Annotated in this window: 56 protein-coding genes and 1 pseudogene (2 of these 57 running past the window's edge); 32 read left to right on the top strand and 25 right to left on the bottom strand. The window is 61.5% G+C overall.

The features are described from left to right. Positions 1-1,668, bottom strand: the 5' portion of a protein-coding gene (locus KR100_RS13865; protein WP_081858933.1) for a glycoside hydrolase family 9 protein. It extends 1,047 nt beyond the left edge of the window; only the first 1,668 of its 2,715 coding nucleotides appear in the window; the start codon lies at positions 1,666-1,668; the stop codon falls past the left edge of the window. A 222-nt stretch (positions 1,669-1,890) separates the two neighbouring features. Here KR100_RS13865 and KR100_RS16245 point away from each other — a divergent pair, with 222 nt between their 5' ends. Then, positions 1,891-2,070, top strand: coding sequence for a hypothetical protein (locus KR100_RS16245; protein WP_156098132.1), 180 nt, complete (start codon positions 1,891-1,893; stop codon positions 2,068-2,070). Position 2,071: 1 nt separating this feature from the next. Here KR100_RS16245 and KR100_RS13860 read toward each other — a convergent pair whose 3' ends face one another. The 4 genes from KR100_RS13860 to KR100_RS13845 are packed head-to-tail and all read right to left on the bottom strand — an operon-like array spanning position 2,072 to position 6,976. After that, on the bottom strand, positions 2,072-2,746 hold the full coding sequence (locus tag KR100_RS13860; RefSeq protein WP_038547239.1) for a response regulator transcription factor: 675 nt from the start codon (positions 2,744-2,746) through the stop codon (positions 2,072-2,074). A 12-nt stretch (positions 2,747-2,758) separates the two neighbouring features. Next, complete coding sequence (locus KR100_RS13855) at positions 2,759-4,528, bottom strand: adenylate/guanylate cyclase domain-containing protein (RefSeq protein WP_051847572.1); 1,770 nt, start codon at positions 4,526-4,528, stop codon at positions 2,759-2,761. Beyond that, entirely contained in the window at positions 4,525-5,373 is an 849-nt protein-coding gene (locus tag KR100_RS14570; protein WP_051847571.1) for a FecR family protein, read from the bottom strand. Before KR100_RS14570 ends, KR100_RS13855 begins: the two co-directional genes overlap by 4 nt. Next, positions 5,351-6,976: an ABC transporter ATP-binding protein gene (locus KR100_RS13845; RefSeq protein ID WP_038547236.1), complete on the bottom strand. Its 1,626-nt coding sequence runs from the start codon at positions 6,974-6,976 to the stop codon at positions 5,351-5,353. Before KR100_RS13845 ends, KR100_RS14570 begins: the two co-directional genes overlap by 23 nt. 20 nt (positions 6,977-6,996) lie before the next feature. Between KR100_RS13845 and KR100_RS13840 the strand changes: the two genes are divergently transcribed. Next, the gene (locus KR100_RS13840; protein ID WP_038547233.1) at positions 6,997-9,327 is read left to right on the top strand and encodes a bifunctional (p)ppGpp synthetase/guanosine-3',5'-bis(diphosphate) 3'-pyrophosphohydrolase; all 2,331 of its coding nucleotides are present in this window, start codon (positions 6,997-6,999) and stop codon (positions 9,325-9,327) included. Positions 9,328-9,342: 15 nt separating this feature from the next. Here KR100_RS13840 and KR100_RS13835 read toward each other — a convergent pair whose 3' ends face one another. Next, positions 9,343-9,801 carry a DUF2062 domain-containing protein gene (locus KR100_RS13835; protein WP_051847569.1) on the bottom strand — a complete coding sequence of 153 codons (459 nt, stop codon included), beginning with the start codon at positions 9,799-9,801 and terminating at the stop codon, positions 9,343-9,345. Between the two features lie 66 nt (positions 9,802-9,867). Between KR100_RS13835 and mnmE the strand changes: the two genes are divergently transcribed. Further along, a complete protein-coding gene (gene mnmE, locus KR100_RS13830; RefSeq protein ID WP_038547230.1) occupies positions 9,868-11,229 on the top strand; it encodes a tRNA uridine-5-carboxymethylaminomethyl(34) synthesis GTPase MnmE in 1,362 nt (453 codons plus the stop codon). Position 11,230: 1 nt separating this feature from the next. Here the strand turns inward: mnmE and KR100_RS16240 are convergent, their stop codons facing one another. Beyond that, positions 11,231-11,497: a hypothetical protein gene (locus KR100_RS16240; protein ID WP_156098131.1), complete on the bottom strand. Its 267-nt coding sequence runs from the start codon at positions 11,495-11,497 to the stop codon at positions 11,231-11,233. Between the two features lie 526 nt (positions 11,498-12,023). Between KR100_RS16240 and nadC the strand changes: the two genes are divergently transcribed. The 4 genes from nadC to KR100_RS13805 all read left to right on the top strand — a co-directional run bounded on the left by nadC (position 12,024) and on the right by KR100_RS13805 (position 16,805). Beyond that, the gene (nadC, locus tag KR100_RS13820; protein WP_038547224.1) at positions 12,024-12,863 is read left to right on the top strand and encodes a carboxylating nicotinate-nucleotide diphosphorylase; all 840 of its coding nucleotides are present in this window, start codon (positions 12,024-12,026) and stop codon (positions 12,861-12,863) included. Between the two features lie 65 nt (positions 12,864-12,928). Next, positions 12,929-14,701 (top strand): arginine--tRNA ligase, encoded by a 1,773-nt coding sequence (gene argS / locus KR100_RS13815; RefSeq protein ID WP_038547221.1) that lies wholly within the window; start codon positions 12,929-12,931, stop codon positions 14,699-14,701. Continuing rightward, positions 14,698-15,816, top strand: coding sequence for a histidinol-phosphate transaminase (locus KR100_RS13810; RefSeq protein WP_038547219.1), 1,119 nt, complete (start codon positions 14,698-14,700; stop codon positions 15,814-15,816). Before argS ends, KR100_RS13810 begins: the two co-directional genes overlap by 4 nt. Next, entirely contained in the window at positions 15,813-16,805 is a 993-nt protein-coding gene (locus tag KR100_RS13805) for an asparaginase (RefSeq protein ID WP_038547216.1), read from the top strand. The genes KR100_RS13810 and KR100_RS13805 overlap by 4 nt, the downstream gene beginning before the upstream one ends. Before the next feature lie 49 nt (positions 16,806-16,854). Here KR100_RS13805 and KR100_RS13800 read toward each other — a convergent pair whose 3' ends face one another. From KR100_RS13800 to prfB, 6 genes are all read right to left on the bottom strand, one after another. Then, positions 16,855-17,577, bottom strand: a complete 723-nt coding sequence (locus tag KR100_RS13800; protein WP_038547213.1) for an MBL fold metallo-hydrolase — start codon at positions 17,575-17,577, stop codon at positions 16,855-16,857. Between the two features lie 45 nt (positions 17,578-17,622). After that, the gene (locus KR100_RS13795; protein ID WP_038547210.1) at positions 17,623-18,228 is read right to left on the bottom strand and encodes an aminodeoxychorismate/anthranilate synthase component II; all 606 of its coding nucleotides are present in this window, start codon (positions 18,226-18,228) and stop codon (positions 17,623-17,625) included. Between the two features lie 14 nt (positions 18,229-18,242). Then, complete coding sequence (locus KR100_RS13790) at positions 18,243-18,656, bottom strand: diacylglycerol kinase family protein (protein ID WP_239420468.1); 414 nt, start codon at positions 18,654-18,656, stop codon at positions 18,243-18,245. Positions 18,657-18,705: 49 nt separating this feature from the next. Further along, positions 18,706-19,251, bottom strand: a complete 546-nt coding sequence (gene ybeY, locus KR100_RS13785; RefSeq protein ID WP_038548952.1) for an rRNA maturation RNase YbeY — start codon at positions 19,249-19,251, stop codon at positions 18,706-18,708. A gap of 4 nt (positions 19,252-19,255) precedes the next feature. Beyond that, positions 19,256-19,432: a DUF3285 domain-containing protein gene (locus tag KR100_RS15200; protein WP_071839953.1), complete on the bottom strand. Its 177-nt coding sequence runs from the start codon at positions 19,430-19,432 to the stop codon at positions 19,256-19,258. Positions 19,433-19,437: 5 nt separating this feature from the next. Then, a protein-coding gene (gene prfB, locus KR100_RS13780) for a peptide chain release factor 2 (RefSeq protein ID WP_156098130.1) occupies positions 19,438-20,566 on the bottom strand; the annotation gives its coding sequence in 2 pieces (ribosomal slippage) (positions 19,438-20,490 and positions 20,492-20,566; 1,128 coding nt in all). Positions 20,567-20,644: 78 nt separating this feature from the next. Here prfB and grxC point away from each other — a divergent pair. Genes grxC through KR100_RS13765 form a run of 3 tightly spaced genes read left to right on the top strand, consistent with a single transcriptional unit; the run spans position 20,645 to position 23,896 of the window. Continuing rightward, complete coding sequence (gene grxC, locus KR100_RS13775; RefSeq protein WP_038548949.1) at positions 20,645-20,902, top strand: glutaredoxin 3; 258 nt, start codon at positions 20,645-20,647, stop codon at positions 20,900-20,902. A gap of 2 nt (positions 20,903-20,904) precedes the next feature. Next, entirely contained in the window at positions 20,905-21,828 is a 924-nt protein-coding gene (gene gshB, locus KR100_RS13770; protein ID WP_038547198.1) for a glutathione synthase, read from the top strand. After that, entirely contained in the window at positions 21,788-23,896 is a 2,109-nt protein-coding gene (locus KR100_RS13765; protein ID WP_239420353.1) for a S9 family peptidase, read from the top strand. The genes gshB and KR100_RS13765 overlap by 41 nt, the downstream gene beginning before the upstream one ends. Here the strand turns inward: KR100_RS13765 and KR100_RS13760 are convergent. After that, positions 23,879-25,279: an isochorismate synthase MenF gene (locus tag KR100_RS13760; protein ID WP_038547195.1), complete on the bottom strand. Its 1,401-nt coding sequence runs from the start codon at positions 25,277-25,279 to the stop codon at positions 23,879-23,881. The genes KR100_RS13765 and KR100_RS13760 overlap by 18 nt on opposite strands. Positions 25,280-25,350: 71 nt before the next feature. On the opposite strand from KR100_RS13760, the gene menA reads away from it, so the two are divergent. The 3 genes from menA to KR100_RS13745 are packed head-to-tail and all read left to right on the top strand — an operon-like array spanning position 25,351 to position 28,467. After that, complete coding sequence (gene menA / locus KR100_RS13755; RefSeq protein ID WP_038547192.1) at positions 25,351-26,289, top strand: 2-carboxy-1,4-naphthoquinone phytyltransferase; 939 nt, start codon at positions 25,351-25,353, stop codon at positions 26,287-26,289. A gap of 10 nt (positions 26,290-26,299) precedes the next feature. After that, a complete protein-coding gene (gene menC, locus KR100_RS13750) occupies positions 26,300-27,268 on the top strand; it encodes an o-succinylbenzoate synthase (RefSeq protein WP_038547189.1) in 969 nt (322 codons plus the stop codon). Further along, positions 27,268-28,467, top strand: coding sequence for an AMP-binding protein (locus tag KR100_RS13745; protein ID WP_081858994.1), 1,200 nt, complete (start codon positions 27,268-27,270; stop codon positions 28,465-28,467). The genes menC and KR100_RS13745 overlap by 1 nt, the downstream gene beginning before the upstream one ends. On the opposite strand, the gene KR100_RS13740 is transcribed toward KR100_RS13745, so the two are convergent. The 3 genes and pseudogenes from KR100_RS13740 to KR100_RS13730 form a co-directional block, all read right to left on the bottom strand. Further along, positions 28,454-28,942: a thioesterase family protein gene (locus KR100_RS13740; protein ID WP_038547186.1), complete on the bottom strand. Its 489-nt coding sequence runs from the start codon at positions 28,940-28,942 to the stop codon at positions 28,454-28,456. The genes KR100_RS13745 and KR100_RS13740 overlap by 14 nt on opposite strands. A gap of 301 nt (positions 28,943-29,243) precedes the next feature. Next, positions 29,244-29,558: pseudogene (locus KR100_RS13735) on the bottom strand (glycosyltransferase family 2 protein); the annotation flags it as partial. A 244-nt stretch (positions 29,559-29,802) separates the two neighbouring features. Then, positions 29,803-30,987 carry an NAD(P)H-quinone oxidoreductase subunit H gene (locus KR100_RS13730; RefSeq protein WP_038547179.1) on the bottom strand — a complete coding sequence of 395 codons (1,185 nt, stop codon included), beginning with the start codon at positions 30,985-30,987 and terminating at the stop codon, positions 29,803-29,805. A 106-nt stretch (positions 30,988-31,093) separates the two neighbouring features. Between KR100_RS13730 and rsmH the strand changes: the two genes are divergently transcribed. Continuing rightward, positions 31,094-31,939, top strand: coding sequence for a 16S rRNA (cytosine(1402)-N(4))-methyltransferase RsmH (rsmH, locus tag KR100_RS13725; RefSeq protein WP_081858993.1), 846 nt, complete (start codon positions 31,094-31,096; stop codon positions 31,937-31,939). Next, positions 31,929-32,438, top strand: a complete 510-nt coding sequence (locus KR100_RS13720; protein ID WP_038547171.1) for a DUF456 family protein — start codon at positions 31,929-31,931, stop codon at positions 32,436-32,438. The genes rsmH and KR100_RS13720 overlap by 11 nt, the downstream gene beginning before the upstream one ends. 4 nt (positions 32,439-32,442) lie before the next feature. Here KR100_RS13720 and KR100_RS13715 read toward each other — a convergent pair whose 3' ends face one another. Both KR100_RS13715 and KR100_RS13710 read right to left on the bottom strand, forming a co-directional pair. Further along, positions 32,443-33,249, bottom strand: coding sequence for a hypothetical protein (locus KR100_RS13715; protein WP_038547166.1), 807 nt, complete (start codon positions 33,247-33,249; stop codon positions 32,443-32,445). A gap of 33 nt (positions 33,250-33,282) precedes the next feature. Next, positions 33,283-34,461, bottom strand: a complete 1,179-nt coding sequence (locus KR100_RS13710) for a cysteine desulfurase family protein (protein WP_369793805.1) — start codon at positions 34,459-34,461, stop codon at positions 33,283-33,285. 8 nt (positions 34,462-34,469) lie between these two features. On the opposite strand from KR100_RS13710, the gene KR100_RS13705 reads away from it, so the two are divergent. The 4 genes from KR100_RS13705 to KR100_RS13690 all read left to right on the top strand — a co-directional run bounded on the left by KR100_RS13705 (position 34,470) and on the right by KR100_RS13690 (position 40,205). Next, positions 34,470-35,009, top strand: coding sequence for a hypothetical protein (locus KR100_RS13705; RefSeq protein ID WP_239420352.1), 540 nt, complete (start codon positions 34,470-34,472; stop codon positions 35,007-35,009). 39 nt (positions 35,010-35,048) lie between these two features. Next, positions 35,049-35,780, top strand: a complete 732-nt coding sequence (locus KR100_RS13700) for a response regulator transcription factor (protein ID WP_038547160.1) — start codon at positions 35,049-35,051, stop codon at positions 35,778-35,780. Continuing rightward, the gene (locus tag KR100_RS13695; protein WP_038547157.1) at positions 35,777-36,697 is read left to right on the top strand and encodes an RNA pseudouridine synthase; all 921 of its coding nucleotides are present in this window, start codon (positions 35,777-35,779) and stop codon (positions 36,695-36,697) included. Before KR100_RS13700 ends, KR100_RS13695 begins: the two co-directional genes overlap by 4 nt. A 208-nt stretch (positions 36,698-36,905) precedes the next feature. After that, positions 36,906-40,205: a glycosyl hydrolase family 18 protein gene (locus tag KR100_RS13690; protein ID WP_071839949.1), complete on the top strand. Its 3,300-nt coding sequence runs from the start codon at positions 36,906-36,908 to the stop codon at positions 40,203-40,205. 93 nt (positions 40,206-40,298) lie between these two features. Here the strand turns inward: KR100_RS13690 and bchM are convergent, their stop codons facing one another. Both bchM and KR100_RS13680 read right to left on the bottom strand, forming a co-directional pair. After that, a complete protein-coding gene (gene bchM / locus KR100_RS13685; protein WP_038547153.1) occupies positions 40,299-41,012 on the bottom strand; it encodes a magnesium protoporphyrin IX methyltransferase in 714 nt (237 codons plus the stop codon). Between the two features lie 26 nt (positions 41,013-41,038). Then, positions 41,039-42,190: a hypothetical protein gene (locus tag KR100_RS13680; protein WP_038547150.1), complete on the bottom strand. Its 1,152-nt coding sequence runs from the start codon at positions 42,188-42,190 to the stop codon at positions 41,039-41,041. Positions 42,191-42,246: 56 nt separating this feature from the next. Here KR100_RS13680 and purE point away from each other — a divergent pair, with 56 nt between their 5' ends. Beyond that, entirely contained in the window at positions 42,247-42,807 is a 561-nt protein-coding gene (gene purE / locus KR100_RS13675) for a 5-(carboxyamino)imidazole ribonucleotide mutase (protein WP_038548937.1), read from the top strand. A gap of 10 nt (positions 42,808-42,817) precedes the next feature. Beyond that, the gene (locus KR100_RS13670; RefSeq protein ID WP_038547147.1) at positions 42,818-43,894 is read left to right on the top strand and encodes an AI-2E family transporter; all 1,077 of its coding nucleotides are present in this window, start codon (positions 42,818-42,820) and stop codon (positions 43,892-43,894) included. On the opposite strand, the gene cysC is transcribed toward KR100_RS13670, so the two are convergent. Both cysC and KR100_RS13660 read right to left on the bottom strand, forming a co-directional pair. Further along, positions 43,854-44,498, bottom strand: a complete 645-nt coding sequence (cysC, locus tag KR100_RS13665) for an adenylyl-sulfate kinase (protein WP_038547144.1) — start codon at positions 44,496-44,498, stop codon at positions 43,854-43,856. The two genes, KR100_RS13670 and cysC, sit on opposite strands and share 41 nt — an antisense overlap. A 31-nt stretch (positions 44,499-44,529) precedes the next feature. Further along, entirely contained in the window at positions 44,530-44,853 is a 324-nt protein-coding gene (locus tag KR100_RS13660) for a translation initiation factor (protein WP_038547141.1), read from the bottom strand. Positions 44,854-44,881: 28 nt separating this feature from the next. Between KR100_RS13660 and KR100_RS13655 the strand changes: the two genes are divergently transcribed. After that, positions 44,882-45,841, top strand: coding sequence for a class I SAM-dependent methyltransferase (locus KR100_RS13655; protein ID WP_038547138.1), 960 nt, complete (start codon positions 44,882-44,884; stop codon positions 45,839-45,841). A gap of 21 nt (positions 45,842-45,862) precedes the next feature. Continuing rightward, a complete protein-coding gene (trpB, locus tag KR100_RS13650; RefSeq protein WP_038547136.1) occupies positions 45,863-47,125 on the top strand; it encodes a tryptophan synthase subunit beta in 1,263 nt (420 codons plus the stop codon). Between the two features lie 113 nt (positions 47,126-47,238). On the opposite strand, the gene KR100_RS13645 is transcribed toward trpB, so the two are convergent. Together KR100_RS13645 and KR100_RS13640 are read right to left on the bottom strand one after the other, a co-directional pair. After that, positions 47,239-48,219, bottom strand: coding sequence for a heat-inducible transcriptional repressor HrcA (locus KR100_RS13645; protein ID WP_038547133.1), 981 nt, complete (start codon positions 48,217-48,219; stop codon positions 47,239-47,241). Continuing rightward, entirely contained in the window at positions 48,219-48,572 is a 354-nt protein-coding gene (locus tag KR100_RS13640) for a rhodanese-like domain-containing protein (protein ID WP_038547128.1), read from the bottom strand. Before KR100_RS13640 ends, KR100_RS13645 begins: the two co-directional genes overlap by 1 nt. A 53-nt stretch (positions 48,573-48,625) precedes the next feature. Here KR100_RS13640 and KR100_RS13635 point away from each other — a divergent pair, with 53 nt between their 5' ends. From KR100_RS13635 to KR100_RS13595, 9 genes are all read left to right on the top strand, one after another. Further along, positions 48,626-50,215, top strand: a complete 1,590-nt coding sequence (locus KR100_RS13635; protein ID WP_239420351.1) for a DUF3352 domain-containing protein — start codon at positions 48,626-48,628, stop codon at positions 50,213-50,215. After that, positions 50,193-50,678, top strand: coding sequence for a phosphohistidine phosphatase SixA (gene sixA, locus KR100_RS13630; RefSeq protein ID WP_038547122.1), 486 nt, complete (start codon positions 50,193-50,195; stop codon positions 50,676-50,678). The genes KR100_RS13635 and sixA overlap by 23 nt, the downstream gene beginning before the upstream one ends. A gap of 38 nt (positions 50,679-50,716) precedes the next feature. Beyond that, positions 50,717-51,907, top strand: coding sequence for a citrate synthase (locus KR100_RS13625; protein ID WP_038547119.1), 1,191 nt, complete (start codon positions 50,717-50,719; stop codon positions 51,905-51,907). A 27-nt stretch (positions 51,908-51,934) separates the two neighbouring features. Next, positions 51,935-53,053: an NADH-quinone oxidoreductase subunit NuoH gene (gene nuoH / locus KR100_RS13620; RefSeq protein WP_204207815.1), complete on the top strand. Its 1,119-nt coding sequence runs from the start codon at positions 51,935-51,937 to the stop codon at positions 53,051-53,053. 72 nt (positions 53,054-53,125) lie between these two features. Continuing rightward, on the top strand, positions 53,126-53,773 hold the full coding sequence (ndhI, locus tag KR100_RS13615; RefSeq protein WP_038547113.1) for an NAD(P)H-quinone oxidoreductase subunit I: 648 nt from the start codon (positions 53,126-53,128) through the stop codon (positions 53,771-53,773). After that, entirely contained in the window at positions 53,770-54,372 is a 603-nt protein-coding gene (locus KR100_RS13610; RefSeq protein ID WP_038547110.1) for an NADH-quinone oxidoreductase subunit J, read from the top strand. The genes ndhI and KR100_RS13610 overlap by 4 nt, the downstream gene beginning before the upstream one ends. 16 nt (positions 54,373-54,388) lie before the next feature. Beyond that, positions 54,389-54,718 carry an NADH-quinone oxidoreductase subunit NuoK gene (gene nuoK, locus KR100_RS13605; RefSeq protein ID WP_038547107.1) on the top strand — a complete coding sequence of 110 codons (330 nt, stop codon included), beginning with the start codon at positions 54,389-54,391 and terminating at the stop codon, positions 54,716-54,718. Between the two features lie 18 nt (positions 54,719-54,736). Beyond that, the gene (locus KR100_RS13600) at positions 54,737-55,687 is read left to right on the top strand and encodes an NAD(+) kinase (RefSeq protein WP_038547105.1); all 951 of its coding nucleotides are present in this window, start codon (positions 54,737-54,739) and stop codon (positions 55,685-55,687) included. 2 nt (positions 55,688-55,689) lie between these two features. Then, positions 55,690-55,823 carry the start of a CYTH domain-containing protein gene (locus KR100_RS13595; RefSeq protein ID WP_038547101.1) on the top strand. Its footprint extends 373 nt past the window's final position, so 134 of the gene's 507 nt are visible here — the first part of the coding sequence; its start codon is at positions 55,690-55,692; the stop codon falls past the right edge of the window.

Genomic DNA, 55,823 nt, shown 5'->3' with positions numbered 1-55,823 from the left:
CCAGCGGACGGTGTTGAGCAAGGCCTCCATCTGGTTGCTGTCGGTGTAACCGTCGGTAAAACTGATGCCACCCCAGGCCAGGGTTGCAAGGGTCGAAGCAAGGGGTAGACCGAACTTCACGTGATCGCCGGCATCGTGATAGCCACCGGTGAGGTCGAGGTTGAGGCCGACTTGCAGGTTCTCCGCCGTTGCATCGCCGAAATAAACGCCGTCTCGCCCGTCACGCAGACCTGAGTCCCCACGCCAGAGGACGCGATTGGTTGATTCATCCAGGTCGCCTGAGCGGTTGGCGTCGTAAAACAGCAACGACAGCTCCAAGGCTTTGCCGTAATCCTCAACAGGTTGGGGAGCGGGTTCCGGCGAAGGCTGTGGCTGAGGTGATGGCTGTGGCTGAGGTGATGGCTGTGGCTGAGGTGATGGCTGTGGCTCTGGCGAAGGCTGTGGCTCTGGCTCTGGTGATGGCTGTGGCTCTGGTGATGGCTGTGGCTGCGGTTGTGGTGTCGGGCCGGGAGCAGGTTGCGGTTGGCTGGGGCCATCGTCAGCCAAGAGCATGGAGGCATCGAGCTGGCCGCTCTGCCCAATGTCGATCTGCTGGGCGCCGTTGAAGCCGATGGTGATCGATTGCCCTGGTTGGATCCGCCGGCCCCAGCCAATGCCGGTCAGGGTGTGACGGAAGAGGCCATCGCCGAGGTCCGTGGAGGAATGGTTGGCTCCCCAGGGATCTCCGCTGATGGTGTGGGGGCTGGTGAAGCTCCAGGTCCAGTTGTTGAGTCGCTTGTCGGAGGTGTTGGTGAGTGTGATCTCAGCGGTGAAGCCGTTCCACCAGAGATCGCCGTTGATCTGAACGTCGAGGGTGTTGTCGAGCGGTTGAGGTTGGGGAGCGGGTTCCGGCGAAGGCTGTGGCTGAGGTGATGGCTGTGGCTCTGGTGATGGCTGTGGCTCTGGCGAAGGCTGTGGCTGGGGTGATGGATCGACTCCGTCAGGGCCAGACCCTGTGGGATCGCTCAGCGTGACCATGCTCTGGAAGTAGTCGATCACCACGGCATGAGGCACCTCAAGAGCTGGCCATTGCGGCCAGTTGAAGGTGTCATTCATGAATGGCTGGGTTTGGTCATGGCTCAGCACGGTGAGATGGTTCACGTCGTGAGCGATGGCCCCCCCCTCGATGGCTCGCCTCCCATGGGCTCTGGAATGCATCCAGCCGCCGTAGTGAGGTTCCATCTTCAGAGTGTTGATGAAAGCCCCAATCCCCCCGATGGCTTCGAGGTGTTCGATGAAGCCGTCTTGATCAACCCGCCTGGCCAACGCCATGACCTCGGCTGGATCGCCAAGTCGTGCCAATCGCTGAAGATCGGCGAGCAGTTGTGGATGAAACGCCTGATCGTCAATCCAGCCGACCTTGGCGCCCTGCATGGCGTACCAAAGACCGACTCCGGCTTCGTCCTGCCCTGAAGCTGTTGCGTTATTCGTCAAGTCAAACGCAAAGGCCCATCGCCCCACCTCTTCAATGGAGACCGGCTCTCGTTGGAGAAAGTCCCTCAGCTGGTTGTAAGCCAGCAGTGCTTCTGTGGTGATGGGGGTTCGCCCCCCCATGAGTTCCGCATGGGTTGTGTGTTGACTTCCTCCAAGTGCTCCGAAATCGGTAATCGATACAAACGTTTCCTGCATTGGAAACAGATCTGAACGGTCTTTCCCAACCCTCAGTGAATCTTTGCCCGCCCTCAATCCTTCAGCTGTCGGGTTTTCTGAGAGATCGTTCCGATGTCAGAGATCGCCGACGCAACTCCGCCAGAGCGCACTGGCCACCCAGCAATCTGACCACTGAATTTGCTTTTCTCTGGACTTTTCTGCGGAGATGCCTTGGATAGTGCATCGCTGTGGTTTACATCCATGGTTATCCGCGTTCGTTGCCGACGGTTGTGGGTCTCCGCTCTGATGCGGGCCTTTAGGAATGAGGTGTTCCCGGTTCCTCTTCGCCGCCATCTCATCGTGGTGGATCAACCGAAGGTCGTGGCACTGCCTGACGCTGTTGATCTCAACCCGGCTGTCGATCTTTCCAGGGTGGCTTGATTCAGCCTGCGAGCAGGCCCATTCTCAGGCCAGCAACAGCTGCGCCGGTCCGGCTGCGGACCTCCAGCTTTCTCATCAACGATTGAACGTGATCGCGCACGGTGGTTGGTGCCAGGTAGAGGCGGTCTGCAACTTCGCGGTTGCTTAATCCCTCCGCGACCAGACCGAGGACTTCCAGTTCGCGATCACTCAGAGAGTCAGTCCTGGTTGTGTTGTTTTCCTTGGTGTTGAAAAGCTCCGGATCCACAAATCGCTGATTGAGGTTGACGGCCTTGAGGGCTTGTTCGAGAACACAGCTGTCGCGCCCAATGTTCTGATCAAGAACCACACCAGCGATGGCTGGATCGTTGAGTCCGTCACGATTGAGATCGTGATTGTCGGTCAGGATCAGCACGCAGCGATGGTCCAGCTGCGAGTTGCTGAAGCTGCGAATTAGGTCAAGACCTGAACCATCCTCTAAATGCTCCGTCACAAACAACATGGACGGGTTTGGGTGCTGGTTCAGATGCTTGAGGACGTCAGCGCCTTTGCTGCAGTTCAGTCCAGGGAAAGCGCAGTTGAGTCCCGTCAGCTCGTTGACCGTTTCCAAAGCAACGAGTTTCGGAAACGTGCAGCTGATCACCGCTCGATGGTGGATCAGCTGAGCGAGTTCAGTGAGAAAGGATTTGAAGGACATGACGGGCAACCATCACTTGAACCCTAAAGACGGCCCGTGCGCCAGCTTCTGCAATGCAAACACCCGCATTGGATTCGGCCATCCCTTCAGCTTCTGAGCACCGAGATCGGTCACTTCGACACTGTCTCCGAGCAGATCGCGCAATTCTCCGCTGATCAGGATCGAATGGTTGTCGAACTGACGGGTCAATCCCTCCAGACGGCTGGCCACATTCACCGTGGCTCCGATCACGGTGTATTCCAGCCGATGGCTTGAGCCGAGATTGCCTGCCATCACCTCACCGAAGTGAAGCCCGATTCCCTGGCTGAGGGGTTCCTGTCCGTCCAGCTGCAGTTCCTCATTGAGCTGTTGGAGGTTGTCCCGCATCTGCAGCGCAGCCCGAACCGCCGCAAGGGCCTCCTCCTTGTCGCCGCGGTGGTGGGGAACGCCGAATTCCGCCATCAGGGAGTCCCCGATGAATTTGTCCAGCAGGCCCTGTTCCTTCAGGACGGGCCCTGCGATCGCTTCGAAATAACGATTGAGCAGGGTGAACAAAGCGGATGGTTCGAGCGTGCTGCTGCGGGCGGTGAACCCCACCAGATCGGTGAACAGAACAACGCAACGCGTCTTTCGTCCGCCCAGTTGCGTCCAGATGGTTTCGCCGGAACGCACCATGTCATCCATCAAGGTCGGCGAAACCCGTCGTGACAGCACAGAGTGAAGAAAGCGTCGCTGACGGCTCTCCCGTCGGAACTGGACCGATGCGCGCACAGACCCCCCGAGCAAGGGAGACAGCATCAACGCTGCCCCCGGCAGCCAGACACCCGTACACCAGGCCAGGACGGTGCCACCGGCTGCGAAAGCCGTCAGCCCAAGACTGGTTTTCACGGTGGTCGCTGCGGCTCCACCGGTCCCAAGGCGCCAAAGGCCGATTAGTCCCCAGAGGATCAACAACCCGATCAGGGTTGCCTGCTCTGGTCTGCGGAAGCCTCGGCCTTCGAGTTCACCGGCCAAAGCGGCATACAGCACCTCCGACCCACTGACCTGCCCGAAGGGCGTCTCCAGTTGATCGCCGAGGGATGGTGCTGTGGCGCCGATGATGACCTGCTGTCCGATCCAGCTGTCCTCCGGCATGGACTCCACCATCCAGGCGGGGATGACCGGGATGTGGCCAGCCGGTCCAATGAAGTCGATTCCATCGTCTCCATCACGCATGCTCGTGCCCGCTGCCACGTGGGCGAGAGGCCTGGGATGGGGAGGGGCAAAGGAAGACATCAAACGCTGCAGTTCCTTTTTCCCTGGAATCGCTGCAACGATCCCGTAGTGGTCGAGCGTGAAACTGGATAAACCGACATTCGGGAAACCGCTGGCGTGGGGGCGTTTCAGTTGCACCTGCTCCAGATCACCCTGGAGCTGTCGCACGTAGGACGCGCTGAGCACCACCCGGTCGGCCCAGGGTTGCAATGTTTCAACGAAGGCGTCGTCATCAGCCGTTCCATATCCGCTGGGACCGGAATGGACAATGTTGAAAATCACCTGTTTTGCCCCGAGATCGAGCACGTGGGCAGCAAGCTCCGCCTGCACGGAGCGGGGCCAGGGCCAGGGACCGTAGTCGGCCAGTGCAGGGTCCAGAGAGGCTTCATCCACACCGATCACAACAACACTGTCGCTGGCTTCCCGGGGACCACGCCACTGGAACAACTGCTGCCGGCTGATCGCGTCAAATCCTTCCAATGCCGAGGGAAGAAAAAGAGGAACGACAACGGCCAACCGCCAGATCAACGGCGTGATCCATGCCCTCATGGATTGGCCGACGGGGCTGTTGCTCCCAGTTCTCGTTCGATCTCCGGCAAGGTTTCCAGCGGGGTTGAGAACCCGTTGATCAGGGCACTCTTGGTGAGGCGCTGCTGCACTTCGCCGTCCTCCAGGCGTGCTGGCGGATCCCAGCTGATCTCCTCTTCACTGTCCGGTTCCTTGGTTCGTTCCTCCCACTCATCAGGCGTGAACATTCCGCCGGATTCCCCGAGGACAGCCTCCAGACCATCGAGACGCCCCTTGACGATGCTCAGCTGTCGCGTGAGATCCAGAAGCAGCTGCTGTCCACTTTCCAGGGTGAAGACTTCTCCCGTTTTTGTTGTGACCTGCACCCGGCCCTCCCAGCTGAACACCTTGAAGGTCTCGTCATTGAGCTCGATGAAGACCGTGGTGCCCTGGATTGAGGCCGTGGCCAGCCGGGTGCGGATCTGAAAGGGACGGCGATTGGTCGCGTTGGGTCCAATCCATCCGATCACGGATCCCCTGAGCAGTTCCACACTGTTTCCGGACAGGCGCAGCAGGGCATCCCCACCCATGCGGAATTGCCGACCGTTGCCAAGCATCACTTGCATGCGTCCGGGTTTGCTTGTGCGCAACTGTGTGGCTGGGCGCAGATTGAGTCCCTTCTTGGCTTTGATCTCCCGTTCCCCGGGAAGCCTGACGAAGGCCGGACCCGTCGGCACTTCAACAACTTCCGGAGCTCTTGCGAAAGCCGGAGTGACACCGATCGTCAAACTTGCTGATGCGGCAATCAACCAACCGTGTCGACATCTCAGGCCCATGGAGCGCGTTGCTGATTCCTCCAGCCTGTCAAGGAAGGCGAGGACAGGCATCCACGAGTGCGCGGCTGATCGTGGCCTCAGGATGGTCAAAAATTTGATCACCGGGGCCCTCCTCGACAATCCGCCCCTTGTCCAAAACGATCACGCGATGGCAGAAGCCACTGGCGACCGATAGGTCGTGAGTCACGAAAATCATCGCGAGCCCCAAGTCCTTTTGAAGTTCACGCAGCAGGCCGAGAACCTCGGCCTGAACCTCTGCATCCAGCATGCTGACGCTCTCGTCACAGATCAGCACGTTCGGCTCCAGGGCCAGGGCGCGGGCAATGGCCACCCGTTGCTGCTGGCCACCGGAGAGTTGCCGTGGCAAACGGTGCTGAAACTGCTCGGCAGGGTTGAGGCCCACCCGCTCCAGCAGGGCGCGAGAGCGTTCTCGAGCCGAAGCCCTTGAGCACAGTCCGTGAATGAGCAGCGGGTCAGCGATCGCATCAGCGACCGGCAGAGCGGGGTTGAGACAAGCCAGCGGATCCTGAAACACCATCTGGACAGCCCTGCGGGCCTGTCTCAGTTGACGACCCTTGAGGGTCAGCAGGTTCTGGCCGAGTAGATCCACCCGTCCACCCCGGATGCCAGTCAGTCCCATCAGGGCACGGCACAGCGTGCTCTTGCCGCAGCCGGAGGCACCCACGACGCCGAGGCTTTCCCCTGCTCTGAGGTTGAAGCTGACCCCATCCACCGCTTTGAGCCAGACCGGTGCCCATGGCACCCCGCCGATGACATGCCAGCAGCGCATCTCCTCCACACTCAGCACGGTCTCGGTCTGAGGACGTTCGGGGGAACGTCCTCCCTCGCGGGCTCTCGCAGCCGAGACCAGGCGCTGCCCCATGTCGGACACCGGGGTAGTGAGGAGTTGATGACTGGGTCCGTCCTCCACTTTCCGTCCCCCGTCCAGCATGGCCATACGGCCGCACCAGCGTGCGGCCATGGCAAGGTCATGGCTGATCAGCAGCAGTGCGCTGCCCAGCTCATCACAGAGACCACTGAGCTCGGCCATCACCTGGCCTGCGACGGCCACATCCAGACTTGTTGTCGGTTCGTCGGCGATGATCAGCGGCGGCTCAAGTGCGATCGCCAGGGCAATCGCCAGTCGTTGGCGCATGCCGCCACTGAGCTCATGGGGGTAGGCGCGGAAGCGGCTGGCGCCGATTCCCACTTTTTCCAGCAGATCTTCAGACCGTGACCGCAGCCAGCGGCTTGAACTGTTTGGACGGTGGGCAACGAGCGTGTCCAGCAGGTGTCCCCCCACGGTCATCAATGGATTGAGACGGGTCATCGGGTCCTGAAACACAAGCCCAGCAGCGGCTCCACGCAGCTGGCGCAGAGCGGGTCGATCCAGCGATCGGGGATCGCTGCCGTTCAGCCTCAGGTCTCCTTCGCAGTGACTGCCTGCAGGAAGAAGCTGCAGGATGGCCCTGGCCACCGTGCTCTTGCCGCAGCCGGATGCTCCGACCAATGCCAGCTTCTCTCCGGGGCGCAGCTCCAGATCCAATCCATTGAGGGTCCAGTGCTCACTGCCTGGATAACGAAGCCGAAGCTGTTCGAGCTCCAGAACCGGCTGAGCCATTGACGGGACGGGATACCCCGCACTGAATACCATGGATTGACCCACTGGGTCGGATGCTCAACGCCGCCTCAACATCGGAAACGCATCGAACCGAGATCGGTTCGGCTCCAGTGGCGTGCGGCCGTCCTGAATTGCGGCGTCATCCGATCCGGCATCCAGATGATTACGGCATCGATCTGCCGGACTGGCTGCGGCAGTGCATTACGAATGTCCCCCCTGGAATCGGGCAGAGCTGCCCGACCGATCCAGAGGCTCTGCTGGTGTCAGCGTTTGATTTCGGATTCCAGCTGCATGAAGGACAGTTTCGTGCCAGTGGTGATCCCTACATCGTTCATCCCGTGGCTGTGGCTGATCTGCTGCGGGATATCGGGGCCAGTGCCAGTGTGATCGCCGCGGGTTTCCTCCATGACGTGGTGGAGGACACCGACGTCACCCCTCAGCAGATTCAGGCCCATTTCGGCCCCGAGGTGCGTGAACTGGTGGAGGGCGTCACGAAGCTCGGTGGCATTCACTTCAACGATCGAACCGAGGCTCAGGCTGAAAACCTGCGCAAGATGTTTCTGGCCATGGCCAGCGACATCCGTGTGGTTCTGGTGAAGCTGGCTGATCGGCTGCACAACATGCGCACGATCGGGGCGCTGAAGTCGGACAAGCAGCAGCGCATCGCGCGGGAAACGAAGGAGATCTATGCCCCGTTGGCCAACCGTCTGGGCATTGGACGTTTCAAGTGGGAACTGGAAGACCTGGCCTTCAAGCTGCTCGAGCCTCAGGCCTTCCGTGAAATCCAGCAGGAGGTGGCCAGCAAGCGCAGTGAACGGGAGGAACGGCTCGCCGTCACCGTGGCATTGCTCAATGACCGTCTGGGGCAGGCGGGTCTGGAGGGTTGCGAGGTCAGTGGCCGTCCCAAGCATCTCTTCGGCATCTGGAGCAAGATGCAGCGTCAGCAGAAGGCGTTCCACGAGATCCACGACGTTGCGGCGCTGCGGATCATTACGCCCAGCGTTGAGGCCTGTTACCGGGCCCTGGCAGTGGTTCACGACACCTTCCGTCCCATCCCCGGGCGCTTCAAGGACTACATCGGCTTACCCAAGCCCAATGGCTATCAATCGCTGCATACGGCAGTGATTGGTCGGCATCGACCGATCGAGGTGCAGATCCGGACACTCGAGATGCACCGGGTCGCAGAATTCGGGATTGCCGCCCATTGGAAGTACAAGGAGGGAGGCTCGCCGGCCAGCAGCAGCAGTGATGCCGAGCGTTTCAACTGGCTGCGTCAACTCGTCGATTGGCAACAGGACGGTGGCAATGACGATCACAACGACTACCTCGCCTCGATCAAGGAGGATCTCTTCGATGAAGAGGTCTTCGTGTTCACCCCTAAAGGAGATGTTGTTGGATTGCGGAAAGGGTCCACTGCAGTCGATTTCGCCTACCGCATTCATTCCGAAGTGGGCGACCACTGCCACGGCGCCCGGATCAACGATCGACTCTGTCCCTTGCCGACTCCGCTGCAGAACGGGGACTTCATTCAGATTCTGACCAGCAAAACAGCCCATCCCAGCCTGGACTGGCTCAATTTTGTCGCCACGCCAACAGCGCGGAATCGCATCCGTCAGTGGTACAAGCGCAGCCATCGCGACGAGACGATCGAACGGGGCAAGTCACTGCTCGAAAGGGAGCTGGGACGTGATGGCTTTGATGCGTTGTTGAACGGCAAGGCGATGGCACGCGTGGCACAGCGCTGCAACGTCAGCAGCACCGACGACCTGCTCGCCTCTCTCGGTTTCGGAGCGGTCACCCTGCACCAGGTGATCAATCGTCTGAGGGAGGAGATTCGGCTGCTGGCGGAGCGCCAGATCGCTCCGCCCAGCAATGAGGAACTGGCCCGTGCCCTTGTGCCTCCGAAGGACACGCTCCCCGAGCGTCGCGGCGGGGAGGGAGCGATTCTCGGAGTTGAGGGATTGGATTACCGGTTGGGTGGCTGCTGCAGTCCCTTGCCCGGTGAACTGATCGTGGGCACGGTTGCCCTCGGGAACCATGGCATCACCATTCACAGGCAGGATTGCGCCAATGTCGAGGCGATTCCAAGCGAGCGGCGTCTGCCGGTCCGCTGGAATTCCAGCTCGGTTGAGGATCGTCACCGTTTCCCGGTGCAGCTGCGGATTGAGGTGATTGATCGTGTCGGCATCCTCAAGGACATCCTGATGCGGTTATCCGATGGAGCGATCAACGTCAGTGATGCCCGTGTCAAGACAGCCCAAGGTCGTCCGGCACGGATCGACCTGCGCGTTGAACTGAGCAGTGCTGATCAGCTCAGCCGCACCATGGACCAGATCCGCTCGATGGCCGATGTGATCGACATCGCCAGAACGGGAGTTGGTTGAACGAAACGATCTCTGTCAGGGTTGTTGGGTCTTCTGGCGTTGGAAGATCACATACGCCGCTACACCGAGCATCAGGGCAAGAACAGCTCCGACCACGGTTGAACCCAGCAACAGGCGCTGGGTGAAGCTCCACCCCTGTTGCCAGAGGTTGGAGCGATTCAGATCATTGAAGACGGCCGCGTTGGTCTTGGTGCCCAGGAGCCAGGATCCCAGCTGGTAGTTGAACCAGTAGAGAGGCACATAGGTGAGCGGATTGCTGATCAGGGTTCCTGCCGCTGCCAGCAGATGGTTTCCGCGTACGAGGCTGGCGATGCCGATGCTGAAAATGGTCTGCAGGCCGAAGAACGGATAGCAGCCGCAGAAGACGCCAGCGGCAACGCCCCTGGCCCGCTGCCCAGGTGTGCCCTCCTGGGACCAAAGCCAGCGCAGCCAGCGGCGCAGGCGTTGTCGGCTCGCGGAGAGCAGCTTGACCATCAACCGCTGCTGGGGCGACGAACTCGGTGGCGGATCCTAAGAAGGTAAGGACGCTTCCTCCGGCATCTGATCAGCGCCTCTCAAGACACGATCGCTGCGATCGCAACAGCGGTGAGTCCCGGCCAGGGAGGCATCGCCGTGATTCGCCTCTCTGGCGTGGCGGCCTTTGAGGTTGCGCGATCACTGGTGCGATGTCCCGGCAGCCCGCCTTGGGACAGTCATCGGATCCTCTACGGGCATGTGCTGGATGCTTCCGGTGAGGGGAGGCTTGACGAAGTGCTGGTGCTGCTGATGCGGGCGCCACGAAGTTTCACCGGAGAGGATGTTGTTGAGATTCACTGCCATGGCGGCGTGATCGTCGTTCAGCAGGTGCTGGAACGTGTGCTGGATCAGCCCGGTGTTCGTCGTGCCCTGCCGGGTGAATTCAGTCAGCGGGCCGTGCTCAATGGACGGCTCGACCTGACCCGTGCTGAAGCTGTCAGTGCATTGGTGTCTGCTCGCAGCCGTCGCGCTGCGCAACTGGCGATGTCAGGACTGGATGGCGGGATCCAGGTCCGTATCAATGGCCTGCGCGAACGGTTGCTGGATCAGCTCACCGAGCTGGAAGCGCGGGTGGATTTCGAGGAGGATCTACCCAGTCTCGATGGCGATGCCGTCCTGAACGAGTTGGTGGCCGTGCGAGAGGAGCTGCTTGTCCTGATCGCTGATGGCCAACATGGGCAGGTTCTGAGTCAGGGACTGAGGCTGGCCCTGGTGGGTCGTCCCAACGTCGGCAAGAGTTCGCTTCTCAATCGTCTGAGCCGGCGGGAGAGAGCGATCGTCACTGATCTGCCAGGCACCACCCGCGACCTGCTGGAAAGTGAGATTGTGCTGGAGGGAGTCCCCATCACCCTGCTGGATACAGCTGGGATCCGATCCACCAGGGACGCTGTTGAACTGCTGGGGATCGCCCGCAGTGAGGAGGCCATGGCCTCAGCTGATCTGGTCCTGCTGATCGTTGATGGCCATGTCGGTTGGATGGATGCCGATGCCGAACTGCTTGAACGGATTCCGGAGCACGTTCCCCACCTGGTTGTGGCCAACAAGGCTGATCTCCCTGGAGTTGCCTTTCCTGTGCCGGTGGATGTGCACCTCTCAGCCCTTGACGGCCGCGGCGAGGAACAACTGGTTCAGGCCGTCTTGCAGCGCTGTGGCGCCAGCGAGGCAGCAGGGGTGTTGCTGGCTCTCAATGAGCGTCAGCGCGATCTCGCTGCCGGTGCTGCTGCGGCCTTGGCTCGATCTCAGGAGGCTGCTGCTGAGCATCTGCCCTGGGATTTCTGGACCATTGATCTCCGTGAGGCGATTCGCGGGCTCGGTGAGATCACCGGTGAGGAGCTCACGGATGCCGTCCTTGACAGGGTGTTTTCACGTTTCTGTATCGGCAAGTGATTCACAAAAAATGCTGATCTGTTGTTTCTGCTGAATCAATTCGAAGCCATCTTGCTTGCATCGAGTTGTTCTTTTTATCCGTTGAGTGGATTGCTTTTTCACGCGAAGAGTGCAGAGGATATTCATCCTCTTTGGCTAGAAACAAACTTCGGAAGCAGGTCTGATGAGCTTTGATGTTTTCAACTTGTTTCTCGTCCTTTCGACGGGCTAAGATTGGGCAAATGCCAAGCGTTAAATGAAGAGATTGATTCAATCCCTCTCCACGCACGCCGGTTGGGTTGAATTATTTGAAAATTTCAAGTCTGTGGTGATTTTCTTCTATCTGACTGATATGTTGAGGGCTGAAAATTACTCTGGCTTCATTCTGGTTGCATTGATCTTCGGTTTCAAGCCCTTTTATGAATGTGTTCAATCTCGGTTCAAGAAGTAAGGTCGTCGATTTTTTAATTTGTAAGAGCTAATGTCATCAGATAAGATTGATTAATAGGCGCAAATCGGGCTTGTGAAATGTGCTGATGCCAATGTTGGATACAATCGTTCGATCAGCACGTATTTTTCGCTTGTTCAAGACAAATGAATTGATTATTTTTGTCGTTCTTATGATGCGTTTAACCCGTCAATTTTTACGGGTTGTCGATTTGAGCGTCGCTTTGATCGTCAGTTAAAGAGCAAGATAATTTTTTTGTTGGCTTGATCCTCGATCTCTGCGTTGACTTTGTCTGTCTAAATTGAGTTATGGAGCAGAGTCTTGACGTTCAGGTTGCCAATAGGCTCGCGTCAGCAACCGATTCAGTGTGGACTGGCATTCGCCGGCGATCTGCCGCGCTTTGGATCAATGGCTCGAGGAAGACATCGGCCGCGGGGATCTGACGGCACCGGCTCTGCAAGGTCGTCAGGCTGTCGCGCACTGGGTCAGTAAGTCCTCGGGACGCTTTTGCGGTGGCCCCGGCGTCGAGCAGTTGTTTCAGCGGTTGGATCCTGACGCGCACATCAACTGGTTGGTCGATGAGGGCGCCTCGGTTCAGACGGGTGATCGTCTGGTGGAGATCCAGGGCTCCGCTGCGGCTCTTGTAGGAGCGGAACGGGCGGCATTGAATCTGGCCATGCATCTCTCCGGCATTGCCACGGCCACGGCAGAGCTGGTCGCTGAGCTGGCCGGAACCGGCGTGCAGTTGGCCGATACCCGAAAAACCACTCCAGGCCTGCGTGTTGTCGAGAAATATGCCGTCCGTTGCGGAGGCGGCTGCAACCACCGCATGGGTCTTGATGATGCGGCCATGCTCAAGGAGAACCACCTGGCCTGGGCAGGGAGCATGGACAGGGCCATCCAGCTCGTGCGCTCTCAGGCACCCTGGCCCGTCAGGGTGATCGTGGAGGCGGAAACAGCTCAGCAGGCGGAGCAGGCGATACGGGCGGATGCCGACGCAGTGCTGCTGGATGAATTCATACCCGAGCAGCTGCAGAACCTCGTTCCCCAGCTGCGCGCCCTGGCCACAAGGCCGATCGTTCTGGAAGCATCGGGTGTGCAGCCGGAACAGCTTCGGGCCTATGCCTGCACCGGCATCGATCTGATCTCCACCAGTGCCCCTGTCACCCGCAGCCGCTGGCTCGACTTGAGCATGCGCTTCAGCTGAGCTCGCTGCCGCGCAGCGGCAGAGGATGATCAAGCCCTAAACACCACACCGCCCGGCCTCTGCCCATGCTCAGCCTGTCCCACGTCCTGGATGAGCAGTTGCGTGCGGCGATGGCACGGGCCTTCCCCGAAGTGGATGGGTCCCTGGAGCCCCAGTTGGCACCTGCCAGCAAGCCCGAATTCGGCGATTTCCAGGCCAACGGGGCCTTGCCCCTGGCCAAGCCCCTGAAGCAGGCTCCGCGTCAGATCGCTGCGGCGATCGTTGAGCACTTGCAGGGGGATGCTTCCTTCCGGGAGCTCTGTCTGGAGCCCCAGATCGCCGGTCCTGGCTTCATCAATCTCACGATTCGTCCGGAGCGATTGGCGGCGGAGGTGGCCGCAAGGATCGGAGACGACCGACTGGGAGTGCCGCTGGTGGAGAACGCGGCGCCTGTGGTGGTGGATTTCTCCAGCCCCAACATCGCCAAGGAGATGCACGTCGGGCATCTGCGCTCCACAATCATCGGCGATTCCCTGGCGCGGGTGCTGGAGTTCCGCGGCCATCCGGTGTTGCGCCTGAACCATGTGGGTGACTGGGGCACCCAGTTCGGAATGTTGATCACCCATCTCAAGCAGGTGGCGCCGGACGCGCTGGAGACCGCCGATGCGGTGGATCTCGGCGATCTGGTGGCGTTCTATCGGGAAGCCAAGAAGCGCTTCGACGACGACGAGGCCTTCCAGACCACCTCCCGTGAGGAGGTGGTGAAGCTCCAGGGTGGTGATCCGGTGTCCCTCAAGGCCTGGGGGTTGCTGTGCGACCAGTCCCGACGCGAATTTCAGGCCATCTACGACCGGCTCGACATTCGCCTCAGCGAGCGGGGAGAGTCGTTCTACAACCCGTTCCTGCCGGCTGTGATCAAGGGTCTCAAAGCCGCCGATCTGCTGGTCACGGATGCCGGGGCTGAATGTGTGTTCCTCGAGGGAGTCACCGGTAAGGACGGCAAACCCTTGCCCGTGATCGTTCAGAAAAGTGATGGCGGCTTCAACTACGCCACCACCGATCTGGCGGCGATCCGGTACCGCTTTGCCGATGCACCTGAGGGGGATGCTGCCCGCCGGGTGATCTACGTGACGGATTCAGGGCAGGCGAATCACTTCGCCGGTGTGTTTCAGGTGGCCCGGCGGGCGGGTTGGATTCCTAATGGTGCTCGCTTGGAGCATGTCCCCTTTGGCCTGGTGCAGGGGGAGGACGGCAAGAAGCTCAAGACCCGGTCCGGTGACACGGTGCGTCTGAGGGACCTTCTGGACGAGGCGGTGGAGCGTGCGGAAGCCGACCTGCGCTTCCGTCTGCAGGAGGAGGAGCGCAGCGAATCCGAGGAGTTCGTTCAGCACGTCGCCAGCACCGTCGGCCTGGCCGCGGTGAAGTACGCCGACCTCAGCCAGAACAGGATCACCAACTATCAGTTTTCCTTTGATCGGATGCTGGCGCTGCAGGGCAACACAGCGCCGTATCTGCTCTATGCCGTGGTGCGCGTTGCAGGGATTGCCCGCAAAGGCGGTGATCTCGATGCGTCAACGGCTCAGCTGCAGTTCTCGCAGCCCCAGGAGTGGGCTCTGGTGCGCGAGCTGTTGAAGTTCGATGCCGTGATCGCAGAGGTGGAGGAGGAGTTGTTGCCCAATCGCCTCTGCACGTATCTGTTCGAGCTGAGCCAGGTGTTCAATCGCTTCTATGACCAGGTGCCGGTGCTGAAGGCAGAGCCGGAAGCGCTTGCGTCCCGATTGGCGTTATGCCGTTTGACGGCGGACACCCTCAGACTGGGACTTGGACTGCTGGGGATTTCCACCCTCGATCGCATGTGAGCCAAGCCGCGCGTCCCCTCACCAATGCCGGAGCCCCCGCAGCGCGGCCTGCCGTGGAGACGCTCACCTCCTACAGCGCGCCGCTGGAGGGGCGCCGGGAGTTGCTTCGACTCGACTTCAACGAGAACACCATCGGTCCCAGCCCGCTTGTGGCCAATGCCCTGCGGCGATTCAGCAGCGAGGAGATCGCCGTTTATCCCGAATACGACGGCCTGCGTGAAGCGGTCGTGCGCAACCTGACGGAAACCGGTTGTCGAGCTGGGCTGCAGGCGGATCAGGTGGAGGTCTTCAACGGCGTGGATGCAGCGATCCATGCCGTTTTTCAGGCCTATGGCGATGGGGGCGACGTGCTGCTCACGACATCTCCAACCTTTGGGTACTACAGCCCCTGTGCCCGGATGCAGGGAATGGAGATCGAGGCCGTCCCTTATGAGGGAGAGGCCTTCGCGTTCCCATTGGCGGCCGTCCAGGCGGCCTTGACGCGACGACCTCCGCGGTTGCTGCTGATCTGCAACCCCAACAACCCCACGGGCACCCGTCTCGAGCCAGAGACAATCCTCGCGTTGGCGGCCTCGGCTCCCCAGACGCTTGTCGTTGTGGATGAACTGTATGAGGCGTTCACCGGCGACAGTGTGTTGCCGACCGCCGATTTTGCTGCGACGCCGAATCTGCTTGTGCTGCGATCCCTGGCCAAAACCGCCGGCCTGGCTGGATTGCGCATCGGCTTCGCGATCGGACATGCCGATGTGGTCGATCGGGTGAGCCGCGTCACGGGTCCCTATGACGTCAACAGCGTGGCTGTGGCCGCGGCGTTCGCGGCACTGGCGGATCAGTCGTATGTGGATGCCTACGTGGCCGAGGTGAAGCGCGCCAGGGAGTGGACGCTCGTTGCCTTGCAGGAGGCTGATGTCCGCCATCACTGCGACGGCGGGAACTATCTGCTGATCTGGCCGAAACAGCCGGTGCAGCACGTTGAAGCCGAGTTGCGAGCGGCGGGGATTCTGGTGCGATCGATGGCAGGGAAAGCCCTGATCGACGGTTGTTATCGGGTGAGTATCGGCACCACCACTCAGATGCAGCGTTTCATGCAGGCGTTCCTCCCCCTTGAGCGATGAACCGCCTGCTGCTGCTGGCCACCGGCGGCACCATTGCCGGCTGTGCGGACGACAGTGCAACGCTGAACGACTACACCGCTGGCGTCCTTGGGGGTGAATCCCTGTTGACGGCGGTGCCCCAGCTGCAGGATCTGGCGGCGATCACCGTTGAGCAGGTCGCCAATGTCGACAGCGCCGATCTGCTTTTTGAGCACTGGTGCGCCCTGGTGGGGCGCATTCGCGACGTCTTTCTGGCGGACCCCGGCCTGGCTGGTGTGGTGATCACCCATGGCACCAACACCATGGAGGAAACGGCCTGGCTGCTGCAGCTGTTGATCGACGATCCCCGGCCGGTGGTGCTGGTGGGGGCGATGCGGCCGTCCACGGCCCTCAGCGCCGATGGCCCGCTCAACCTGTTGCAGGCGGTGCAGGTGGCGTTGAGCAGCGAAGCGCGCGGGAGAGGCGTGCTGGTGGTGATGGATGGTCAGATCCATGGGGCTCGTGCTGTCACCAAGGTGGCCACCCAGGGGGTGGGGGCGTTCAGCAGTCCTGGCCAGGGGCCGCTGGGTTGGGTGGATGATGCCGGCGTGCATCTCCAGATGACATCTCCCATCGGAGCGGTTCCGTTCTCCGATCTCGCGCTTCCGCAGCAATGGCCGCACGTGGTGATCGTTTATGGCTGTGTGGAGCCCGATGCCCGGATGCTCACGTTGTTGCTCGAGGCGGGGTGTCAGGGGCTGGTGTTCACCGGCACCGGTGCTGGTCAGCTTTCCGCTGGCGAACGCCGTGCTCTTGAGGCCTGGCCAGGTCCATGGCCACTGATGCTGCGGGCCAATCGCTGCGGCGCCGGACCTGTGCGCAAGAACCCCGATGATGAGCTGCTGGGGCTGCTGCCTGCCGGCTGCCTCAACCCCCAGAAGGCACGGGTGCTGTTGTTGCTGGCATCAATCGCGGCAATGGATCACGCTCAACTGGCGACATTGATTGGCCGATCTGAGCTGTTGAGCTGAGCACGACGATCACGGTGCAGCAACCGCAGCATGCCCGCGTCGTCGATGCTCAGCGCATCACCGTGATCACGGTGGTGTCACCCAGGGTTCCCGGGAGACTGAGGGTGCGGCCGACGTTGCGAACCGTTGTTCCTGCCATGGCATCCAGAAACGGTTGCACATCGGTTTGATCGCAATTCTCCGGAGGCTCTCCGTTCACGTACTGGACTGGAATCACCCGACGGGGGTTGAGTTGGTTGACCAGGTCAGCCGCTTCCTCGCCGTCGTAGATCTTGCTGCCCCCGCCGACGCCGATGATCAGCACGTCGGGGTTGCCAAGCAACACCCGTTCAGCACCGGTGATCGGACCTGCCGTGGCGCCGACGTGGGCGAAGCTCAGCCCCCCCTGCTGCCAACGCCAGATTGTGGCGCTCCCGAAGCGGCGACCATCCAGGCGGTCGTGGGGGCTGGCAAACCCCTCCAGATTCAATCCACCGATCCGGTACGAGCCAGGAGACACGAGAAAACGACCTCCGGCCACTCCACGGGCCCCTTCATCCGCCAGTTCAGAGTTGGCCAGGATCACACCGGCGTTGACGCGAGGTTCAGCCAGGCCAGCGGCACAGCCGACGGATCGGAACGGGTTGAGCAGAACCGACTGGCCACCACCCTGGATCAGAAGAGCACGTTGTCCGTAGCTGCTGATCGTGACGCCTCCACCGGCGATCGCGGAGCCCGCGAGGGTCAGTGTCAGTCCCGCGACAGCGGCCAGGGTTGAGCGCAGGACAGACATCGCGTTCAAGGGCGGGTCTGGAAACTAACAGCGATTGGAACGTCTTCACTGGCTGGAGTGCCGCTCTGCGTCGCCCAGGAAATTGGCCAGCAGTTGATGTCCGGCATCCGTCAGCACACTCTCGGGATGGAATTGCACCCCCTGCACGTGGGGATACTCCCGGTGGCGGAGCCCCATGATCGTTCCATCCTCCAACCACGCCGTGATCTCCAGACAGTCCGGGAGGCTGTCGCGCTCCGCGATCAGAGAGTGATAACGCGTGGCCGTGAGGGGTTGGGGCAAACCCGCAAAGACTCCTTCACCGCGATGCAGCACGGGAGAGGTTTTTCCGTGCATCTGCTCCTTGGCCCTCACCACGCGACCTCCATGCACCTGGGCGATCGCTTGATGGCCGAGACAGACGCCGAGGGTCGGGGTGGAGGGAGACAGCTCGCGAAGGATCTCGAGGCAGACGCCCGACTGATCGGGATCTCCAGGCCCGGGCGAGAGCAGCACGGCCTTCGGGTGCAGTGCCCGGATGTCCTCGATCGAGAGGCTGTCATTGCGTTCGACCCGCAGATCCTGAGCAATCGGATGATGCGGAGCGAGTTCACCCAGGTACTGCACCAGGTTGAAGGTGAAGCTGTCGTAGTTGTCGATGACCAGCAGCATCGGCGGCGTTCGGATCAGAGCCCCAGTCGGAGCAGGAGCGGTGGAAGCAGCAGGAACAGCGCGATCAGCAGAGAGCTGATGGCAGCCACCAGAACGGCAGCCGCGGCGCAGTCCTTGGCGATTCGGGCAAGCGGATGGAAGCGACGTCCGATGGCCAAATCCACCACCGCTTCCATGGCGGTGTTGAGAAGCTCGAGAACAAGCACGGCGGCAACAGTCAGCACCAGCACCGCCATTCTTGTAAGGTCCAGTTGCAGCCATGCCCCCAGGGCAAAGACCACAGCTGCGGTGATGACATGGATGCGGAAGTTGCGCTGGCTGAGAAAGGCATAGCCCAACCCCTGTGCCGCATAACGGAAGCTGGCCGGCAGATCTCCGGCGATGCGCCATGCGTTCCTGCGAAGCCCCCGTTGTGCTGGTCCAGGCATGGCGGCGACTTCTTCGGACGCCGGAATCTGGGTATCAGTGGGCATCGCGTCAGAGATCAGCGTCCACTGTTCGGACACCGTGGCTTTGAACACTACCGCCGTTCTCGAGAAGGCGCTCCTGTTGCGAGAGCATGGCCTGCAGGCTGGTGTCATCCGGGTGGTCCCAGCCGAGCAGGTGCAACAGGCCATGGCTGACCAGCCAGCGCAGTTCGTGGCCGAGGCTGTGGTGATGCTCCGCAGCCTGTCGGCAGGCCGTCTCAACAGAAATCACGATGTCTCCGAGTTCAACGCTGCCTGCGTCAGGCCAGTTGGACTCCCCATCCAGATTGGCAAAGGAGAGCACATCGGTGACCTCATCGCGTTGACGCCAAACGCCGTTGAGCTCTCGGATGGTGGCGTCGTCCGTGAAACGCAGCCCCAGGCTGACCTCATCAGCCGTCCGCAGAGATGAGGGGCAGTGGCTGGACCGATCCTCACGCATGGTTTCAATCCAGAGACGCAGGTCTCGAGCCCAGAACCTCTCGTCGCCGAGCTCGCCGGATGCTCCGTCGTTCAGCGTCAGAGCCTGGGCATCAAACGCCAGATCCAGTTCGATCACGTCACTGCGGCAGTGTCGGGCGCCCGAGCGTGGCCACCAGAACGATGAAACCGATGAATCCCAGTGCGGTCAGTCCGAAGTGGAACAGGCTTTGACGCCCTTTGCGGACCATGTTCCGCATGGCCTGTTTGATGAAGCTCGGCGGTGCTGTTGCAGGGGGCGTGCTCTCGGTTGTCATCGGATTCAACTGTCGGATTCCCCACCGGGACGGTCCACACTTTGTCGCAGTGAGGCGTCGATGAAGGGATCAAGTGCGCCATCCATCACAGCTTGAACATCGTTGGTCTCCTCGCTGGTGCGAAGGTCCTTGACCATTTGATACGGGTGAAACACATAGTTCCGGATCTGGTTTCCCCAGGCCGCCTCCACGATGTCGCCGCGGATGTCAGCGATTTCCGCAGCCCGTTGCTCCTGGGCGATCACCAGAAGCTTGGCCTTCAGAAGCGCCATGGCCTTCTCCTTGTTCTGGAGCTGGGAGCGTTCCTGCGTGCAGCGCACGGCCAGGCCAGTCGGCACGTGAAGGATGCGCACGGCCGTCTCCACTTTGTTGACGTTCTGGCCACCGGCACCGCCGGATCGACTGGTGGTGACTTCCAGGTCCTTCTCAGGGATATCGATATCAACCTCCTCATCGATCTTCGGCATCACTTCAACGCCGGCGAAACTTGTCTGTCGCTTGTCGTTGGCATTGAAGGGTGAGATCCGCACAAGCCGATGGGTGCCCTTTTCATTGCGCAGGTATCCGTAGGCGTAGCGGCCCTCAACTTCAATCGAGGCGCTCTTGATACCGGCCTCCTCTCCTTCCGAGAGTTCGTTGACGCTGACCCGCATGCCGCGATCCTCCGCCCAGCGGGTGTACATGCGCAGCAGCATCTGGGCCCAGTCCTGGGCATCGGTTCCGCCGGCGCCGGCGTTGATCGTCAGCACGGCGCCCTCCTTGTCGTAGGTGCCGCTGAGCAGCCGCTCGAGCTCCCATCGATCAAGACCCTGACGCAGCTGGGTCAGGCCCTGCTGGGCTTCCCCGAGCATCTCTTCATCGGCCTCAAGCTCATAGAGCTCGAGAGTGGCCTGGGCGTCGTCGATCGACCCCTGCCATTGCGCCAGCTGCTGCAGTTGTGCCTTGACCTCGTCAAGGCGACGCATCTGCTTCTGAGCATTTTGCTGATTGTCCCAGAAATCCGGTTGAGCAGCGAGTTGTTCGAGGTCTTGCTGGCGTGCCTTCAGTGCAGGAACGTCAAAGACAGTCCTGGGCATGGCCCAGGCGGTCAGTGAGCTCGGAGAGATCGCGTTTGAAGTCGGTGAGATCCAGCAAGATCTGAGATCTGAACAGGGATCGACGCTATCAGCGCGTCGGCGCTGCATAAGATCCACCCAACAACGTTCCTCCTCCATGGCCAAGGTCGAGATCTACACCTGGCGCACCTGTCCCTTCTGTGTTCGCGCCAAGCGACTCCTGGACAGCAAAGGAGTGGACTACACCGAATACGCCATCGATGGTGATAACGCGGCCCGTGATGCCATGGCTGAGCGCAGCGGAGGTCGCCGGAGTGTTCCCGAGATCTTCATCGACGATCAGCACATCGGCGGCTGCGATGAACTGCACGCCCTCGATCGGGCCGGTGATCTGGACCCGCTTCTGTCCGCCTGAGGATGCGGCAGCTGTTTGTTCTGGATCCGCTCCGGCAGATCAATCCGGAGAAGGATTCCTCCGCCGCGTTGATGCAGGCGGCCTACCGAGCCGGTGATGAGGTCTGGGTCTGTACACCGTCCGATCTGATCGCCCGTGGTGAAGAGCCACTGGCGATGGCGACCCCCGTCATGCCGGAGCCCTGGATCACGGCCGGGCCCAGCGAGCGGCTTCTGCTCACAGGGTTTGATGCGATCTGGATGCGCAAGGACCCACCGGTTGATGAGGCCTACCTGTACGCCACCCATCTGCTGGAGGTGGCTGAGAGAGCAGGGGTTTTGGTCCTGAACCGTCCCAGTGCCCTGCGGGCCTGGAATGAAAAGCTCGGGGCGTTGCGTTTCTCCCGCTGGATGGCCCCGACGCTGGTGGCCGGTCGGGTCCAGGAGCTGGTGGATTTCACCCATGAGCAAGGAGAAGTGGTGTTGAAGCCCCTTGGTGGGCGTGCCGGGCTCGGAGTTGTTCGTGTCGCTGCCGAGGCGCCGGGTCTCAAGGCTCTGCTGGAGCTGGTGACGGAACAGGAGCGTCTTCCGGTGATGGCTCAGCGCTTCCTTCCCGCGGTGAAGGAGGGTGACAAGCGCATCCTGCTGGTGGATGGCGAACCCCTGGGCGCCATCAACCGGAGGCCCAGTGGTGGGGAATTCCGCAGCAATCTTGCGGTGGGTGGTCAGGCCGAAGCCACCGAACTGAGCGACCGGGAGCGCCTGATCTGTTCGGCTCTCGCTCCGGCGCTGCGCGCGGAAGGGTTGTTCTTTGTGGGAATCGACGTCATCGGTGGGATGCTCAGTGAGATCAATGTCACCAGTCCCACCGGGGTCCGCGAGGTGGAACGGCTGATGCAGCAACCGCTTGCGGATCAAACCATCGAACGGCTTCATCGCACGTCCTGAACGCCTCGCCAGACTGTGGGGCCTGGTGAGCGAATGGATGCGCCGTCGGTTTTGGACAACATCAGGGGCCTGCCAGACAGTCGCATTGCTCAGCGGGGTTCTGCTGGCGATGCCAGTCACCCTGATGCCGCGTGCCGCTGCGTCTGAACCGCCGCTGATTCCCCGCGAGGTGCTGTTCGGCAACCCTGAAATCGCGGCCGTTGATCTCAGCCCTGATGGCAAGAGGCTGGTGTTTCTGGCCCCCTACAATGGTGTCCTCAACCTCTGGGTGAGGGATCTCGACGGTCGTTCTCCGGCACGTTTACTGACCCGTGCCAGCCGTCGACCCCACGACCCGGCCGGCTGGACCGCGGATGGTCGCTATCTGATTTCCAGTCGTGATGGCGATGGCGATGAGAACACGGTGCTGGTGCGCATTGATCCCACCACCGGGGAGAGTGTTGATCTGACACCGGCCAAGGGTGTGCGGGCCATGTTGCTGGCCGCTGATCGCGAGGCTCCCGATGAGCTTGTGGTAGGCCTCAATGACCGTGATCCCAGGTACCACGATCTGTATGTGCTGAGCCTCCGCACCGGGGCCATGCGATTGCTTCACAAGGTGCAGGACGGTCGTCCCGTCAGCGTCATGCATGTCGATGGCGACTGGCATCCCTACCTGCGGGCTGAACCGCTGCCCAATGGCGGCGCTGCCTATGAGCTGCGTCTTCCGGGTGAAACCACGTGGCGGCCCTTCCAGCGGTTTGACTTCAACGATGCCCGCATGTCCGGCCCGCTCGGATTCACCCGGGATGGACTGTGGTTGTACGGAGCCCTCACCACGGGCGAGGACCGTCCCCGGATCGTGCGTTGGCACCGGGATCAGTTAGTCCGCTGCGGTAGCGGCATGGATTGCCGCTCCGAGTTGGTGCATCGTTCCAACGCCGGGGCTGTGGGCTTTGCACTCAGCGACATGGAGACCGGTGTCCCGACAGTGCTGGTGGAGACCGACCTCCGCAGCCAGCGGGTTGTCCTTGATGACGCGGTTCAGCCTGATCTCGATGCCCTGGAGCGTCTCGCCGGTGACGCCAGCTTCTCGATTCTCGATCGTGATCGGGCCGATCGGCTCTGGCTGGTGGCGATCAGTTCCTCCGATCGCAGCGCTGAATACTGGTTGTGGGATCGCGAGCGTCAGACATCGCGCAAACTGTTCGCTCTTCAGCCAAGGCTTGAGCAGTACGCCCTGGCTCCAATGGAGAGCCTGGATCTCAAGGCTCGTGATGGTCGCCGTCTGCCGGCCTATCTCACGCGCACAACGCTGACTGCCGAGGGACCCCAGCCCCTTGTGCTGCTGGTGCATGGCGGTCCCCAGGCCCGGGATTTCTGGGGATACAACTCCATGCATCAGCTCCTGGCCAATCGCGGCTATCACGTCCTGAGCGTGAACTACCGCGGTTCCACCGGTTTCGGCAAAGCCCATCTGCTGGCCGGCGAAGGGGAGTGGTACGGCGCCATGCAGGACGATCTGGTCGATGCCGTGCGTTGGGCGGTTGATGCTGGCATCGCTGACCCGGATCGTCTGGTGATCATGGGTGCGTCCTACGGAGGCTATGCAGCACTGGCGGGCCTCACCAGGGATCCTCAGCTTTTCGCTGCCGCCATCTCGGAGGTTGGACCAGCCAATCTGCGAACCATGCTGGCGTCACTGCCGCCGTACTGGGCGGCCGGACGTGCCATGTTCGAGCGGATGATCGGTGTGGGTCGGGTGGATCTGGATGCGATCTCCCCGATCAATCACGTTGATCGCATCCAGCGGCCGCTGTTGCTGGGCCATGGTGCCAACGACCCGCGGGTGAAACTGCAGGAGAGCGAGGCCATTGCCTCGGCCATGGCGAAGCGACAGTTGCCGATCGATTTCGTTGTCTTTCCTGACGAAGGCCACGGTCTGGCCAACCCACGCAATGCCCTGGCCATGGTGGCGCTGGTGGAGGCATTCCTTCAGCAACACGTCGGAGGACGTGCCGAACCGTTTGGGACGGCGATCAGTGATTCGTCGCTTGAATGGCGCTTGCGCTCACTGCCAAAGCGCTGAGCGCAGCTCCAGTTGATCGGCGAGCACCGCCAGTTTCAGGCCCACCTCCTGCAGTTCCCGCTCGGCGACCGAGCCGCGCACAAGGCCTGCCCCCGCCGTGAGATCCAGTCGATGGCCCCGGGCATGGCCGCATCGGATGGCCACCCGTAATTCCGCATCCCCGGCACTGTCGATCCATCCGATCGGCGCGGCATAGCCGCCACGTTCGAATGGCTCAAGGGCCCGCAGCCATGCCATGGCTTCCCGCCTCGGCAAGCCGGCGACCGCTGGTGTTGGGTGCAGGCCCTCAGCCAGCGCCAGCGCTGATCGACCTCCGGCGTCGGCGGTGATCGGCGTGTGCAGGTGGGTCAGCAGGCCGTGGCGGGCCAGCTGTGGCTGGCGTCGATGCCAGGGGTTCAGGCCTGCCTGCTGCAGGCGGCCGGTGATGGTCTCCACCACCAGTTCGTGCTCGCGCCGATCCTTGTCGGAGCGGAGCAGCTGGCTGCCGTCATCCCCTCGCCCAGCCGTACCAGCCAGGGCATCGATGCGGAGGTTGTCACCTCGAAGGCAGAGCAATCGTTCCGGCGAGGCCCCGAAAAAAGCGTCACCGCTTTGGCGTTGCCAAAGAAAGCGACAGCTGCCCGCCTGCTGGCGTCTCAGGCGCTGAAGCAGTGGCAGCGTGTCGAGCGGTTCCTCCAGGTCGATGGACTGCCGAACCGCCAGCACGAGTTTGTGCAGCTGTGCTCCATTCACCAGCTCGAGGCCTCGATCCAGGGCCTGGCGGTAGCGGTCCTGCCAGGGTTGTGCCGCCAATCGACCCGGAATCGGCATCGGCGCGCTGTCTCGGAGCGGTGGGCCGCCAGGGTGTGCCTCGAGTTCTCTGGCCTTCAGCCACAGCTGTTCGGCGAGTTCTCTGGCGTCGGCGATGTCGCTGACGGCACCGTTGATGCGCAACCAGCCGCGTTGCCCCTGTCGGCTGAGCTGCCATCGCGGCAGCACCGCCTGCACGGACGGGACTGAACTGGGCAGATGATCGCGTTCGTCGCTCTGCTCGAAAAAGCTGAAGGCAAGCAACACCCTCGGTCGCGCCTGGGGTGGTGTCGCCGGGACCGCATCGATGAGTCGTCCCAGCGTGACGTCGCAGAAGCGCTGGGCCAGCTCGAAACGCCGCAACCCTGCCAGTTCCAGATGCTGGCAACGTCCACTCGCCGCTATGGAGAGCCCTGGTGCGCAGTCCCAAAGGAAGCGATACGCATCGGTGTTGGCCAGATATGGCAGGGCTGGCAGGGGATCGATGCCCTCCAGGGGCAGCGCAAGGCTGAGCAGAGTGTCTTCACAGCTGCGCTGTTCCCAGCCGCTGCGAGCGACATCGAGCAGTCTGCTGAAACGGTGGTCAGCCGTCATCCGCGGGGAATGCCTTGCGGGTGGACTGCTCAAATGTATGGGTCCTGACCCTTCCTGAAGCGCTCGAGTCCATGTCAGAGCCTCAGGCTGTCGCAACCCGTTACGACCAACGCCGAAAACTCTGGCGTGCGGCCATCAAATGGCCGATGTATTCCGTTGCTGTGATGCCGGCGCTGCTGGCCAGTGGTTGGCGCCTCGGTTCGGCGGAGCCCATGCGCTGGGACCAGTTGCTTGGATTTCTGCTGGCGGCTGTTCTGCTTCTGCTCTGGGAGAACCTCAGCAACGATCTCTTCGACGCGGAGACCGGGGTGGACCGGGTTGGCAAACCCCATTCCCTGGTGAATCTGACCGGTCGTCGAGACGGCTTGACCCTGCTGGCGAATGCCGCGCTGCTGCTGGGTCTGCTGCTGATCGCTTGGCTGACCTGGCGTAGCCAGCCAGCGGTCCTGCCTTTGGTGCTCGCGTGTTGCGGCATCGGCTACGTCTATCAGGGGCCCCCCTTCAGGCTCGGTTATCTCGGGCTGGGAGAGCCCCTTTGCTGGCTCGCGTTCGGGCCGCTGGCCACAGCTGCAGCCCTCTTGGTGCTTGGGCCGCCAGGGGAGGTACAGATTCCGTGGCACACAGCGTTTCAGCTTGGTGCGGGTCCCGCTCTGGCGACCAGTCTGGTGTTGTTCTGCTCCCACTTTCATCAGGTCGACGAGGACGCAGCCCACGGCAAGCATTCCCCAGTGGTGCGCTTGGGAACGGCCCGTTCCGCAGCCCTGATTCCCGTCTGGATCACGGTCGTGCTGGCTTCGGAATCGATCCCGGTGCTTCTCGGGGAGTGGCCGCTGACAGCCCTTCTGGGTTGGCTCGGACTTCCAGCCGGTCTGGCACTCAGTCGCCTGCTTCTTGACCATCACGATCAGCCCATGCGGATCAGCGGCAGCAAATTCCTCGCCTTGCGTTTTCAGGCATGGAACGGGCTGGGTTTGAGTCTCGGACTGGCCATGGGAGCGCTGCGGCCCTAACCATGAAGGGATGGACCTTCAGCTGCAGATCCGACCGTTCCGGTTCGCGCTGATCCGGCCGCTGCGCACGGCGGCTGGGGTTTTGCAGGATCGCTGTGGCTGGTTGCTGCGTTTGGAGGCGTCCTCAGGTGCGACCGGTTGGGGGGAGGTGGCACCACTGGATCCGAGTCGCTTGCCGCGCTGTCAGCAACAGCTGGCCGCTTTGCCGTCATCTCTGTCAAGGGAGCACCTGGAAACGTTGCTGCCGCAGTTGCCGGGTGCCCTTGGTTTCGGGCTCGGAGCTGCTCTGGCGGAACTGGATGGGCTGGTTGGCTCCCGATCCCGTCATGGCTGGCTGGATGCTCCCGGCGGTGCTCAGCTGCTCCCCGCTGGTGGCCTGATGCTCTCCCAGCTGGATCGGTTGCTTGAGCAGCGCGGCCGCCTGCGGGCGATGACCTTCAAATGGAAAGTGGCCGCTGAAGCCGATGGACTTGAGCGTCGCTGGCTGGAGCAGTTGATGCAGCGATTGCCGTCAACGGCGCAGCTTCGCCTTGATGCCAACGGTGGCTGGGACCGTGCGACGGCAAGAGCCTGGATGCAGGCCCTGGTTGGTGATCCGCGCTTCGCCTGGTTGGAGCAGCCGTTGCCCCCTGAGGATCATGAGGGGCTGGAAGCCCTAGCCCAGCAGGGCCCGGTCGCCCTCGATGAGTCCCTGCATGTTGATCCGCAGTTGCGCGACCGCTGGCACGGGTGGCAGGTCCGTCGCCCGGCCTTGGAGGGGGATCCCCGACCGTTGTTGCGTCAGCTGCAGGAGGGAGTGCCCTGGCGCATGGTGAGCACCGCGTTCGAAAGCGGCATCGGCAGGCGCTGGTTGAATCACCTGGCAGCACTGCAGATGACGGGGCCGACCCCTGCTGCCCCTGGCCTGGCACCGGGTTGGTGTCCCTCAGGACCGCTGTTCAGTGCTGATCCCAGCCAGGTGTGGGCGGCGGCGGCCTGATGTCCCTCTCCAGGTTGGTGTGTGATCCGGCATCTCCGCAGTCCAGCGCCGCTGCGTTGGCCAGGGCACTGGCGAGATCTGAATGGGTGCAGCTCCTCGGCCCCTCCGCCTCGACGGATTCGCCCGATCCAGGGCTGCTGCCCCCGGGCTCCGGCGTGCTGCTCTCGACCGGGGGCAGCAGCGGGGAGCGGCGTCTCTGTGCTCAGCCATGCCTCCATCTCGACCGGTCCGCTGCCGCAACCGGGGATTGGTTGCGATCGATCGGACTGGCCCCGGAGCAGACATGTCTGTTCAACCCTCTGCCGTTCCATCACATGAGCGGCTTGATGCCCTGGTGGCGCAGTCGCTGTTGGGGAACGACCCATGTCTGGCTGTCGCCAGCACAACTCAAGGAACCATCGACCCTACTGGAGTGCCTGTCCTCTTTGCCAGATTCTGCTCAACAGCCCTGGCTGCTGTCTCTGGTGCCCACCCAGTTGGTCCGGTTGCTGGATGATCCAGGCGGGTTGCATTGGTTGCAACGCTTTGCCCTGATCTGGGTTGGTGGTGCAGCTCTGCCTGTCACAGCGGCGGAACGGGCCCGTCAGGCGGGGATCCGACTTGCCCCTTGCTACGGGGCCACCGAAACCGCGGCGATGGTGACGGCCCTTCCGCCGCAGCGGTTCTTGGCGGGAGAGAACGGTTGTGGGGATGCCCTGAACGATGTGGAGCTGCGGCTGCTGCCGAATCGAGCTCTGGGGGTGCGGACGCCTCGCCTGGCGCTCGGAAGCTGGTCGCCGTTGGGGCAGCAGGCGTTCAGCAGCCTTTCGGATGACGCTGGCTGGTGGCGATCCGGAGACGCTGCGGATCTCAGCGCAGGGCTGCGCATCCTGGGTCGTCTTGACGGTGCCGTTCACTCCGGTGGGGAGACGGTCTTCCCTGAGCAGCTGGAGGTCCGGCTGCTGCAAGCGGCTGAACAGGAGGATCTTCCGGTTCAGGCGCTGCTGATCCTGGGTGTGGAGGATCCGGAATGGGGTGAGCGTTTGGTGGTGCTGGTTCGCACGTCGGATCCCTCCGTGCTGCCGGCGTTGCAGAAGCTCACCACTGGCTGGGCGCCAGCGGATCGGCCACGACGTTGGTTGTCATGTCCTGAACTGGCGCCGTCTGCAGCAGGCAAATGGCAACGTCAGCGCTGGCGGGATTGGGTCAGAGCTCTCTGAGTTGTCCCAGACCAGAGGCCTCCAGCCAACGATCCACGCACTCCGGAAGATGGCAGCGACGACGGCTTGCGATGTCAATGGCCAGATGGCGAATCAAACCACGGGCCACGATCGTTTCCGTGTGCTTCAGCAAAAAGGTGCTGCGCAGTTGGAAGCTGCCCGGCTCCAGCCGTTCCGGCTCCAGCGTCACGATCAGTTCATCGCCTCCATGAACGGGTTTGAGAAAATCCGCTTCGCAGTGGATCACCGGCAGAGCGATGGTTGGTTTGCTCTCCGAACCTCGACCACCCGGGAAGATCTCGACTGCAGCGATTCCGTAGCGCTGGAGGCTTTCCTCCCATGCTTCATGACACCAGCGCATGAGCTGGTGGAAATGCATCACGCCGGCGGCGTCGGTGTCACCGAAACGGACATCGCGCCTGAGGTTGAGCCAGGTTGTCGGATTGCTTGATCGGCCCTTGGAAACGTTGGACATCGTGAGCTTGTGATCAGCGGGGATGGCCAGGTGTGTTGATCAGAGTCCCATGGAGGTGGTGAACCGATCTGAGCATCCTCTGCCATGGTGCTTGCAGAGAAGCCGCCAATTGCTGTCAGAGCCTCCTGCCGGAAGGCACTGATGGCCCCAGGCAGAATCAGAATGGACTGCAGCAGACTTTGTGCCCGCTTGCTGCTGTTGCGCACCTTCGTGTATTCAATGCTCTGAACCATTCCAAGAGGTTCATTGGGATGACGCAGGTGAAGATTGGCCGTCGTTCCAGAACAACGTTTCTGATGGATCAGGGGGCTAGCAGTGTGTCCAGAGAGTGCTTGCTTGCAAATACCGTGTCAGCGTCCAGGGTGACAATCAGTTCACTTTTGATCCGCTTGAGAGCATCATTTAATACTGCAATTTTCCCCTTGTTTCGCCTTAGTTTGAAAACCTTGATCCTGTGTTTTGGGTGGCAGTCTTGAATGCTTTCTGCTTCATGGCTGATCTCATCGTCTGATCCATCATCGATCACAATGATGTCTTTGTTTCGATAGCTGCATACGATGCATGACTGCATGCATTCTATAATTGTGCGTGTTTCGTTGAACACAGGGATCAGAAAGCTGACGGATGGATCATTGGAATCGGACTGATCCTGTTTGTCTTGTCAATGTTGCCTGCAGACCGTTGTTTCTGCTTGAAGGCAAACAATAAAATGATCGTTGACCTAAAGCCAGAGGATGAAGGCAAACGTGAGGACGCAGAAAACGAGAACTCTTAAACTTTAAGAATCCTAATCAAGCTTATTGTCTGATGGATTTGGGGATGACTTTGTTGGGTCAGAGGTTTTTGGTCCTACAAATCAATTAACGATCAACGGAGCCCATGATCACGTCGATCGAGCCAAGAATGGCCATGATGTCAGCAACTTTGTGGCCCTTCAGGATGTGAGGAAGGATCTGCAGGTTGTTGCTGTCGGCTGCTCGGATCTTGAAGCGCCAGGGCGTCACATCATTGTTGCCCTGGATAAAGATGCCGATCTCCCCTTTGCCTGACTCAAGACGGGTGTAGAGCTCTCCATCGGGAATCTTGAATGTGGGTGCAACTTTCTTGGCCACGTATTGATAGTCAAAGCCAGTGGCTTCACTGCCTTTGCCCTCATTGAGGCGTCTGGCCTCAAGATTTTCGGTGGGCCCTCCGGGAATCATCTCGCAGGCCTGGCGCAGGATCTTCACCGACTGGCGCATTTCCTCAATGCGCACTCTGTAACGGGCATAACAATCACCTTCGGTGGCTGTGGCGACATCCCAGTCGAAATCGTCGTAGCACTCGTAATGATCCACTTTGCGCAGGTCCCAGGCGACCCCTGATGCCCGAAGCATCGGACCGGAGAGGCTCCAGTTGATGGCATCCTGCTGAGCAATCGTTCCGAGACCCTCAATACGGCGCCTGAAGATCGGGTTATTGGTAATCAGTTTTTCGTATTCATCAATCTTGGGGCCGAACCAGTCGCAGAAGTCTCGACATTTTTCAAGCCAACCCCAGGGCAAATCAGCGGCAACTCCTCCAATGCGGAAGTAGTTGTTGTTGATCAGGCGCTGTCCAGTGGCGGCTTCCCAGAGGTCGTAGATCATCTCCCGTTCCCGGAAGATGTAAAAGAAGGGTGTCTGGGCGCCGACGTCGGCCAGAAATGGGCCAAGCCAGAGCAGATGGTTGGCGATCCGGTTGAGTTCCAGCATCAGGACGCGGATGTAACTGGCCCTTTTGGGAACAGAGATGTCAGCCAGCCGCTCGGGTGCATTGACCACGACCGCCTCATAAAACATGCCGGCCGCGTAATCCATGCGACTCACGTAGGGCACGAACATCACGTTCGTGCGGTTTTCGGCGATTTTCTCCATGCCGCGATGGAGATACCCGATCACGGGCTCGCAATCGACGACGTCTTCACCATCCAGGGTCACCACCAGCCTCAGCACCCCATGCATGGAGGGGTGATGGGGGCCGAAGTTGACCACCATCGGCTCCGTACGCGTTTCAAGCTGCGTCATGGGACCGACGGACTCTGCGATGACTCAATCTTAAGGAGTCCCCCCCGGGCAGCTGTTGTCGAATTCGCCTCAGTTTTCTCACCTGCCTGTGCTGGCGGATGCCGTCATGCAGGCGTCCGAGCTTTTGCCGAGTCAGCACGGGTTGCTCATCGATGCCACCCTCGGAGGAGGTGGCCACAGCGCCCTGCTGCTGGAACGTCATCCCCATCTCAGGTTGCTGGGCCTGGATCAGGATCCAGCTGCCCGAGCCGCGGCGGCGGATCGGCTGGCGCTGTTTTCGGATCGAATTCAGATCAGGGCCATGAATTTCGCTGATTTCACCCCGGAGGAACCGGCAGCGATGGTGCTTGTGGATCTGGGGGTGAGCAGTCCGCAGTTGGATCAGGCTGAACGAGGCTTCAGCTTCCGGCTGGATGGTCCACTGGACATGCGCATGAACCCGGCGGGGGGAGCTGAAACGGCTGGTGAACTGATCGAACGACTGGAGGAGTCAGCGCTTGCCGACCTGATTTACGCCTATAGCGATGAGAGGTTGTCGCGACGAATCGCCCGGCGCATCAAATCCGATCTGGCCTCCCAGGGTGCCTATTCCGGCACGGCCGCCCTCGCCTATGCAATTGCCGGTTGCTATCCACCAAAGGCTCGGCGTGGACGGATCCACCCTGCAACGCGGACGTTTCAGGCACTGCGGATCGCTGTCAATCAAGAGCTGGAGGCCCTGGAACGGTTGCTTCAGCAGGCTCCGGATTGGTTGGAACCGCATGGTCTGCTGGGAATCATCAGCTTTCACTCGCTGGAGGACCGTCGGGTGAAGCAGGCCTTTCTTCAGGATCCGCGCCTGCAGCGGATCACCCGCAAACCTCTGATTGCCTCTGCAGACGAGCAGCAGAGCAATCCCCGGAGCCGCAGTGCGAAATGGCGGCTGGCACGTCGCAGGGCTGATGACGCCTGAGCTGATCTGGTGGTTGGCGCTGGGCCTGCAGGTTTTGGCTGTACCGGGAGTGATTCTGCCCGTGCTGCCCGGGTTGCTCTGGCTGCCCCTCGGTGCAGGCCTGTGGTGTCTTCAGGTGGGTTTGCTCGCCGGATGGCCTGCGTTCCTGCTCGCGTTTGTGATTTTCGGGCTGGGGCTGATGGCCGACGTCCTGGCGGTGGGTCTGGCGACGGCCAAGCAGCAGGCCAGCCGTTGGGCGCTGCTGGGTGCCGGTGCGGGCGTGCTGATCGGTCTGATCTCAGGTGGTGTTGCGCTGCTCCTGGCTCCCTGGCTTGGCGCAGCCCTTGTTGAAGCCTGGTCGCTTGGGTCCCGTGCCCCGGATCTGGCCTGGGGAGCCAGGCTGAGTCAGGCGGCCAGGGTGGGTTTGGCCGTGGTGGTGGCCTTGCTGGTGAGCCAGGTCGCACAGGTGCTGCTGGCCTTGGTCGGGGTCACAGGATTCGTGATCCTGACTGTCCGTTGATGGATCAAAGGCCGTTGAGCAATCCGGCCTGATCCTCCGTCCCGAACAGCTGGCGGTAGGCCGCGCCGCTGATGCAGAACGTCAGCGGAACGGCAGCCAGCAGACCAACCAGAACCAGGACGAAGCCGATGAACAGGATCAGCGTTTCCAGGATCAGCAGACCCAGCACCTGCCACCACTGGCCGTCCACCACAACACGTCCACGCTGGATGGCGCCGATCGGTCCACGACCTTCCAGCAGCGCGATGAATCCAAGGAAGGCCTGGTTCACCTGGAGGTAGAGGAGCAGCACCCCTCCGATCAGAAAAGACAGACCGGCCACCGGGCTTGTCACCAGGCGCTCACCGAGCATTGAACCGGTTGACAGAAGCTCCTGTGCCATCAGCTCTTCATCAGGGGTCAGCGCGACGAGTTTGTCGACCAGCTCCACAAGCATCGCTGGCCCACCGGACGCGACAAACGCGAGGCTGATCATCACCAGCACGATCAGGCTGAGCAGCAGAGCCAGCACCAGTTGGCGCGTGAACAGGCGCAGGGCAGCCCGGCCATCCCAGCCCGTCAGATCGGCGAACCGCAGTGTGCGGCCCTCGAGTGCGATCCAGGAGCCTCGGATCAGTCCTACGCCTCCCCAGAGATTGATGACGATCGACGCCACCAACCAGCCAATGCCTGGAATCTGCATCGCGATCTGGGACAGAACCCCCGTCAGCACGATGAAGCCAACGAAGGGCCAGGGTGCGCGACAGAACGCCTGCCAACCATCTCGGATCGCAAGGCCGACATCCAGTGAGGGTGATAAGGAGCTGGTCATTCCAGAGGATCAATCAGCTGGAAATTAGTGAGCTCACGGGTTCAGCGCATGGATGGTCGATGTGATCAGTTGGATGGCTGCATCGATATCCCTTTCGCTTGTCGTCCGTCCCAGACTGAGCCGCAACGATGCTTCGGCGTCCCGGAGGGAGTGGCCAATCGCTTGAAGCACATGGGATGGCTCGCCGCGGCTGCAGGCAGAGCCGCTGCTGCAGGCGAGGTGAGGTCGCAGGGCGCGATGCAGGCGGCTGCCGTTGATCCCCGGGACTGTGATGTTGAGGTTGTGGGGCAGACGCGGCTCGAGGGAGCCGTTCAGTTGAATCTGCGGAAGGTTCTGCTTCAAACCTGCCCAGAGTTGATCACGCAGGCTGCGCAATCGCACAGCACGGGATTCCAGATCAACCAGTGCCAGGCGGGCAGCGGCTGCAAAGCCCACAACCAGGGGCGTTGGCAGCGTGCCAGCGCGCAGTTCATGCTCCTGTCCGCCACCCCACTGCAGCGGAGTGAGGGCGATCTCGTTCTTGATGACCAGGGCGCCGATGCCCTTGGGGCCGTACAGCTTGTGGGCGCTCAAGCTGACCAGATCGAGTCCCAGGGCATCCGGCTGGAAGGGAATGTGTCCAAAAGCCTGGGCTGCATCGCAGTGAAAAGGAATGCTGTTGGCCTGGCAGATCGCGGCGAGAGCGTTCAAGGGCTGCAAGACCCCGATTTCGTTGTTGGCAGCCATCACGCTCACCAGAATGGTGTTGCTGGTGACCGCCTCCTCGAGCTGTTTCGCGGTGATCAGGCCATCGCGCCCTGGCTTCAGCAGGGTGACGCTGAACCCTTCGCGTTCGAGTTGCCGCAGCGGATCAAGCACAGCGCGATGCTCACTGGCGACACTGATCAGATGGCCATGGCCACAGGCACGCGCCCGGCCGAGCAATGCCAGGTTGTTGGCCTCCGTGGCTCCACTTGTGAACACAATTTGCTCCGGCGTGATCGCCAGGCACGCAGCCAGCTGATTGCGCGCCAGGCTGACCGCGGCTGAGGCTTTCAGACCGAGCCGATGCTGGCGGCTGGAGGGGTTCCCCCAGTGGTCGCTCCAGTAGGGCGCCATTGCCTCGATCACCTCCTCAGCGCAGGGGGTGGTCGCCTGGTGATCGAAAGCAAGGGGTTGGGGAGTCAGATCGATCAGAACGTTCTTGCCACCATGGTGCGAAGGTTTCTGCACAGATGCGAATGCGCTCCCTGAGGTCCAACCTGCTGATGGCCGCGGTTGCCGTGCTCCCGGGGGTGTTCGGTGCCGGGATGTTCGGTGCCGACCCTCTCCAGGCGGTTGATCGCAAGGATGTCCTGGAGCAGATGCGCAATTCCAGGCCCAGTGATCTTCAGATCCTGATTGAGAAGCCTGATGCCGGAGGCAGTCGGATCATCGGGATCTATGCCGTCAAGCAAGGGCAGACGGATCCGGACATCCGCAGATATCAGGTCTGGGAAGAGTCCCCAGCCGATCTCAACATCTATTACGAGTCGGTGAGCTGCAGTCGTGACTCTCCGCTGCGGGTGAAACGCACCCTGAATGCCACGTACATCCACACCCTGAATCCCGGCGGATCGGTGAATGCCACCAATCGAGAGGATCATCTGGTCTGGTGGGCCGCCTGTGTGCCGGAAACCGCGGGGATGGACCCGGCCACCTTGCGAGACAAAGCCCTCTCGTTGGGGTACAGCACCCTGATTCCCGAACGCCAGGAGCTGTTACCCGCACTGGCTCCCTGAGGCAGTCGTTCATACATTGCTGCCAGAGCGACTGCAGCGATGAGCGACGCGCCGATTCCCGCAACAGACGAACAGGAGGCACCGGCTCCCCGATTGCTGCTTGTTGATGACGAACCTGGCCTGCGCACGGCTGTCCAGGCCTACCTGGAAGATGAAGGATTTGAAGTCGCCACAGCGGTTGACGGCGAAGAGGGTTTCGCCAAAGCGCAGCAGATGCTTCCCGATCTGGTGATCAGCGACGTGATGATGCCGCGCCTGGACGGCTATGGCCTGCTGAAGAAGCTTCGGGCTGATGAACGGCTCGGCGGCACACCAGTGATCTTCCTCACCGCCAAGGGCATGACAGCGGATCGCACCCAGGGCTATCTCGCCGGCGTTGATGACTACATCCCCAAGCCCTTTGACCCCGATGAGCTGGTGGCCAGGGTGCGCAATGTGGCCCAGCGCCAGCAGCGCCTGTTGCAGGAAGCGGCCCGTTTCGCTGATACGGATATGGGTCAGATGGCGAAGCAGATCACCGAGATCCGCTCACTCCTGGCCCAGGCCGAAGCCCTGCCCTCCAAGGACCCGGTGGTGCACAGTTTCACGCCACGGGAGGCCAGCGTTCTGCAGCTGGTCGCCGAAGGCTTGATGAACAAGGAGATTGCCCGCCAGCTGGAGACCTCGATCCGCAATGTTGAGAAGTACGTGAGCCGTCTGTTCAACAAGACGGGCACCTCCAGCCGCACCGAACTGGTGCGCTACGCCCTGGAGCACCGTCTGGTGACTTGAAGCCTGGCTGGCGCGAGGCGGCGTTCAACGACGGCTGGGTCTACCGGGATCGGGTGCCAACGGCTGAGGCTGGCATCGTTTTGAGCGACTGGCTGGCCAGGCGCTATCGCCACTCCGCTGCGGAGTTATGGCTTGAGCGGATCGTCAACGGAGAGCTGGATTGCGATGGCCAGCGCCTTGAGGCGGATCGGTTGTTGCGAGGGGGTGAATCGATTCTCTGGCGGCGTCCTCCCTGGTTGGAGCCGGCCATTTCCGATCAGTGGGAGACGATCCACGACGATGGCGACCTGCTGGTGATCAACAAGCCCTCCGGTTTGCCGGTGATGCCCGGAGGAGGTTTCCTGCGCCACACGCTCACCGCCTTGCTTGAACCCACCTGTGCGCGGCCGGTGCACCGCCTGGGGCGATTCACCTCCGGTCTGCAGGTCTGTGCTCGCAGTCCCCAAACGCGCGCCCTCTGGTCGAGGCAATTCCGGCCCGATGGTGGTTGCCGCAAGGTATATCAAGCCTGGAGTCGGCGGGTGCCGGGCTTGGAGCTGGGGCAGTGTTTGACGGTGAGCAGTGATGTGGTGGAACGGCCGCATCCTCTGCTGGGTTGGATCTGGGGGCCGGAACCGCTGAAAGAGCAGCCAATCCGCAAACGGCTTCCAGCCCACTCCGAGCTGGAGCTGTTGGAGCGCACGGCTGAGGGCGATCGTTTGCAGGTGACGATCAGCACGGGGCGGCCGCATCAGATCCGCATTCATCTGGCGCAGCTGGGCAGCCCCTTGCTGGGGGATCTGCTCTATCTGCTGGATCGTGAGATTTCATCCACAGCAACGCCAGGGGATGGGGGGTATCGGCTGCATGCCTGGCGGCTGGTGGCTGGAGGATTGGCCTTGCAGTCTTCTCTTCCCCCCGACTGGGGGACTTTTTAAGTCATTGTCATCCCCTATTTTGGGGATGTTTGATGGCAAAAGTTGTGGTACTCGAATTTATATAAGCGGTTCATTGTGGCGAGTTCTTTGATCTTTCTCAGCTATTTTTAAGATAGGCTTCTCTTTGAATTTTTAAGGTCTATGGAGTTGGATCATTATTGTTTTGGCACTTCAATCGTCTGTTTCTGGCAGTCTTTATTGGGGAGGAATGTCGGGTCAGCTGACTCTGACAAATACTGGGGATACCGCCCTCAGCGACTGGTCCTACACGTTTCGTACCAACCAAAAAGATGTTCAGGTTTGGTCGTCCACCTATGACATTGTTGATCTGGGGGATGGCTCCTTTGAGGTGACCGTTCGCCCCCCGAGTTGGGGTGCGTCCATTCCTGCCGGAGGCTCCTTGAGCCTGAGTTTCAACGCCGTCAGCGTGGGTCTGCCCAACAGCGGGACATTGATGGACGAGATGTTTTTTGTTGATTCAGTCGTGGAGAGCTCGGAGCCTGAGCCAGAGCAAGACAGTGCACCCGATCCTCAGCCCGAGCTCCAATCTGAGCTTGAGCCCCAACCCGAGCCGCAGCCAGATAGAGAGCCGCAGGCCCAACCCGAACCCGAACCCCAACCTGAGCCCGAACCTCAGCCTGAGGCTGAAGCACCGACGACTGATGCGCCAACACGCACCTTCGAGGTTGATATCTACTCAGGGGAGGTTACTGACTTCCGCCCCGGTATCGATCGTTTGGATTTCGGCGGGCAGTCCGTTCACAACCTGATTCTTGGCAAAACCGAAGAGGGCGACGTCACGTTTCTGAGCCCCTGGAATGACGCCCAGAAGATGACCCTCGTGGGGGTGACCTACGACCAGCTGGCTCTGGAGGACTACGGCGTTGTCGGCAATGAACACCTACGCCAGGACCTGGGCGGTGTAGTGTCCTGGGAGTTGGGCATCGGTGAGAAAGACCCGAATACCACCTACATCCGTTCCCACGAATACGGCAAGGTCGAGACCATCGCCGACTTTGATCCGGCCACCGACAAGATCAGTTTTCTCTATTACGGCACTCGCGAGCGCCTCTCAGTCACGCAGGACGGTGCTGATCTGGTCATTTCGACCGAGCCCACCGGGCAGACCTTCATCTTCAAGAACACCAACCTGGACGACATTCCTGGGGCCAGCCTGGAATTCCACTTCGACCAGATCGTCGAAGACAACCTGGAAGTCCCCTTTCGTCGCTCGGTCGACTCGTTGACGCTCAAGGACCGCACGGCTCTGCTGACCCCCGAAGCGCCTGCCGGTGAGCTGACGGATGGTTTCCAGACCCGGTCCGGTGATGCGGCGGTGAACGAGCAGCCCCCCCACGACAGCCATTCCATGGGCGAGCACGGCTCCATGCAGATGGATCCGGATATGGACATGGATTCCGAGACGGACATGGATCCAGAGATGGAGATGGATGGCGAGATGGGCACGGAGTCCGGCATGGACATGGCCAGCGATTCCGAACCACCAAGTCCTGAGCCTTCCGATGAGGTTGAACCCGCTGCGTCCGGCTTGGTGGTGTCCGCCACGATCACCGATGGTTGGTCAGGGACCTTCGCTGGCAACGTCACGGTGACCAACACCAGCGGCATGTCGGTCGGCACCGACTGGACGGTGAGCTTTGTCTCCGATGCACCGTTGAAGAGCGTCAGCAACTTCGAGTTCACCAATTCGCTCCGTGACGATGGCCGCTACATCGTCACCCTGAGTCCTAAGTCCTGGTCAGCCCCCCTGGCCGCAGGTTCTGCGCAGAGCTCTTATTACCAGGGCTCCGGCGACGTTGTTGATCCCAATCAGGTGTTTGATCTCGCCTCAACTGCCGCCGAGGTGCCTCAGCAAGAGTTCGAGGCTGAGTCGGAGCCTGACTCATCTGTGGTTGAGCAGCCTGATACTCCTCAACAGCCCGATACTCCTCAACAGCCCGATACCGGTGACGCTGTTGAGGCCACTGATAGCGAGGTCGCTGGGACTGAGGACAGCCAGGTCTCTGAAGACGACTCAGTCTTGGAAGACAGCGCTGTTATTGAAAACAGCTTTGTGACTGAGAGCACTCCAGTGACGGAGGGCGGCACGGTCACCATCGACTACGACCGCCCCAATGGCACAACCGACAAGCGGGTTGTGACCTACTTCGAGGAGTGGGGTATTTACAGCCGTGACGTGAATCTGTCTGATGTCGACGGCCAGTCGATGACCCACATGAATTACAGCTTCTTCGATGTGAAGGCGGATGGGTCGATCACGTTGTTCGACGAATTTGCAGCTTTGCAGAAACGCTTCCCTGAGGCCGATCAGGTCAGCCGCAGCTTCAGCGCCAGTGAGTACGCCGCCATGGCACCGGAGTTGTTGGACATTTACGACAACTTAGGGCGCTACAACACCACGCAGAACGGCGATGCCATCACGGTGACGTCGGTTCCGGTGGGTTGGAACGGCGTTGGCACCAACGACGCCGGCAACTTTGAGCAGTTGCGTCGCTTCAAGGAACTCAATCCGGAGGTCAACCTCGGCTTTGCCCTGGGCGGTTGGACGCTGTCCGATGAGTTCAGCACCGCCTACGCCACCCAGGAGGGTCGCGACAAGTTCGTCAGCGAGACCGTCCGCATTTTCGAGACCTACGACTTCTTCAACGTGGTCGATTTCGATTGGGAATACCCGGGCGGCGGTGGCAAGGCCGGCAATGCGGTTTCCGCCAGTGATGGTGCCAACTTTGAGTTGGTGCTGCGCGATCTGCGCACGGCCCTCGATGATCTCTCGGACCGCACAGGGCGCGACTTTGAGGTGTCGATTGCCACCGCTGGTGGCGAAGAGAAGCTCGCCAACCTCAACCTTGAAGGCATCGATCCTTACGTCGACTTCTACAACGTGATGACCTACGACTTCCACGGCGGTTGGGAGAACATGACGGGGCATCAGGCTGCGATGACTGGCGACGCCAACAACTACGACGTCACCGGGGCTGTCGATGTGTTCGAGTCGGCTGGTGTTGAGCTCAGCAAGGTCGTGATGGGGGCCCCGGCCTACACCCGCGCCTGGGGGAACGTCTCCGATGGTGGAAGCTTCGGCTACCAGCAGCCCGGCTCCGGCCGTGATGCCACCGGTTCCTTCGAGGCGGGCGTCTACGACTACAAAGATGTCCTCAACGATGTCGTCACGGGAACCCGCAACCTCTATTGGGACGACGACAACAAGGCGGCGTTCCTCTACGACGGAGACGAATGGAGCTCCATGGAAACCACAGCCACCATTGCCGGTAAAGCGGCCTACGTGGAGGAGAAGGGGCTGGGCGGAATGATGTTCTGGGCTCTCAGCAACGACGCTGAAGGTGAGGCGAGCCTCGTGGAGGCTGCCGATGATCTGCTGCGCCAGGGGGCGAGCTATGCCGAGGTGATCGGTCGCGCCCCTGAATTCGACGCCATCATTGGCGGCAACGGCGATTTCAGCCTGTCGGATTTCACCAGCCTGGTTTGATCCGAATCTCCCTCAGCGGAGGGTGGTGCTGGGTGTTGATCCTTCCCTCAGTTGAGGGAAGGATTTGTTCTGAAGAGGCTGGCGCAGATCTGATCAGGCTTTGCGGAACTCGATCAGGCGGGAGAAATAAAAGGGTGCTTTGTTCAGGCTGCGGCGCTCCAGCTTGAAGCCGCAGGCTTCTGCGGCGCTCACAATGCCGTCTTCCTTGAGGGTGTAAGCCCGGGTGGTTTTGCTGGGGCCCGGGAACAGCTGGCCAATGCCCTTCAGCAGTGCCAGCAGCGGCGTGTAGGGCGCAAAGCTCACGATCAACCGCTGTTCGGTGAGGCCGCAGAGGTGCTTCACCATCTCCTCAGCCGGTTGCTGGGGGTAATGAATGAACACGTCCAGGCAGCACACCGTGTGGAAGGAGCCGCTCAGGCTTTCCAGGTCGCTGGCGAAGAAGTTGAGCTTGGCCATGTCGAGGCCAGCCTCGCGGGCCCGGCGCTCCGCCTCCTGGGCCATGGCCTCTGAGATGTCGCTGGCACTGATCGAACCTGCTCCCATGGCCGCCAGCGGCAGGCTGAGGCTGCCGACACCACAGCCGGCATCGCAGAAGCTCACGTCGCTGAGCGCACCACTGTCCTTGATCCAGGCCAGCACTTCATCCACGGTTTTCTGATGACCGATGCGGATGTTGCGCTGCACCTTGTTCACATCGTCGCTTTCGCTGTAGATGCGGTTCCAGCGGTCAAACCCTGTGGTTTCGAAATAGCCCTTCACCTCCTGCTTCTCGGCCTGTTTCTGCTCCAGCAGCTGATCAGGGGCCATGGGGGAGGAGTTGGGTCGGCGGGATCTTAAGCAGCGCTCTGCCAGCTCAGCTCACCGGTCTCGCTTTGGTTCCAGCGCAGCAGCGTGTTCAGAGGCTGGCCAATCAGGCTGTTGCCAAGGCTGCTCGCCAGGTCGATCGTCAGTCGAGGGGCGACCGTGGCACTCCAGATGGCTGCACCCGGTCGTTCAGTCCAGCTGGCCAGCCGCTTCACGCCTTCGAGCAGCGGCAGCGTGACTCCCGCGAGGGTCCCATCCTCCAGGCGGCAGGTGCCGTTGCGAACCAGCAGCACCCGTTCATCCCAACGGTGTTCGCCATCCGCCAGGCCATAAGGAGCCAGGGCATCGCTCACCAGCACGATCTGCTTTGGAGCGAGGCGCTGCAGCAGCACAGCCATCGTGGGCGCCACATGCACGCCATCGGCGATCAGCCCGAGGGCAATCCCGCCTTGCCGGCAGGCTTCTCCCAGGGGCCCGGGCGCTCTGTGGTGAAGACCGGGCATCGCGTTGAAGGCATGGGTGATCATCCCGACCCCTGCTGCATACGCCTTCTTGGCGTCCTCCGCCTTGGCAGCGCTGTGTCCCAGTGCCACCAGCACACCGTGGTCCTGCAACTCAGCGATCACCGCATCGGCGCCCTCCAGTTCTGGAGCCAGGGTCATCAGAGCGATGTCGTCTTCAAAGCCAGCGATGCGTTGCTTCAGTGCCGTGAGACTCGGTGGGGCCAGATGCTCCAACGGGTGTGCACCGCGACGGGCTTCTGCCAGAAACGGACCTTCCAGATGGGCACCCAACAACCGGCAGCGGCCGGGCTCGTGCAGGCTACGGGCCTGGCGCAGCACCCCCAGGGCCTCCCGCAGTGGTTCGATGCCACAGGTCACCAGCGTTGGGGAGATGGCCTCCACACCATCGGCCCAGAGCTGATCGAGCAGTTCGATCAGGCGTGGCAGATCGTCGCTGGTGAGTTCGGGAAAGGCCAGTCCCAGCCCGCCGTTGATCTGCAGATCGATGCCGCGCGGGCTGACCCAGTCACCGCACCAGGATTCACCCGCCAGGGATTCGCCTCCTGCGGTTGGCTGGATGTCGACGATGGTCCCGCGGCTGTCCAGCTCCAGCCAGTGGAGTGCATCCGATGCCCCAGGCTCGGGGGCGGGCAGGCGCACGTCGGTGATCCGTCGCATCGGGTCTGGCCTGGTCGGCCTGGTGCGGGACGATGACAGTCTCGCTGGAACCTCTCATGCCCACAGCAGAGAACGCCTCAGCTTCGGTTCGTGTCGCCGTGGTGATGGGCAGCGACTCCGATCTGGCCACGATGGAGCCAGCTGCGGCGATTCTGCGGGAGCTCGGCGTTGCGGTGGAGGTGCGCGTGCTGTCTGCCCACCGCACGCCCCTCGAGATGGTGGCCTTCTCGGAACAGGCCCGTGACCAGGGATTCCGGGTGATCATTGCCGGCGCTGGTGGTGCGGCGCATTTACCGGGAATGGTGGCAGCCCTCACCACCCTGCCGGTCATCGGCGTGCCGGTGGCCACGAAGGCCCTCTCAGGAGTGGATTCGCTTCACTCCATCGTGCAGATGCCAGGAGGCATTCCTGTGGCCACGGTCGCCATCGGTGGAGGCCTGAATGCCGGGCTGCTGGCGGCGCAGATCCTGGCCACCAGCGATCAGGAACTCGCCACGCGGCTGGCCGAACACCGCAGGAGCCTTCACGATGCGGTCGTCAGCAAGGACTCACGTCTGCTGGAGATCGGCAGCAAGGCCTACCTGGACTCCATGACAACGCCTCAACGCCACACTTAACGCATTGCCGATGTCGACCTGGCCCTCCTGGCTGCGAATTGGACTGTTTCTGCCCGTGCTGGGCATCAACATCTTTGTGCTGAAAAGGGTGCTGGTTCAGTTCGCTCCCTTCCCGGGACTGTTCCTCACTGCTGCTCTGATCGCTTTTCTGCTCGATCTTCCCTGTCGCTGGCTGATCGCGCGGGGCGTCCAGCGCGGGCTGGCGATCGCCGCGGTGGTTCTGCTCACCATCGGCCTGGTCGTCCTGGCAGCCGTGGAGTTGGTCCCCCTGCTCGTGGAGCAGCTCAGCCAGTTGATCAGCGCTTCACCGGCCCTGCTCATTGCTGCCGAGCAGTTGGTGAACAAAGGTCAGGACTGGGCCGTGAATCATGGGCTGCCATCGGATTTCGCCGACCTCAGCAGCGATCTGATCAGCCAGTTCAGCCGTGTGGCAACCCAGATCAGTCAGCGCCTTCTGGGAATCCTCGGTGCCACCGTCGGAACAACGATCAATGTGGTGATCGTTCTGGTTCTGGCCGTTTTTCTGCTGCTGGGCGGTGACTCGATCACCGCAGGCCTGGCGCTCTGGCTGCCCGAACGCTGGCGGAGTCTTGTCATCAACACGCTGGAACGCACGTTCCGGGGCTATTTCGCCGGCCAGGTGCTCCTGGCCCTGATCCTCAGCGGCGGGCAACTGCTGGTTTTCAGCCTGCTGCAGATCCCCTACGGCGTGCTGTTTGCGGTGTTGATCGGATTCACCACCCTGATTCCATACGCCAGCGCACTGACGATTCTGTTCGTCAGCGCGATTCTGACGGTCCAGGACCTGCGAATCGGGCTGGAACTGCTGGCCGCGGCGATCACCGTTGGTCAGATCGTCGATCAGGTGATCCAGCCGCGGTTGATGGGCAGCATCGTCGGGCTTCAGCCCGCCTGGTTGTTGATCGCCTTGCCGATCGGAGCCAGGGTCGGCGCGATTTTCGGCATCGGAGAACTGCTGGGATTGCTGCTGGCCGTCCCGGTGGCCAGTTGCGTCAAGACCCTGGCCGATGCTGCGCGCCAGGGCGTCAGCGCGCCGGAATCACCCCCCGTTCCTCAAGCGCGGTGATCACGGTGTTCACCGAAGCGTCGAGATCCTGATCGCCCGTGTTCACCTTCAGTTCGGGATGTTCAGGCTCTTCATAGGGGCTGGAGATCCCTGTGAAGTCTTTGATGGCGCCGCTGCGGGCCTTGGCATAGAGACCCTTGGGGTCCCGTGATTCGCACACGCTCAGATCTGCAGCGCAGTGGATTTCGATGAAGTCGCCGTCTGCGACCAGAGCCCTCGCCTTGTCGCGGTCTGCGCGGAACGGCGAGACGAAGGCCGTGAGAACGATCACGCCCGAATCGAGAAACAGCTTCGCCACTTCACCGATGCGACGAATGTTCTCTTCCCGGTCGGCATCGGAAAAGCCGAGGTCCTTGCAGAGGCCGTGGCGGACGTTGTCGCCATCCAGCACGTAGGTGGCCAGGCCGCGTTGGAACAGGGCGGCGTTGACGGCATTGGCCAAGGTGCTCTTACCGGAGCCAGACAGTCCGGTGAACCAGAGGATGGCACTGCGATGGCCTCGCTGCTCTGCCCGTGCCGCCCGATCGACCGAAGCCTGATGCCAGGCGATGTTGGTGGACGCCCCCTGGTTGGTGAGCTCTCCGTAGGTGGGGCTGGCGGTCATGAGCTGGGGCTGAAGTGCGCGCCATTCTCCCCTAACCACCGGCTCGCTTCGGTCGATAGCCCTCCTTGGCCAGCAGGTCCAGAGCCAGGTCCACCTGATCCCCCTGCAGCTCGATCACCCCGTCCTTGGCGGTGCCGCCGCTGCCGATCCTGGTTTTCAGTTTCTTGAGCAGGGCCTTGAACCCGGCGGCATCAAGTTCCAGGCCTCGGATCACGGTCACCGTTTTGCCGCCTTTGCCGCCGCGCGTCGGCTGCACCCTCACCAACTGTTGAGGTCTTGGCGTCGCAGCTGTCGTCTGCGCCGGACGTTGCAGACTTTCATTGCTGGAGAACTCCTGCCAGCCTCCCTTCGGCATTGGCCTGTTGCAATCCCCCCCATCCTCAATGACCGATGCCACGCCGACGCCCCGCTGGGCTGACTCGAGCAGGGGACTGGGTCGGGTGATCGAGCGACTGATCGGCATTGGCCTGTTGCGTCGACCTCTGTTCTTTCAGGCCCGTCAACTGATCATTCGCACCGCTGAGCGCAATGGCATTCCCTGGCGGAAACGACGCAGGGAGCTGCGGATGGCTGCTGAACCCCTGGTGCTCTCCAGCGCCACCCCTGGGTTGAGGCCGCCCGACTACTACAGGGTTCGATTCCATGCCTATGAGCAGGGCAATCTCTGCTGGCAGGCCGCAGCGGAAGCGGAACAGGCCACCGATGCCATGGCCCTGCGGGTTTGGCCTGAGGCCGAACTCAGTCCGATCGAGGCCCAGAGTCGTCTGCGTGATGCCATTCACACCGCACTTGAACCGCTGCTGCAAGGCCCCCTGCGGCGGGTGCTGGATCTGGGATGTTCCGTCGGCGTCAGCACGCTGGCTCTCGCCCATTGGTTGAACCGTCGTGCTGATCAGAACGGGCTGCCCCGGCCTGAGGTGGTCGGGCTCGACCTCTCTCCGGACATGCTCGCTGTAGCCAGGGTGAGGGATGAGGGACGGATCATCTCGGAGTGGCGCCATGCTGCCGCCGAGAACACAGGCCTCGAGGCCGGTTCGCTGGATCTGATCAGCCTCCAGTTCGTTTGCCATGAGTTGCCTCAGCAGGCCACCCATGCCGTGCTGGCGGAAGCGGCCCGATTGCTCCGCCCCGGCGGTGCCCTTGTGATGGTGGATCAGGACCCCGCCTCCTCCGTTCTGCAGCGATTGCCTGCTGCGGTGGCGACTCTGCTCAAGAGCACCGAGCCCTACATCGAGGACTATTTCCGCCTGGATATGCCAGCGGCCCTGGATCGCGCAGGATTTCAGGATTTGCAGGTCAGCGCCTGTGATCCACGGCATCGCGTGATTGCCTGCTTACGCTGAGCCGACGATGCGCGTGGCTCAGTGACCAGCACCTTGCCGACCGGCACCGGCAGCTCCCCGGATCCAGCCAGCCTCCAGCCTGCTGCACGTCCAGGCGCTCACGGCCGTTTCGGGCGCTACGGCGGCCAGTACGTCCCTGAAACGTTGATGCCCGCCCTCGCCGAGCTGGAACAAGCAGCGGCTCAGGCCTGGAATGACCCGGGTTTCAAAGCGGAGCTCGATCATCTCCTAAAAAATTATGTGGGCCGGGCCACGCCTCTCTACGAAGCGGAGCGTCTCACAGCCCATTACCGCCGGGCCGATGGTGGTCCCCGCATCTGGTTGAAGCGTGAGGATCTCAACCACACCGGCGCTCACAAGATCAACAACGCCCTTGGGCAGGCGTTGCTGGCCCTGCGCATGGGTAAGAAACGGGTCATTGCCGAGACCGGCGCGGGTCAGCATGGCGTCGCCACGGCCACGGTCTGCGCTCGATTCGGTCTGGAGTGTGTGATCTACATGGGTGCCGAGGACATGCGTCGTCAGGCCCTCAATGTGTTCAGGATGCGATTGCTCGGGGCGACAGTGCAGCCGGTCACAGCTGGCACCGCCACGCTCAAGGACGCCACCAGCGAGGCGATTCGCGACTGGGTCACCAATGTCGAGAGCACCCACTACATTCTCGGCTCCGTCGCCGGGCCCCATCCCTATCCGATGCTGGTGCGCGACTTTCACGCTGTCATCGGTCAGGAAGCGAAGCAGCAGTGTCTTGTAGCGTTCGGACGTCTGCCGGATGTCCTCCTGGCCTGTGTCGGGGGAGGTTCCAATGCCATGGGGCTGTTCCATCCCTTCGTTCAGGACACCTCCGTCCGACTGATTGGTGTGGAGGCGGCCGGTGACGGCGTCGATACCGGCCGCCATGCCGCCACCATCACGGAGGGGCGCGTCGGTGTTCTGCACGGCGCCATGAGCCTGCTGCTTCAGGATGGAGATGGCCAGGTCCAGGAAGCGCATTCCATCAGTGCCGGACTTGATTACCCCGGTGTGGGGCCTGAACACAGCTATCTCCGCGAGATCGGGCGTGCTGAATACGCCGCTGTAACCGACCAGCAGGCCCTCGATGCCCTGAGGACGGTCAGTGAGCTTGAGGGAATCATCCCGGCGCTTGAGACGGCCCATGCCTTCGCCTGGCTCGAATCCCTCTGTCCCACGCTTCCGGATGGCAGCGAGATCGTGATCAACTGTTCAGGTCGTGGCGACAAGGACGTCAACACCGTTGCTGACAAGCTTGGCGACCGGCTCTGACGAACAGTTGCGAGGCTGTTGACCGGTTACACAGTTGACCGGTTACACAAACGTTGACCAGTGACTCAACTGTTGATCGGTCACGCAAACGTTGACCTATTGAGTCCCCGTGTTCAGCTGAGCAGAAGCTCAAGGTGTCGGGCCACCCTCTGCACAGCGGCGCGGGCGGTGGCATAGGCCATGCGCATGGGTCCGATCAGGGCGACCTGTCCGATCCCCTCGCCTCCGCAGCGGTAGGGAGCCTGCACTACGGCACAGGGTTGCAGGGCACTCTGGGGATGTTCATCACCGATCCAGACCCTGGCCTGCTGTCCGGCTCCAACAAGCGCTCCCGGGCGTTCATCGATCAGCTCCATCAGTGGCCTCAGCTCCTGAACCGTCTGAAATTCCGGCTCGGCCAGCAGGCGCGATAAACCATGCACCACGGTGGGTTGATCCATCCCCGTCACCGAGCTGGATTGGTCGAGCGCACTGCGCAGAACATCCCCGCTTCTCTGCAAATGGGGAGGCAGTGAATTCCAGTTCAGTCCCCCTTCGGCGAGTTGCTGATCGGTCCAGCGTTCCACCGCTTTGAGTTCGTCTTTGGCGCAGAGGGGAAGGCGGAGATTGAGATGACTCGCACATCCGCTGTCCTCGACCAGCATCACCAGCAGCCGATCGCCACTGGAGACCAGCCGGATTGCTTCCAGCTGCGCCTGGGTGCCCCCCGGCCGCGTGATCAAACTCATCAGGCCCGTGAAATCGGTGAGTCGGCGCGCCAGCTGCAGCAGCAGATCATCAAGAGCCGCCCAGCGCAGGCTGAGGCCCGTGAGCTCCCGTTCAAGATGCTGCACGGCAATGCCGGGCTCCGGCAGCAGGCAGTCCACGTAATGGCGATAGCCCAGCGGGCTTGGAACTCGTCCGGCTGATGGATGCGGTTGGGTCAGCAGTCCCCGCTGCTCCAGGGCGCCCATGGCGGAACGGACCGTCGCTGAGCTGGCCTTCAGCCCGAAACGCTGGACAAGGGTGCGGCTGCCCACCGGCTCGATGGTGTCCACGTAGTGATGCACGGTGGCCCGAAGCACCTGTTGTTGTCGTGTGGACAGGGGCTGCATCAGTACCGGGGAACTGCGGGATCGACCTGGACACTCCAGGCATCAATGCCACCCTCAAGATTCCACACCTCCAGAGCGGCATTCTGTGCAAGCAGCCACAGACCGAAATGTCGGCTGCGGATTCCGGCATGGCACAGAACCACCACCGCCCGGTCGCTCGATAGGTCGGCAAGAACCGTCTCCATCCACTCGCCGGATCGACTGAGAGGAAGATGCAGCACGTCTTCAGGAAAGGGAGCGATCTGCACCTCGCTGTCTTCACGCACATCGATCAGCCTCGGTGGCGGGCCCTTAGCATTGAGCCAGCGATGCAGCTCAGGCGCTGTGATCGACCGTGGATCCGTGCTTTGCATGGCGCCATTCTGCGGCGATGGACAAAGATGAGCGAAGACCGTTCCGCAGGCCCATGAAGGCCCGCTCATTCCTTACAGGCATTGCAGGGGTGTTGCTGGCGCTGCTGCTGCTGGCGTTCACCCTGCTGTGGGGGATCGATCGGCGCAGTCCCCTGCGTCTGGCTTCCCAGCCTCTGGAGTTGCCACGTGCGGCACGTTTTGTTCCCAGAGAAGCGGATCTTGCCTTGCACTGGCTGGCGGATCCCGTTCGGCTGCCCGCCTATGTGCAGGCCGTGTCACAGCCTTCCGAACGCCGTGCGTCCCGGGATGCTGCAAGGCGCTGGCGCGATGGTGTATTTGCTCTGGCAGGTCTTGATTTCGACCGGGAGCTGACGGGATGGCTGGGGTCGGAACTGAGCCTCACGCTCATCGATGCCGGCGACGCCGGTGATCCGCCTGGATGGGTGCTGGCGCTCACCAGTCGGGACAGTGACGGGGCCCGCCGCTTCCTGCAGCGCTTCTGGCAGACCCGCAGCCTTGCCGGGACCGATCTGCAGGTGAGCCGCTATCGCGGCATGGGCCTGATCAGTGGTCGCGGTGCCCTTCTCGGCCGCGATCCCCAGCCCCTCGCCACAGCCCTGATTGACGACGATCTTCTGCTGCTCGCATCGGGCCGCGGCGTCCTGGAGGCCGCCTTGGATGTGTCTCAGTTGCAGGATCAGCACCAACTCGGCGATGCAGGGCTGCAGCAGCAGCTGACCGAGCTCGGTGATGGGGTTGCCTTGCTGACGGCGTCACCCCGAGCTCTGCAGCACTGGTTGCAGCTGCCCTCGGTGATTGCTGAACGCGGCGATCTCACTGGACTTGTGGCCGCCTTGCGCCCTCAGGGCACGGATCTGGCGGTGGAGGCCAGGCTGCGCTTCCGCGATCGCTGGGAGACCGCACCCTGGACGCCGCTTCAGGATCTCGCGACCGATGCCGGTGGTCGCGCGTCGTGGATGGTGTCCTTGCAGGATTCCGTGCGCTTGCTGGATCGCGAGGATTCCCACCCCTTCAGTCAATGGTTTGGTCCGCTGCTGCGAGCACAGCTCAGCAATCGATCAGCGCTCGATTCGATCGTCGGTCGTGACGATGGACCTCTGCTGTGGCTGCAGCAGGAATCAGGCTGGTTGCTCGCCAGCCGTTCAGGCCATCCGGATCTCGAAGCGGTGAACGGCGATCTTGAGGCGGATGGCCTCGCCCGTTCCCAGCTGGCCGGCGACGGGGAGATGCTGCAGGTCTGGACACGCCTGGTCCGGCAGCGGGGCCATGGCGACGGTTTGCAGGCCCAGTTGGCCGTGGCAACGGCTCAGGAGGCCGGGCGCCATTGGTGGGGGGAGACGCTTGAGGTGTTGCAGGGACGCCACGACCAGCGGGCGCTGCAGCCCCTACTGCAGCAGTGGCAGCGACTCACCTTGGACCATTCGCCCACGCAGGCTCTGCTGCTTGATTCGAAGTCTGCCCAGCACCTGATGGCCCGCTGGCGCCCCTGGATCACGCTTCAGGCTCTGGCTGGTCAGCCCTTGCAGCCGCGGGTGCGCGGCCTGGTGCTTGCAGCTGAAACGACTGGTCAGGATGAGCAGGAACCGGTGCTGCCCCTGCATGCCCGACTCGAACTCGGTTGACCTGCTGCTGTTGCGTCATGGGATTGCTGAGGACCGTCTCGATGGGCTCGATCATCCAGACAGGGCGCTGACCGCCAGAGGACAGCGCCGCACGCAGGCTGTCGCCAGCGCCCTGGTCAAGCGAGGTGTCCTGGTTGATCGCCTGATCAGCAGTCCTTACCGACGTGCTCTGGAGACGGCTCAGATCGCTGTTGAGGCTGGTCTCGCTCCGTCCCTCGAGATTCATCAGGCACTGCAGCCCTGTGGGGACCCCCTCTCCTTGGTCGGGCACCTTACCGGGCGGGTCTGTCTGGTCGGTCACGAACCCGATCTGAGTCGGCTGGCCACTCATATGCTCGGACTGCCATCGAACGCCCTTGTTCTGAAGAAGGCCGGCCTCATCCGTCTGAAGGGTCAGGCGTCCGACTGGGAGTTGCTGGCGCTGCTTCGTCCGGCGCTGCTGCTTGATCCTGTGAAGGAATGAACCGTCCGACGTAGGTTTCCTTCAGTGGCAACAGGGCGGTGGCTCAGCAGCAGTCGGGCGAACTGCGCCATGCGCGCACCGGGATTGAGCTCCGTCCAGGCCTTGATGGCGTTCCAGCCACCCAGTCGGCGATTTGCGACATCGATGGACAACAGGGCCTGCTCACTTATCGCGGCTTTCCGATTGCAGAGCTGGCGACCAACAGCAGCTTTCTGGAAACCGCGTTTCTGCTGATTTGGGGTGAACTGCCGACCCGTGATCAGCTCGCTGGATTTGAGCATCAGGTGCAGATGCACCGTCGGGTCAGTTTCCGGGTCCGGGACATGATGAAGTGTTTCCCTGCGACCGGACATCCGATGGATGCCCTCCAGTCCAGCGCAGCCTCACTGGGACTGTTCTACTCGCGTCGTGCCATCGATGATCCGCAGTACATCTATGACGCCGTCGTCCGCCTGATCGCGAAGATTCCCACCATGGTCGCGGCCTTCCAGTTGATCCGGAAAGGCCAGGACCCGATTCAACCCCGTGATGATCTGGCCTACTCGGCCAACTTCCTGTACATGCTCACCGAGCGGGAACCGGATCCCCTGGCCGCCAGGATTTTTGACCGCTGTCTGATTCTTCATGCGGAGCACAGTCTCAACGCCAGCACCTTCAGTGCTCGGGTCACGGCCAGCACCCTGACCGATCCCTATGCGGTTGTGGCATCCGCTGTTGGCACCCTTGCCGGACCTCTCCATGGCGGCGCCAATGAGGACGTTCTGGCGATGCTCGAGCAGATCGGGTCCCCCGAAAACGCCGGTGCTTATCTCGATGACGCCATCGCGGCGAAACGGAAGATCATGGGATTCGGCCACAGGGAATACAAAGTGAAGGACCCCCGTGCGGTGATCCTGCAAACACTTGCGGAAGAGATGTTTGCCCGTTTCGGACACGATGCGCTTTATGACGTCGCCCGCGCCGTCGAGCAGGAAGCGGAGTCACGCCTTGGTGCCAAGGGGATCTATCCGAACGTCGATTTCTACTCGGGCCTGGTTTACCGAAAGCTGGGTATTCCAAGGGATCTGTTCACCCCTGTCTTTGCCATTTCACGGGTGGCCGGATGGTTGGCCCACTGGCGTGAGCAGCTGGGTGCGAACCGCATCTTCCGTCCTTCACAGATCTATTCAGGTTCTGAACCTCGCGCTTGGATCCCCATCAATGAGCGTCCTCAGGCTTCGGCCGCTTAAGTTGCAGGAACTTCAGGCAATGCAATGGTGAGTCCGGGACTGGACCTCGAACTGAGCTTCAGCCAGGCATTGCAGGGACTTGGGCTGTCGGCTGAGGCAGCACGTCTGCTCTGGCTGCCCCTTCCCATGCTGCTGGTGCTGGTCGCCGCCGTGGTCGGCGTGCTGGTGTCGGTGTGGCTGGAACGCAAGATTTCCGCTGCTGTCCAGCAGCGGATCGGCCCTGAATATGCGGGCGCCCTCGGCATTCTTCAGCCACTGGCCGATGGTCTCAAGCTGTTGGTGAAAGAGGACATCATTCCGGCGAGGGCTGACAGCCTGCTGTTCACCCTGGGTCCGGTGCTGGTGGTTGTGCCGGTGATCGTCTCCTGGCTGATCATTCCCTTCGGTCAGAACCTGCTGATCAGCAATGTCGGCGTGGGGATCTTTCTCTGGATCGCCTTCAGCAGCATCCAACCGATCGGTTTGCTGATGAGCGGCTATGCCTCGAACAACAAATATTCCCTGCTGGGGGGTCTGAGAGCCGCCGCCCAGTCGATCAGCTACGAGATCCCTCTGGCTCTCGCGGTCTTGGCCATCGTGATGATGAGCAATTCCCTCAGCACCGTCGACATCGTCGGGCAACAGACTGGGGCAGGGATCCTCAGCTGGAACGTCTGGCGGCAGCCGGTTGGCTTCCTGATCTTCTGGATCTGTGCTCTGGCCGAATGCGAACGACTGCCGTTCGATCTCCCTGAGGCGGAGGAGGAGCTGGTGGCTGGGTATCAGACCGAGTACGCCGGTATGAAATTCGCCCTGTTCTATCTGGCGGGGTACATCAATCTGGTGCTCTCAGCTGTCTTGGTCTCCGTTCTCTACCTGGGGGGATGGGGGTTTCCAATTCCCGTTGAGTGGCTTGCCGGTTGGCTCGGGCAGCCGATTGACGCCCCTGTCGTTCAGGTGATCACAGGGTCCGTCGGCATTGTGATGACCGTGTTGAAAGCGTATCTGCTGGTGTTTGTGGCCATCCTTCTGCGCTGGAGCACCCCCCGGGTTCGCATCGATCAACTGCTCGATCTCGGCTGGAAATTCCTGCTGCCCCTCTCACTGGTCAATCTCCTGGTGACGGCGGCATTGAAGCTGGCGTTCCCAGTCGCTTTTGGTGGCTGACCCTCTCGCCAGCCTCTGTGCCGCCATCATGGGCACAGGTTCCTGACGTTCCTCTTCCACGTCTCCAAGTCCATGTTCGGATTTCTCAGACAGGTCGGTGATTACACGCGTGATGCGGTCGACGCTGCCCGCAATCTCGCCCAGGGCTTCTCGGTCACCTTCGATCACATGAAGCGCCGTCCTGTCACGGTGCAATATCCCTACGAGAAGCTCATCCCTTCCGAGCGCTATCGCGGAAGAATTCACTACGAATTCGATAAGTGCATCGCCTGTGAAGTGTGCGTTCGTGTTTGCCCAATCAATCTCCCGGTGGTGGATTGGGTGATGAACAAGGCCACGAAGAAAAAGGAGCTGCGGAACTATTCGATCGATTTCGGCGTCTGCATCTTCTGCGGAAATTGTGTGGAGTACTGCCCGACAAACTGCCTCTCGATGACCGAGGAATACGAGTTGGCTGCCTTTGACCGCCACAGCCTGAATTACGACAACGTCGCGCTCGGCCGCCTTCCCACCAGCGTCACCACCGATCCATCGATACGCCCCCTCAGAGAACTGGCTTACCTGCCGGCAGGGGAAATGTCTCCCCATGGTGTGGATCCTGATCGCCCCCGGGCCGGCAAACTGCCGGCGCAGGTGCTTGAGACTCTGGAACCACCCAAACCATCTGGTGCGTCGGATGAAGGACAATCAGCCGAAGCAACGGAGGAGGCCGACGGATGACCATCGCTGGAACGACTGAGCTCATCTGCTTTCTGGTGCTCTCTGCGGTTGTCGTTGTTGGAGCCCTCGGTGTGGTGCTGCTCGGCAACATCGTCTATTCCGCTTTCCTGCTCGGCGGAGTGTTCACGGCCGTTGCAGGCCTTTACCTCCTGCTGAACGCGAGCTTTGTGGCCGCAGCTCAGATCCTGGTCTACGTCGGAGCGATCAACGTGCTGATCCTCTTCGCAATCATGCTTGTGAACAAGCGGGAAGACCTCAAGGCCATCGCCAACCTCACCACTCGCCGTTTGGTTTCCGCCGGTGTTTGTGCTGGCCTCCTGGCTCTGTTGGTTCGCGTTGTGGTCACCACCCCCTGGGCCTTGCCCGGTCCACCGGCGGTTGGCGAGGAGGCCACGGCCCGGATCGGTGAGCACCTGTTCACGGATTACCTGCTCCCCTTCGAAGTCGCTTCCGTTCTGTTGCTGATGGCGATGATCGGAGCCATCGTTCTTGCCCGACGCGATGTGTTGGCCACGGATGTGGCCACTGGGGAAGCTGCTGACCAGGGCCTGATTGAAAAGGCCCAGACGCCTCTGCTTCTCGAGCGTCGCCCCTCCTGAGCCCCTGCATCGATCGATGAACGATTTTGTGTCCGGACTTCCTTCACTTCAGGCTTTCCTGCTCTTGGCCGCGTTGCTGTTCTGCATCGGTGTGTGGGGTCTGATCAACAGTCGCAACGCCGTGCGGGTGTTGATGAGCATTGAGTTGATGCTCAATGCCGTGAACATCAATCTGATGGCGTTCTCCTCCTACGTGGATGGGGACCTCATCAGGGGCCAGGTCTTCGCCGTCTTTGTGATCACGGTGGCTGCCGCTGAGGCCGCTGTTGGTCTGGCCATCCTGCTGTCGCTTTATCGCAACAGGGTTACGGTTGATATGGAACAGTTCAATCTGCTCCGCTGGTAATCGCCATCCAACGGGTCCATGCGTCTTGAGCGGGTCTGGGTGATCTACCGGGCCGAAAGCCAGCTAGCCCAGAAGGAAGCGCGTCAATGTGCAGCAGAGCTGCAAGGCCATGGCATTCAGGTTGTGACAGCCATGTCAGGCGCTCGGGTGAATCCCTTCCCCGGCCTGTTGGCCAATGAGGACTCCATGCCTGATCTGGCTGTGGTTCTGGGAGGTGATGGAACCGTGCTTGGAGCTGCGCGCCATCTTGCTGTTCACGACATTCCCATTCTGAGTATCAATGTGGGCGGGCACCTGGGTTTTCTGACCCACGACAAACGGGTGCTTCAAGGTGATGAGATCTGGCAGCGATTGCTGAATGACCAATTCGCCATTGAACGGCGATTGATGCTTCAGGCCATGGTGGATCGTCGTTCCGCTGAGGAACGGGCTGATTCGCCGGCGTTGCTTCAGCAACCCGATGTTGAGGACGACGAAGAACATCACTGGGCTCTAAATGATTTTTATCTGAGGGCCTACCGCGATGAGATTTCCCCGACGTGCACGCTCGAGTTGGAGATTGATGGTGAGGTTGTGGACCAGGTGCGTGGAGATGGTCTGATCCTCTCAACACCGACAGGGTCCACCGGCTACGCCCTGGCAGCCGGTGGACCGATCCTCCATCCGGGGATTGAAGCGATGGTGGTGGCTCCGATCTGTCCGATGAGCCTTTCAAGCCGCACACTGGTGGTTCCCCCCCGGGCTAGATTGGTGATCTGGCCCCTGGGTGATGCCGATCATCGCATCAAGCTCTGGAAGGACGGTGTTGGCTGCACCGTGATGGAACCTGGCGAATGTTGTGTGGTTCAGCAGGCCCGGCACCATGCCCTGATGGTTGTCTTGAATCAGAGCCCCTCGTACTACCGGACCCTCGCTCACAAACTGCATTGGGCCGGCAGCCTGACGGCCAGTCAGCCCTCACCGAACTAGGCATGGGACTGGAGATCGAGCGCCGCTTTCTGGTCAGAGGTGACGCTTGGAGATCGTTGGCTGGTCCACCCCAGAGGCTTCGCCAGGGTTATTTGGCCTCCAGTGCGAAGGGCATCACGGTGCGCCTTCGCTTGCA

This window comes from Synechococcus sp. KORDI-100 (assembly GCF_000737535.1).
Lineage (GTDB): Bacteria > Cyanobacteriota > Cyanobacteriia > PCC-6307 > Cyanobiaceae > Parasynechococcus.
Note: the sequence above shows the minus strand (reverse complement) of the source record. Positions and strands in the feature narration are given on the sequence as shown.

Coding starts and splice junctions, on each gene's coding strand:
- KR100_RS16245 (WP_156098132.1), top strand. CDS start 1,891: ATGGTTATCCGCGTTCGTTGCCGACGGTTGTGGGTCTCCGCTCTGATG.
- KR100_RS13860 (WP_038547239.1), bottom strand. CDS start 2,746: ATGTCCTTCAAATCCTTTCTCACTGAACTCGCTCAGCTGATCCACCAT.
- KR100_RS13855 (WP_051847572.1), bottom strand. CDS start 4,528: ATGAGGGCATGGATCACGCCGTTGATCTGGCGGTTGGCCGTTGTCGTT.
- KR100_RS14570 (WP_051847571.1), bottom strand. CDS start 5,373: ATGCCTGTCCTCGCCTTCCTTGACAGGCTGGAGGAATCAGCAACGCGC.
- KR100_RS13845 (WP_038547236.1), bottom strand. CDS start 6,976: ATGGTATTCAGTGCGGGGTATCCCGTCCCGTCAATGGCTCAGCCGGTT.
- KR100_RS13840 (WP_038547233.1), top strand. CDS start 6,997: ATGCTCAACGCCGCCTCAACATCGGAAACGCATCGAACCGAGATCGGT.
- KR100_RS13835 (WP_051847569.1), bottom strand. CDS start 9,801: ATGGTCAAGCTGCTCTCCGCGAGCCGACAACGCCTGCGCCGCTGGCTG.
- argS (WP_038547221.1), top strand. CDS start 12,929: ATGCTCAGCCTGTCCCACGTCCTGGATGAGCAGTTGCGTGCGGCGATG.
- KR100_RS13805 (WP_038547216.1), top strand. CDS start 15,813: ATGAACCGCCTGCTGCTGCTGGCCACCGGCGGCACCATTGCCGGCTGT.
- KR100_RS13800 (WP_038547213.1), bottom strand. CDS start 17,577: ATGTCTGTCCTGCGCTCAACCCTGGCCGCTGTCGCGGGACTGACACTG.
- KR100_RS13795 (WP_038547210.1), bottom strand. CDS start 18,228: ATGCTGCTGGTCATCGACAACTACGACAGCTTCACCTTCAACCTGGTG.
- KR100_RS13790 (WP_239420468.1), bottom strand. CDS start 18,656: ATGCCTGGACCAGCACAACGGGGGCTTCGCAGGAACGCATGGCGCATC.
- KR100_RS15200 (WP_071839953.1), bottom strand. CDS start 19,432: ATGACAACCGAGAGCACGCCCCCTGCAACAGCACCGCCGAGCTTCATC.
- grxC (WP_038548949.1), top strand. CDS start 20,645: ATGGCCAAGGTCGAGATCTACACCTGGCGCACCTGTCCCTTCTGTGTT.
- gshB (WP_038547198.1), top strand. CDS start 20,905: ATGCGGCAGCTGTTTGTTCTGGATCCGCTCCGGCAGATCAATCCGGAG.
- KR100_RS13760 (WP_038547195.1), bottom strand. CDS start 25,279: ATGACGGCTGACCACCGTTTCAGCAGACTGCTCGATGTCGCTCGCAGC.
- menA (WP_038547192.1), top strand. CDS start 25,351: ATGTCAGAGCCTCAGGCTGTCGCAACCCGTTACGACCAACGCCGAAAA.
- menC (WP_038547189.1), top strand. CDS start 26,300: ATGGACCTTCAGCTGCAGATCCGACCGTTCCGGTTCGCGCTGATCCGG.
- KR100_RS13745 (WP_081858994.1), top strand. CDS start 27,268: ATGTCCCTCTCCAGGTTGGTGTGTGATCCGGCATCTCCGCAGTCCAGC.
- KR100_RS13740 (WP_038547186.1), bottom strand. CDS start 28,942: ATGTCCAACGTTTCCAAGGGCCGATCAAGCAATCCGACAACCTGGCTC.
- KR100_RS13730 (WP_038547179.1), bottom strand. CDS start 30,987: ATGACGCAGCTTGAAACGCGTACGGAGCCGATGGTGGTCAACTTCGGC.
- rsmH (WP_081858993.1), top strand. CDS start 31,094: ATGCAGGCGTCCGAGCTTTTGCCGAGTCAGCACGGGTTGCTCATCGAT.
- KR100_RS13720 (WP_038547171.1), top strand. CDS start 31,929: ATGACGCCTGAGCTGATCTGGTGGTTGGCGCTGGGCCTGCAGGTTTTG.
- KR100_RS13715 (WP_038547166.1), bottom strand. CDS start 33,249: ATGACCAGCTCCTTATCACCCTCACTGGATGTCGGCCTTGCGATCCGA.
- KR100_RS13705 (WP_239420352.1), top strand. CDS start 34,470: ATGCGCTCCCTGAGGTCCAACCTGCTGATGGCCGCGGTTGCCGTGCTC.
- KR100_RS13700 (WP_038547160.1), top strand. CDS start 35,049: ATGAGCGACGCGCCGATTCCCGCAACAGACGAACAGGAGGCACCGGCT.
- KR100_RS13690 (WP_071839949.1), top strand. CDS start 36,906: ATGTCGGGTCAGCTGACTCTGACAAATACTGGGGATACCGCCCTCAGC.
- bchM (WP_038547153.1), bottom strand. CDS start 41,012: ATGGCCCCTGATCAGCTGCTGGAGCAGAAACAGGCCGAGAAGCAGGAG.
- KR100_RS13680 (WP_038547150.1), bottom strand. CDS start 42,190: ATGCGACGGATCACCGACGTGCGCCTGCCCGCCCCCGAGCCTGGGGCA.
- purE (WP_038548937.1), top strand. CDS start 42,247: ATGCCCACAGCAGAGAACGCCTCAGCTTCGGTTCGTGTCGCCGTGGTG.
- KR100_RS13670 (WP_038547147.1), top strand. CDS start 42,818: ATGTCGACCTGGCCCTCCTGGCTGCGAATTGGACTGTTTCTGCCCGTG.
- cysC (WP_038547144.1), bottom strand. CDS start 44,498: ATGACCGCCAGCCCCACCTACGGAGAGCTCACCAACCAGGGGGCGTCC.
- KR100_RS13660 (WP_038547141.1), bottom strand. CDS start 44,853: ATGCCGAAGGGAGGCTGGCAGGAGTTCTCCAGCAATGAAAGTCTGCAA.
- KR100_RS13655 (WP_038547138.1), top strand. CDS start 44,882: ATGACCGATGCCACGCCGACGCCCCGCTGGGCTGACTCGAGCAGGGGA.
- KR100_RS13645 (WP_038547133.1), bottom strand. CDS start 48,219: ATGCAGCCCCTGTCCACACGACAACAACAGGTGCTTCGGGCCACCGTG.
- KR100_RS13640 (WP_038547128.1), bottom strand. CDS start 48,572: ATGCAAAGCACGGATCCACGGTCGATCACAGCGCCTGAGCTGCATCGC.
- KR100_RS13635 (WP_239420351.1), top strand. CDS start 48,626: ATGAAGGCCCGCTCATTCCTTACAGGCATTGCAGGGGTGTTGCTGGCG.
- sixA (WP_038547122.1), top strand. CDS start 50,193: ATGCCCGACTCGAACTCGGTTGACCTGCTGCTGTTGCGTCATGGGATT.
- ndhI (WP_038547113.1), top strand. CDS start 53,126: ATGTTCGGATTTCTCAGACAGGTCGGTGATTACACGCGTGATGCGGTC.
- KR100_RS13610 (WP_038547110.1), top strand. CDS start 53,770: ATGACCATCGCTGGAACGACTGAGCTCATCTGCTTTCTGGTGCTCTCT.
- nuoK (WP_038547107.1), top strand. CDS start 54,389: ATGAACGATTTTGTGTCCGGACTTCCTTCACTTCAGGCTTTCCTGCTC.
- KR100_RS13600 (WP_038547105.1), top strand. CDS start 54,737: ATGCGTCTTGAGCGGGTCTGGGTGATCTACCGGGCCGAAAGCCAGCTA.